The organism is uncultured Kriegella sp. (genome assembly GCF_963975415.1).
Taxonomy (GTDB): Bacteria; Bacteroidota; Bacteroidia; order Flavobacteriales; family Flavobacteriaceae; genus Kriegella.
Genome location: NZ_CAXBGN010000002.1, coordinates 1 through 57,671, shown reverse-complemented (window position 1 = coordinate 57,671; position 57,671 = coordinate 1). Strand labels below are relative to the sequence as shown.

The 57,671-nt window shown below is 40.4% G+C and carries 50 protein-coding genes and 2 tRNA genes (1 of these 52 running past the window's edge); 22 read left to right on the top strand and 30 right to left on the bottom strand.

Going from position 1 to position 57,671, the window contains the following annotated elements:
- Positions 1-607 carry the 3' portion of a toll/interleukin-1 receptor domain-containing protein gene (locus AACZ88_RS04090; protein ID WP_339706606.1) on the top strand. 380 nt of this gene lie to the left of the window's left edge, so 607 of the gene's 987 nt are visible here — the last part of the coding sequence; the start codon falls outside the window, past its left edge; the stop codon is at positions 605-607.
- A 280-nt stretch (positions 608-887) separates the two neighbouring features.
- Here the strand turns inward: AACZ88_RS04090 and AACZ88_RS04085 are convergent, their stop codons facing one another.
- The 7 genes from AACZ88_RS04085 to AACZ88_RS04055 form a co-directional block, all read right to left on the bottom strand.
- Positions 888-1,178 carry an L-rhamnose mutarotase gene (locus AACZ88_RS04085; protein WP_339708186.1) on the bottom strand — a complete coding sequence of 97 codons (291 nt, stop codon included), beginning with the start codon at positions 1,176-1,178 and terminating at the stop codon, positions 888-890.
- A 67-nt stretch (positions 1,179-1,245) separates the two neighbouring features.
- Positions 1,246-2,562 carry an L-fucose:H+ symporter permease gene (fucP, locus tag AACZ88_RS04080; protein WP_339706603.1) on the bottom strand — a complete coding sequence of 439 codons (1,317 nt, stop codon included), beginning with the start codon at positions 2,560-2,562 and terminating at the stop codon, positions 1,246-1,248.
- Positions 2,563-2,597: 35 nt separating this feature from the next.
- Positions 2,598-3,389 (bottom strand): SDR family oxidoreductase, encoded by a 792-nt coding sequence (locus AACZ88_RS04075; protein ID WP_339706600.1) that lies wholly within the window; start codon positions 3,387-3,389, stop codon positions 2,598-2,600.
- 117 nt (positions 3,390-3,506) lie between these two features.
- A complete protein-coding gene (locus AACZ88_RS04070) occupies positions 3,507-4,514 on the bottom strand; it encodes a zinc-binding alcohol dehydrogenase family protein (protein ID WP_339706597.1) in 1,008 nt (335 codons plus the stop codon).
- Between the two features lie 401 nt (positions 4,515-4,915).
- Complete coding sequence (locus tag AACZ88_RS04065) at positions 4,916-5,044, bottom strand: hypothetical protein (RefSeq protein ID WP_339706594.1); 129 nt, start codon at positions 5,042-5,044, stop codon at positions 4,916-4,918.
- A 139-nt stretch (positions 5,045-5,183) separates the two neighbouring features.
- On the bottom strand, positions 5,184-6,539 hold the full coding sequence (locus AACZ88_RS04060) for a sugar porter family MFS transporter (RefSeq protein ID WP_339706591.1): 1,356 nt from the start codon (positions 6,537-6,539) through the stop codon (positions 5,184-5,186).
- A 152-nt stretch (positions 6,540-6,691) separates the two neighbouring features.
- Positions 6,692-7,930, bottom strand: coding sequence for a glycosyltransferase N-terminal domain-containing protein (locus AACZ88_RS04055; RefSeq protein WP_339706588.1), 1,239 nt, complete (start codon positions 7,928-7,930; stop codon positions 6,692-6,694).
- Between the two features lie 91 nt (positions 7,931-8,021).
- On the opposite strand from AACZ88_RS04055, the gene AACZ88_RS04050 reads away from it, so the two are divergent.
- The 3 genes from AACZ88_RS04050 (at position 8,022) to AACZ88_RS04040 (ending at position 10,690) form a co-directional block, all read left to right on the top strand.
- Positions 8,022-9,176 carry a DegT/DnrJ/EryC1/StrS family aminotransferase gene (locus AACZ88_RS04050; RefSeq protein ID WP_339706585.1) on the top strand — a complete coding sequence of 385 codons (1,155 nt, stop codon included), beginning with the start codon at positions 8,022-8,024 and terminating at the stop codon, positions 9,174-9,176.
- 28 nt (positions 9,177-9,204) lie between these two features.
- Entirely contained in the window at positions 9,205-10,221 is a 1,017-nt protein-coding gene (gene galE / locus AACZ88_RS04045) for a UDP-glucose 4-epimerase GalE (protein WP_339706582.1), read from the top strand.
- Positions 10,222-10,330: 109 nt separating this feature from the next.
- Positions 10,331-10,690 (top strand): hypothetical protein, encoded by a 360-nt coding sequence (locus AACZ88_RS04040; protein WP_339706579.1) that lies wholly within the window; start codon positions 10,331-10,333, stop codon positions 10,688-10,690.
- A 77-nt stretch (positions 10,691-10,767) separates the two neighbouring features.
- Here the strand turns inward: AACZ88_RS04040 and AACZ88_RS04035 are convergent, their stop codons facing one another.
- Positions 10,768-12,234: a Gfo/Idh/MocA family oxidoreductase gene (locus AACZ88_RS04035; RefSeq protein ID WP_339706577.1), complete on the bottom strand. Its 1,467-nt coding sequence runs from the start codon at positions 12,232-12,234 to the stop codon at positions 10,768-10,770.
- A gap of 144 nt (positions 12,235-12,378) precedes the next feature.
- Positions 12,379-12,894: an alpha-ketoglutarate decarboxylase gene (locus AACZ88_RS04030; protein WP_339706575.1), complete on the bottom strand. Its 516-nt coding sequence runs from the start codon at positions 12,892-12,894 to the stop codon at positions 12,379-12,381.
- Between the two features lie 155 nt (positions 12,895-13,049).
- Here AACZ88_RS04030 and AACZ88_RS04025 point away from each other — a divergent pair, with 155 nt between their 5' ends.
- Genes AACZ88_RS04025 through odhB form a run of 3 tightly spaced genes read left to right on the top strand, consistent with a single transcriptional unit; the run spans position 13,050 to position 18,093 of the window.
- On the top strand, positions 13,050-15,860 hold the full coding sequence (locus AACZ88_RS04025) for a 2-oxoglutarate dehydrogenase E1 component (protein ID WP_339706572.1): 2,811 nt from the start codon (positions 13,050-13,052) through the stop codon (positions 15,858-15,860).
- Positions 15,857-16,849 carry a peptidoglycan DD-metalloendopeptidase family protein gene (locus tag AACZ88_RS04020; protein WP_339706570.1) on the top strand — a complete coding sequence of 331 codons (993 nt, stop codon included), beginning with the start codon at positions 15,857-15,859 and terminating at the stop codon, positions 16,847-16,849. Before AACZ88_RS04025 ends, AACZ88_RS04020 begins: the two co-directional genes overlap by 4 nt.
- Complete coding sequence (gene odhB / locus AACZ88_RS04015) at positions 16,846-18,093, top strand: 2-oxoglutarate dehydrogenase complex dihydrolipoyllysine-residue succinyltransferase (protein WP_339706568.1); 1,248 nt, start codon at positions 16,846-16,848, stop codon at positions 18,091-18,093. The genes AACZ88_RS04020 and odhB overlap by 4 nt, the downstream gene beginning before the upstream one ends.
- Positions 18,094-18,194: 101 nt before the next feature.
- On the opposite strand, the gene AACZ88_RS04010 is transcribed toward odhB, so the two are convergent.
- Positions 18,195-18,638 carry a retropepsin-like aspartic protease gene (locus tag AACZ88_RS04010; RefSeq protein WP_339706566.1) on the bottom strand — a complete coding sequence of 148 codons (444 nt, stop codon included), beginning with the start codon at positions 18,636-18,638 and terminating at the stop codon, positions 18,195-18,197.
- Positions 18,639-18,869: 231 nt separating this feature from the next.
- On the opposite strand from AACZ88_RS04010, the gene AACZ88_RS04005 reads away from it, so the two are divergent.
- From AACZ88_RS04005 to AACZ88_RS03970, 8 genes are all read left to right on the top strand, one after another.
- On the top strand, positions 18,870-19,637 hold the full coding sequence (locus AACZ88_RS04005) for a TatD family hydrolase (RefSeq protein WP_339706564.1): 768 nt from the start codon (positions 18,870-18,872) through the stop codon (positions 19,635-19,637).
- A gap of 135 nt (positions 19,638-19,772) precedes the next feature.
- The gene (locus AACZ88_RS04000; protein WP_339706561.1) at positions 19,773-20,807 is read left to right on the top strand and encodes an asparaginase; all 1,035 of its coding nucleotides are present in this window, start codon (positions 19,773-19,775) and stop codon (positions 20,805-20,807) included.
- A 70-nt stretch (positions 20,808-20,877) separates the two neighbouring features.
- Positions 20,878-20,965: transfer RNA gene (locus tag AACZ88_RS03995), tRNA-Ser, on the top strand.
- A gap of 247 nt (positions 20,966-21,212) precedes the next feature.
- Positions 21,213-21,962: a MotA/TolQ/ExbB proton channel family protein gene (locus tag AACZ88_RS03990; RefSeq protein ID WP_339706558.1), complete on the top strand. Its 750-nt coding sequence runs from the start codon at positions 21,213-21,215 to the stop codon at positions 21,960-21,962.
- Between the two features lie 23 nt (positions 21,963-21,985).
- On the top strand, positions 21,986-22,426 hold the full coding sequence (locus AACZ88_RS03985; RefSeq protein ID WP_339706555.1) for a hypothetical protein: 441 nt from the start codon (positions 21,986-21,988) through the stop codon (positions 22,424-22,426).
- A 15-nt stretch (positions 22,427-22,441) separates the two neighbouring features.
- Positions 22,442-23,050 carry a biopolymer transporter ExbD gene (locus AACZ88_RS03980; RefSeq protein ID WP_339706552.1) on the top strand — a complete coding sequence of 203 codons (609 nt, stop codon included), beginning with the start codon at positions 22,442-22,444 and terminating at the stop codon, positions 23,048-23,050.
- Positions 23,051-23,071: 21 nt separating this feature from the next.
- Complete coding sequence (locus AACZ88_RS03975) at positions 23,072-23,554, top strand: biopolymer transporter ExbD (protein ID WP_339706549.1); 483 nt, start codon at positions 23,072-23,074, stop codon at positions 23,552-23,554.
- Between the two features lie 79 nt (positions 23,555-23,633).
- Entirely contained in the window at positions 23,634-24,329 is a 696-nt protein-coding gene (locus tag AACZ88_RS03970) for a porin family protein (RefSeq protein WP_339706546.1), read from the top strand.
- On the opposite strand, the gene AACZ88_RS03965 is transcribed toward AACZ88_RS03970, so the two are convergent.
- The 6 genes from AACZ88_RS03965 to pyrH form a co-directional block, all read right to left on the bottom strand.
- Positions 24,324-24,929: a hypothetical protein gene (locus tag AACZ88_RS03965; RefSeq protein ID WP_339706545.1), complete on the bottom strand. Its 606-nt coding sequence runs from the start codon at positions 24,927-24,929 to the stop codon at positions 24,324-24,326. The two genes, AACZ88_RS03970 and AACZ88_RS03965, sit on opposite strands and share 6 nt — an antisense overlap.
- A complete protein-coding gene (gene rpoN / locus AACZ88_RS03960; protein WP_339706544.1) occupies positions 24,929-26,392 on the bottom strand; it encodes an RNA polymerase factor sigma-54 in 1,464 nt (487 codons plus the stop codon). The genes AACZ88_RS03965 and rpoN overlap by 1 nt, the downstream gene beginning before the upstream one ends.
- A 42-nt stretch (positions 26,393-26,434) precedes the next feature.
- On the bottom strand, positions 26,435-27,865 hold the full coding sequence (asnS, locus tag AACZ88_RS03955) for an asparagine--tRNA ligase (RefSeq protein ID WP_339706542.1): 1,431 nt from the start codon (positions 27,863-27,865) through the stop codon (positions 26,435-26,437).
- Positions 27,866-27,954: 89 nt separating this feature from the next.
- The gene (locus tag AACZ88_RS03950; protein WP_339706540.1) at positions 27,955-30,354 is read right to left on the bottom strand and encodes an efflux RND transporter permease subunit; all 2,400 of its coding nucleotides are present in this window, start codon (positions 30,352-30,354) and stop codon (positions 27,955-27,957) included.
- Positions 30,355-30,555: 201 nt separating this feature from the next.
- Positions 30,556-31,110 carry a ribosome recycling factor gene (frr, locus tag AACZ88_RS03945; RefSeq protein ID WP_339706537.1) on the bottom strand — a complete coding sequence of 185 codons (555 nt, stop codon included), beginning with the start codon at positions 31,108-31,110 and terminating at the stop codon, positions 30,556-30,558.
- A 40-nt stretch (positions 31,111-31,150) separates the two neighbouring features.
- Positions 31,151-31,858, bottom strand: coding sequence for a UMP kinase (gene pyrH / locus AACZ88_RS03940; protein WP_339706534.1), 708 nt, complete (start codon positions 31,856-31,858; stop codon positions 31,151-31,153).
- Between the two features lie 178 nt (positions 31,859-32,036).
- Here pyrH and AACZ88_RS03935 point away from each other — a divergent pair, with 178 nt between their 5' ends.
- A complete protein-coding gene (locus AACZ88_RS03935) occupies positions 32,037-33,908 on the top strand; it encodes a peptidase M61 (protein ID WP_339706532.1) in 1,872 nt (623 codons plus the stop codon).
- Positions 33,909-34,132: 224 nt separating this feature from the next.
- Here the strand turns inward: AACZ88_RS03935 and tsf are convergent, their stop codons facing one another.
- The 4 genes from tsf to rplM all read right to left on the bottom strand — a co-directional run bounded on the left by tsf (position 34,133) and on the right by rplM (position 37,305).
- Positions 34,133-34,957, bottom strand: a complete 825-nt coding sequence (tsf, locus tag AACZ88_RS03930) for a translation elongation factor Ts (RefSeq protein ID WP_339706529.1) — start codon at positions 34,955-34,957, stop codon at positions 34,133-34,135.
- Positions 34,958-35,035: 78 nt separating this feature from the next.
- A complete protein-coding gene (gene rpsB, locus AACZ88_RS03925) occupies positions 35,036-36,184 on the bottom strand; it encodes a 30S ribosomal protein S2 (protein WP_339706527.1) in 1,149 nt (382 codons plus the stop codon).
- Positions 36,185-36,463: 279 nt separating this feature from the next.
- Positions 36,464-36,850: a 30S ribosomal protein S9 gene (rpsI, locus tag AACZ88_RS03920; RefSeq protein ID WP_339706524.1), complete on the bottom strand. Its 387-nt coding sequence runs from the start codon at positions 36,848-36,850 to the stop codon at positions 36,464-36,466.
- Positions 36,850-37,305, bottom strand: coding sequence for a 50S ribosomal protein L13 (gene rplM, locus AACZ88_RS03915; protein ID WP_339706521.1), 456 nt, complete (start codon positions 37,303-37,305; stop codon positions 36,850-36,852). The genes rpsI and rplM overlap by 1 nt, the downstream gene beginning before the upstream one ends.
- Positions 37,306-37,639: 334 nt before the next feature.
- Between rplM and AACZ88_RS03910 the strand changes: the two genes are divergently transcribed.
- Positions 37,640-38,137, top strand: coding sequence for a lipocalin family protein (locus AACZ88_RS03910; protein ID WP_339706519.1), 498 nt, complete (start codon positions 37,640-37,642; stop codon positions 38,135-38,137).
- 74 nt (positions 38,138-38,211) lie between these two features.
- On the opposite strand, the gene AACZ88_RS03905 is transcribed toward AACZ88_RS03910, so the two are convergent.
- The 3 genes from AACZ88_RS03905 to AACZ88_RS03895 all read right to left on the bottom strand — a co-directional run bounded on the left by AACZ88_RS03905 (position 38,212) and on the right by AACZ88_RS03895 (position 42,545).
- Positions 38,212-38,556 carry a T9SS type A sorting domain-containing protein gene (locus tag AACZ88_RS03905; RefSeq protein WP_339706516.1) on the bottom strand — a complete coding sequence of 115 codons (345 nt, stop codon included), beginning with the start codon at positions 38,554-38,556 and terminating at the stop codon, positions 38,212-38,214.
- Between the two features lie 103 nt (positions 38,557-38,659).
- On the bottom strand, positions 38,660-41,506 hold the full coding sequence (gene polA, locus AACZ88_RS03900) for a DNA polymerase I (RefSeq protein ID WP_339706513.1): 2,847 nt from the start codon (positions 41,504-41,506) through the stop codon (positions 38,660-38,662).
- A 43-nt stretch (positions 41,507-41,549) separates the two neighbouring features.
- Positions 41,550-42,545 (bottom strand): N(4)-(beta-N-acetylglucosaminyl)-L-asparaginase, encoded by a 996-nt coding sequence (locus AACZ88_RS03895; RefSeq protein ID WP_339706510.1) that lies wholly within the window; start codon positions 42,543-42,545, stop codon positions 41,550-41,552.
- A 41-nt stretch (positions 42,546-42,586) separates the two neighbouring features.
- Here AACZ88_RS03895 and AACZ88_RS03890 point away from each other — a divergent pair, with 41 nt between their 5' ends.
- The 3 genes from AACZ88_RS03890 (at position 42,587) to AACZ88_RS03880 (ending at position 44,985) form a co-directional block, all read left to right on the top strand.
- Positions 42,587-43,321: a copper homeostasis protein CutC gene (locus AACZ88_RS03890; protein ID WP_339706507.1), complete on the top strand. Its 735-nt coding sequence runs from the start codon at positions 42,587-42,589 to the stop codon at positions 43,319-43,321.
- 43 nt (positions 43,322-43,364) lie between these two features.
- A complete protein-coding gene (locus AACZ88_RS03885; RefSeq protein ID WP_339706504.1) occupies positions 43,365-44,594 on the top strand; it encodes a metallophosphoesterase in 1,230 nt (409 codons plus the stop codon).
- 94 nt (positions 44,595-44,688) lie between these two features.
- Positions 44,689-44,985, top strand: coding sequence for a thioredoxin family protein (locus AACZ88_RS03880; RefSeq protein ID WP_089894645.1), 297 nt, complete (start codon positions 44,689-44,691; stop codon positions 44,983-44,985).
- 126 nt (positions 44,986-45,111) lie between these two features.
- Here the strand turns inward: AACZ88_RS03880 and AACZ88_RS03875 are convergent, their stop codons facing one another.
- Positions 45,112-48,462, bottom strand: coding sequence for a DUF2723 domain-containing protein (locus AACZ88_RS03875; protein ID WP_339706495.1), 3,351 nt, complete (start codon positions 48,460-48,462; stop codon positions 45,112-45,114).
- Between the two features lie 280 nt (positions 48,463-48,742).
- Here AACZ88_RS03875 and AACZ88_RS03870 point away from each other — a divergent pair.
- Together AACZ88_RS03870 and AACZ88_RS03865 are read left to right on the top strand one after the other, a co-directional pair.
- A tRNA-Gln gene (locus AACZ88_RS03870) sits at positions 48,743-48,814 on the top strand.
- Positions 48,815-49,221: 407 nt separating this feature from the next.
- Positions 49,222-50,385, top strand: a complete 1,164-nt coding sequence (locus tag AACZ88_RS03865; RefSeq protein WP_339706492.1) for a sialidase family protein — start codon at positions 49,222-49,224, stop codon at positions 50,383-50,385.
- A 139-nt stretch (positions 50,386-50,524) separates the two neighbouring features.
- On the opposite strand, the gene AACZ88_RS03860 is transcribed toward AACZ88_RS03865, so the two are convergent.
- The 6 genes from AACZ88_RS03860 to AACZ88_RS03835 form a co-directional block, all read right to left on the bottom strand.
- A complete protein-coding gene (locus tag AACZ88_RS03860; RefSeq protein WP_339706489.1) occupies positions 50,525-52,162 on the bottom strand; it encodes a long-chain fatty acid--CoA ligase in 1,638 nt (545 codons plus the stop codon).
- A 712-nt stretch (positions 52,163-52,874) separates the two neighbouring features.
- Positions 52,875-53,102, bottom strand: a complete 228-nt coding sequence (locus tag AACZ88_RS03855) for a hypothetical protein (protein ID WP_339706486.1) — start codon at positions 53,100-53,102, stop codon at positions 52,875-52,877.
- 182 nt (positions 53,103-53,284) lie between these two features.
- Entirely contained in the window at positions 53,285-54,490 is a 1,206-nt protein-coding gene (locus AACZ88_RS03850) for a VCBS repeat-containing protein (RefSeq protein WP_339706483.1), read from the bottom strand.
- Positions 54,491-54,502: 12 nt separating this feature from the next.
- On the bottom strand, positions 54,503-55,570 hold the full coding sequence (locus tag AACZ88_RS03845; RefSeq protein WP_339706480.1) for a nucleoside hydrolase: 1,068 nt from the start codon (positions 55,568-55,570) through the stop codon (positions 54,503-54,505).
- A gap of 309 nt (positions 55,571-55,879) precedes the next feature.
- On the bottom strand, positions 55,880-56,767 hold the full coding sequence (locus tag AACZ88_RS03840) for a type IX secretion system membrane protein PorP/SprF (RefSeq protein ID WP_339706476.1): 888 nt from the start codon (positions 56,765-56,767) through the stop codon (positions 55,880-55,882).
- Positions 56,768-56,787: 20 nt separating this feature from the next.
- The coding region (locus AACZ88_RS03835; protein ID WP_339706473.1) for a gliding motility-associated C-terminal domain-containing protein at positions 56,788-57,671 on the bottom strand (884 nt) is incomplete at its 5' end.

Sequence of the window (57,671 nt, the reverse complement as noted above, 5' to 3'; positions counted from 1 at the left end):
GATTAAACCGATAACTTCACTTCCCGACCCCTTACCAGAGCCTCCAGAGATACCTATATCGTATCTTGATACCCTTAAAGAGAAAGTGGATGCTCCGAAAATGAGTAGAAATGAGCAGATTAGTTTGGTAAAAACCCTGCAGTCAAAATTAGATGACCCACAGGTAGACCATGAAGACATTAGACATTTATTACAGCGCTTACGAAAACATGATGATTTACTGTTCGCCACGGCCAAAGATATAGACGCACTTTTAGAAAGAACCACAGTTTCTCAACCTAAACAAAAAATAACAAGGGATGATGTAAAAAAGCCGGGCTCAGATTTCGAATCACCACTGTCGAATACAGATAAGAAGCCTGTGCAACACAGAACAGTTGTGAGTAAAGATACCACACAACAACCGTGGAATATAGGTTTGGTAATTTTATTGGGTATAGGAACACTTTGCCTTCCCTTTATTGGGATAATTGCTGGAATAATAGCCCTGAATACAAAGGAAAATAAAACAGCAGGCGCTATTTTGCTTATCCTCGGAATAATTGTGGGTATTGTGATTTTGTTAGCCTTGATCGGTGGTGCTTATGATGACCCCTATTACTATTAATCCTAATTCCGAAAATACGGAATACATTCCAAAAGAGGTTTAACTGTTGAAAGCAACCTGGTTTGTGTTAGGTATTGAAAATTTTTTTAACCCATCCACTTTCTTTACCGCTGCTTATTTTATCATAACTGCACGAACGTTAACGTTGCTGGCGTTAAGAAGTCTTGTGTGGTTAACAGTTGAAAGTTTGGAGGAAAACAAAGAGCGGTTCACCCATAAAAATTTAAAGGCATGTCAAGTTTTAAAATAAAGCCATATAAAAGGAAAGTGCAATTGAACTTCATGTCTGTTGAAAAATTTTCTCCAAAGAAACCCATTTAACACCTTCTTCGGCCCAAGGCAGTGCTTGTTGGTATTTCCACATCAATGCTTCCCATTCTTTGACCTTCGGATTGTTGGCATCTACTTCTGCCTTTTTAACCGGGTCGAATCTCTCATCTACATCCATAATCATAAACATACGATTTCCGGTGAGATAAATTTGCAAATCAACAACACCAAGGTCTTTGGAGCTTTGGGTAATTTCAGGCCATGCATTTCCAGGGGCATGGTATTCCTTATACTCCGCTATTCATTTGAGGTCGTCTTTGAGGTCACACGCAAAACAATACATTTTGTTCGCCATGGTGCTGTTTTTATTAGTATGTATGAATTTTATGGGTTCTGTAGCCGTATGCAGCCACAACAAAAAAGCAGATAAGCGGCAAAACGAACGAAAAATTTACTTCTGGAACTCCTAAAATTTCGATATCGGCATAACCGTCTCCACCCAGATCCAAAATTGCACCTTGTAGCACAGGCATGATGGCACCACCCACAATAGCCATAACTAAAAACGCAGCGCCATACTTGGCGTCGTCACCTACCCCCTGGAGAGCGATGCCATAAATCGTTGGAAACATGAGCGACATACAAAGAGAAATACCGACCAAAGAGTAAAGACCGGTCATTCCTTGAATGAAAATCGCGCCTAGGGTAAATACTATGGCTCCAATTGAAAAGAGCATCAATAACCGTCCCGAGTCGAAATATTTCATCATATAGGTGGCTATCCAACGGCCGATCAAAAAGAGAATAAGTGCAATGTAGGCATACGTAACAGCATCTCTATTGTCGATGCCAAGTGTTTCTGCATATTGATAGATATACGTCCAACACATAATCTGTGCTCCAACATAGAACATTTGAGCGATAACACCCTCTACAAATCGCTTGTTTTTAAAAAGTCTTTTGACACCTATTCCTACGGACTCACTGCCTTCATCTTTACTTTCTGGCATTTTTACTACTGCAATGACAACAAGCATAATAAGTACAAATAGCCCGAGTATAACATACGGGTTTCTAATGACCATTAAATCGGACGTTCGTACCGCTGCTTTCGCAGATTCAGAAAGCGTGTCATACACGGCATTGCCATTGGCGTCAATATCATCTGATTGCAAGGAACCTAAAATAAAGGCCTGTGCAATAAATAATCCAGAAAGGGCTCCTATAGGGTTAAAAGCTTGTGCAAGGTTTAATCTTCGTGTCGCCGTGCGCTCATCACCCATAGCAAGAATGAACGGGTTAGCGGTGGTTTCAAGAAAAGCAAGACCAAAGGTCAGTATGTAAAGTGCGGCTAGAAAAAAGCCAAATTCAGCATATGCGGCCGCGGGATAGAACAATAAGGCCCCAATTGCATATAAGACTAAACCTGCAAGAATTCCTTTTTTATAACTATATTTTTTTATAAAGATTGCGGCAGGAAACGCCATGGTAAAATAACCACCATAAAAAGCCATTTGAACCCATGATGCCTGTGTGTTGTTTAGTTCCAATACTTTTTTGAAGGCAGAAACCATGGGGTTGGTAATGTCGTTGGCAAATCCCCACAGGGCAAATAAGGAGGTGATAAGTATAAAGGGCAATAGCACTTTTTTAGAGACTACCGGGATGTTATTTGCGTTTTCCATAGAGTTATATACTGTTGTTATTAAGTTGGTTTTGATTATTCGGTCAATAATGATCGGTCTAAATGTACATAGCCACCATCAATTGTGATGAATTGACCTGTGGTATGCGATGATTTTTCAGAAATAGCGAAAAGACAGGTATCGGCAATTTCCTGAGGAGTAGTCATTCGATTCTCCAAGGGTATTTTTTTAACGATGGATTTTAATTTTTCGGCTCCATTTTCCAAGGTTTTTATCCAATTGTCATAGGCAGGGGTCCAGCTTTCGGCAATAATTATTGCATTAGAACGAATGCCATACTTTATGAGGTCGACTGCCCATTCGCGGGTAAGACCAAGTACGCCACCTTTTCCTGCGGCATACCCTGAAGTTCCTCCCTGTCCTGTGAGGGCAACCTTTGAGCCAATGTTCAAAATGTTCCCTTTCGAGGCTATCAACAAGGGGAGTGCATGTTTTACAATTAGAAAATAGCTGACTAAGTTCAACTTTAAAGAGTTCATAAACTCCTCATAAGAGGCATCGAGCCCTACACCATCGTTAACGCCTACATTGTTGATAACTACATCAATGCGGCCATATTTATCGATGACACCATCCATGGCTATTTTTATCTGTTCGGGGTCGGTTACGTCTGTCTGAAAAAATGAAGCATCAATTCCTTTTTTTTGAAGTCCTTCCGCATAACCGAAACCACGGGAATTTCGATCTATTATTGCAGGTGTTGCGCCTTCATTTGCCAATGACTGTAAAATGGTTTCGCCAATGCTTCCTTTTATCCCGGCGGCTCCACTAATAACGACCACTTTTCCTTTTAGGCCTAAATCCATATGTATTGTAGTTTATTTATTCTATTAGCTATCCGTTCTGTCCCTATTTAGAGATAAGTGTGCCAAGTTAGGTCAGAACAATCATATTTTGTTTGCTTATCTTTTCAGCTTTGAAACTTAGAATTTAACGGTTGCTTTTATAACGCCAGTTTCGGGTTTGGTCCAACTTTCGAAATTTGCTATCATTTCTGTAAAGGGTACATTGTGTGTTACAAATGATTCGGTAGGAAATTGGTTAATAACATTGATAACATGTTCGAAATCTTCTGTTGTGGCATTTCTACTACAAATGATCGTTGTTTCTTTGGCGTGAATCGCGGGGTGGGTAAAGGTGAGTTCTCCTTTCGATAGGCCTACGAGTATATATCGCCCACCATGGGCCATGTAATCAGTGCCCCTTTCTAAGGCTCCTTTGAACCCGGTGGCATCAAAGACCGCAGTGGCCATATCGCCATTAGTTATTTCTTTTATTCGGGCTACGGGGTCGCCAGTTACATTGACGACATAGTCGGCACCGATTTCATCTTTTGCGTAGGCTAAGCGGTTATCGTTCACATCCATGGCGATAACGCTCGCCCCGGCAATCTGTGCCAGTTTTATAATGCCTATTCCAATAGGGCCGCAACCGACAACTACCACAGTCTCGTCTTTTTGTACTCTGGCGCGGCGTACGGCATGTGCCCCTATGGCCAATGGTTCAACGATGGCCATTTCGTCATCCGATAATTGGTTGGCCGGCAATAAAATGTCACTAGGAACGGTAATATGCTCTTGCATGCCCCCATCGGTATGTATGCCCAGAACTGCAATATCGGTGCAGCAATTCGTTTTTCCATTTCGGCAGGCAACACAGGTGCCACAACTGAGATAAGGCATTACCACAACATTGTCACCGGCTTTTATACCCTGCTCATTATCATCGATTTCAACAACTTCACAGGCTAATTCATGCCCCAAGATTCTAGGGTAGGTAAAAAAGGCTTGGTTGCCAGAGAAAGCATGCAGGTCGGTACCGCAAATACCTACTTTATTGACTTTTAAGAGCGCTTCTTTGGCCTTTCTTACAGGAATCTCTTTTTCTTTTATTAGAAATGTTCCTGGTTCTTCACATACAATATATTTCATTCTTCTTGTTAAAATTCAAAGTTAAAAGCGTGCCTCATTTTTGGTGCGCTCTAAATTATAAAAAAACTAACGTAACTGAACATCTTTGTAAACACTATCTAGTATTTATCTTTAGGGTCTGCTGCAATGAATTAGGTCTGGTAAAAATATGAGGGACGTAATGATTTGGCCGATAGGCGTGTGTTGATTTTAGGAAATGATTTACAAGAAGGGCAAGTTCCCGTTTTAAAGGCAAGGGTTGTGAAGTTGATGTAACCAATATTTCGACATGAATTCTTGATGGTAAAAAGCATAAAAAAGACCCTTTAAAAAATAAAGAGTCCCTGCGGATATTGTTAAAGTCAATTTCCAAATTGTGAATGTTCCCTTGGTCTTTAAAGATGACCTTGATTTTTTGCATGTTAAAGAATGCCGATACCGGCCAAAATGAGACCGATAACCACCGATAACAATATGCCTATCAAAACCACGACCATAATGGTAAGAAATCCATTTAACATTCTCGTGCCAAAAGATAGTTCATTTTCCATGATCTTATTGTTTATCCCAATTTATAAAAAAAATATGTAAACTATGTATTTCTGTTCCAGTATTTTACAGTGTAGGATGGGTTTAGTGCGTTTGTTCGGTAAATTGTCAATTAATTCGTTCAACTGAACTAGATAGCGGTTAATTCTTTGTAGGCTTTCCGCTTAACTTTTTGCTGAGTTCCTCTAACGATACACCTTTGGTCTCTGGCATAATGAAAAGCACGAAAAGCAATTGTAATACCATCATAAAGGCAAAAAAGATAAATATTGGCCAAGGATTGTCTTTGAAAATACCATTTTCGGCATCTAAGAAAATAGGTGTGACCAAGGTAATGATCGCGGCAAATACCCAATGTGTTCCTGTGCCCCATGATTGACCATAAGCCCGTACCTTATTTGGAAATATTTCTGAAATAAACACCCAGATTACAGCCCCCTGCCCGACGGCGTGAGAAGCGATAAAAATAAGTATGAAAGTGAGAAGCAAAGCGGAGCTGGCCCCTGAATAGAAGCACCAACCAACCATACTCAAGCTAATGATGTAGCCAAAAGAACCTATTTTCATAAGTTGCTTTCTGCCTAACCTATCAATTAGCCATACGCCCACAAATGTAAAAATCAGGTTCACAATACCTATCGATATCGAACTGAATAGCGATTCTTGTGCAGCCAAGCCAGCGCGTTCAAGAATTTCAGGGGCATAGTATAAAATAAAATTAATACCGGATAACTGGTTGAAAAAGGCAATTAAAAAAGCTAGTAAAAGTGGTGTTTTGTAACGGCCGGAGAAGAGTTTCTCTTTCATGTTTTGGGTCGATATGCTCTCTTTTATTTCTTGCAATTTGTTAAGTGCTTGATTTTCATTGTAAATTAATTTTAAGGTGGCAAGAGCGCCTTCATCATCTCCTTTGGAAATGGCCAGCCATCTTGGGCTGTTGGGTATGCTCAAAACCATGAGTGTGTATAGGAGTGCAGGAATGGCCTCGACACCTAACATCCATCGCCAGTCGCTGCTGCCGCCAACACCTTGTAGCAAGTAGTTTGAAATGAACGCAATTAAAATACCCAATACAAGATTGAATTGGTAAAGTGCACCCAGTTTTCCTCTGTTTTCAGGAGAGGAAATTTCAGAGATATAAATGGGGGCTGCGACAGAAGAGGCGCCAACACCTAAGCCGCCTATAAACCTGAAAAACGAAAACATATAGGGGTCGGTGGCTATGCCCGATCCAATTGCTGAAACAGCATAAAGAATACCAATCCAAAATAAAGTCTTTTTCCTTCCAAATCGATCACAAGGTATTCCGCCAAAAAGTGACCCAACTACTGTTCCCCATAGTGCCATAGACATAATGAACGTGCCGTGGAACCAAGGCGTGGTATCCCAAAGTTCTTTTATGGGTAAATTGGCACCACTGATGACAACAGTATCAAATCCGAATAAAAAACCTGAGAGTGCAGCTGTGAGCGATATTCGAAAAAGTTTTGAGTTCATTTGTTTGGGTTTACGGTTTTTGTAAAACTAACAAAAAAATGCACAGTAAAATAAAAGATTGGCAATGTCGCGCAAAACGGAGTGTTTAGGCCAATTGTACAAAATCTAAAATGTGGTCAAGAAGCAATTTTGAAATTGCTTCTATTTTCAAACTATTTTAATACGCCCTGTATATAAGACATGATTTGAATACTTGCCCCCTTGTTCTTTGCAATGTAAGCTGCATTTGTCGCACCGGTCTTTATGCGATATTCGGGATCATCGAGTAGTTTTTTTTGAAGCTCACCGAAGGTCCATTGGTCGGTTATTGTAAGAATTCCTTTTTGAGCCACCAATTCCTCAGCCTCTTTGAAGCCTTTGTATTGTGGGCCGATAATCACAGGGATGCCAAATACTGCGGGTTCCAAGGTGTTGTGTAGGCCAGTTGCAAAACCACCGCCTACATAAGCGATATCGGCATAGCTATAAATTTTGGTCAAAAGACCTATGGTGTCAACGATGAGCACATCATAATCGCCCAAGGTACGTTCGTCCATTTTGGAATAAAGCACCTTTTTCTTTGATATAGCTCCTGTCAGTCCAAGAATTTTATCTGTTTTGAGGGTGTGCGGCGCTAGTACATATTTGAAGTTTTTGGGTGAATTATTGATGTAGTCTATAAGTATGGCCTCATCTTCAGGCCAAGTGCTTCCCGCGACAAAACACAAGCGGTCTTTTTTGAACTGATCCATAAACGACAATGAATTATCGCGATTAAGAATTTCGGAAACACGATCGAGCCTTGTATCCCCACTTACCGATACATTGGTTATCTGAATTGATTTCAGCAGCTGTTGAGACTTTTCGTCTTGAACAAAAAAATGGTCGAAAACACGTAATGCATCACGCATAAAGCCACCATACCCCCTGAAATAAATTTGCCTTTCCCTGAAGATAGCCGAAATCAAAAGTGTCGGAACTAGCTTTTTTCGTAACTCCCTAAGATAGTTGGGCCAAATCTCGTATTTAACAAAAATAACAAGTTTAGGGTTAACGAGGGAGACGAACTTACGGGCATTTTTAATCGTATCCATCGGAAGGTAGGTAACCACATCTGCATCTGGTGTGTTCTTTTTCACCTCAAAGCCAGAGGGTGAAAAAAAAGTAACCAAAACTTTAAAGGACGGATAATCCTGTTTTATTTTTTTGAGTATTGGTAGGCCTTGTTCAAATTCTCCAAGGGAAGCCACATGCATCCAAATTATTTGATCGTTTTTGTTAAATGCATCCCTTAGTTTAGGGAATGTATTTTTTCTCCCATTGACGAAAAGCTTGATTTTATTGTTGAAATTGGCAATAAATATGAGCAGTCCCCACGAAATACGCACTATAAGATCGTATATAAAATACACTGTGAAATTCTTTGTGGCTAAATTACACTTCTTTCGACAATATCATTGATAGGCATTTTGTATTTTTGCCGGGGCATTCTAATTCCTAGTTATGAAGAAAATTCAAATGGTAGACCTTAATGGGCAATACCAAGGTATTCAGGAACAAGTTAATTCGGCTATTTCAGGGGTTTTGGAGAGTTCGGCATTTATCAATGGGCCTGAAGTTCATTCTTTTCAGGCAGAACTTGAAAGCTATTTAGATATTGCTCATGTCATTCCTTGTGCCAACGGTACCGATGCCCTTCAGATTGCCATGATGGGATTGGGTCTTCAGCCGGGCGATGAGGTTATTACCGCCGACTTTACTTTCGCAGCCACCGTTGAGGTCATTGCACTATTGCAATTGACACCGGTTTTGGTCGATGTAGATCCAGACACTTTTAATATTGATATAAAGGCTATTGAAAAGGCCATTACACCAAAAACCAAAGCCATTGTTCCCGTACATCTTTTTGGCCAATGTGCCGATATGGATGCCATTCTTGAACTGGCCCAAAAGCATGACCTGTATGTAATTGAAGACAATGCCCAGGCTATTGGTGCAGATTATGTTTCTAAGAATGGTACGAAACGAAAAGCGGGATCTTTAGGGCATGTAAGTGCTACATCGTTTTTTCCATCTAAAAACTTAGGATGTTATGGTGACGGAGGAGCGATTTTTACGAACGATGCCGAATTGGCCCATACGCTAAGGGGAATTGTAAATCACGGGATGTATGAACGATATCATCATGATGTGGTCGGTGTAAATTCACGATTGGATTCGATACAAGCGGCAGTTTTACGTGCCAAACTACCTAACTTAGACGCATACAACGCAGCTAGAAGAGAAGCCGCTAGAAAGTACTCCAAAGCGTTTGAGGCCCAAGAGCACATTATTGTACCAAAAACGGTATGCGAAGGCGACGAGATTTGTGAAAACTGCAATTGTCATGTTTTCCATCAATATACCCTGCGAATTACCAACGGCAAACGCGATGCTTTGGTACAACGTCTTGGGGAGGTAGGGATACCCTGTGGTGTGTATTATCCTATCCCGTTGCATAAACAAAAGGCTTACGCCGATGAGCGATATACTGAAGCCGATTTTCCTGTTACCAATCAGTTGGTGAAAGAAGTGATTTCGCTACCCATGCACACCGAATTGGACGATGAGCAAATCGCATATATTACCAGCACAGTGATTGAATTTGTTAATAAATAACCAATCCATAAAATTAAACTAGATAAAAATGAAAATACTTGTAACAGGAGGACTCGGGTTTATAGGTTCGCACACTGTTGTCGAACTTCAAAATGAAGGTTTCGAGGTGGTCATTATTGATGACTGCTCCAATTCTACCGAAAATGTATTGGAGGGCATTGTCGCCATTACAGGAAAAAAGCCCCTGTTCGAAAAGTTGGACCTAAAGGAAAAAGCGAAGGTCGAGGATTTTTTTAAAAGACATGCCGATGTTGTGGGAGTTATTCATTTTGCTGCATCAAAGGCCGTAGGGGAAAGTGTTGAAAAACCGCTTTTATACTATGAGAACAATATTGGTACGTTGGTGTATCTGCTTAAAGAACTTTCAAAAAAGAGTAAAGCCAGTTTTATTTTTAGTTCGTCTTGTACGGTTTATGGCCAGGCCGATCAAATGCCCATAACAGAGGATGCTCCGGTCAAACAGGCAGAATCGCCTTATGGCAATACCAAACAAATGGGAGAGGAGATTATTGCTGACACCTGTAAAGTAACCCCGAACCTTAATGCCATTGCACTTCGTTATTTTAACCCAATGGGAGCGCACCCTAGTACAGAAATTGGAGAATTGCCTATTGGTGTGCCACAGAATTTAATACCTTTTATAACGCAGACAGGCGCCGGACTTCGAGAACAGCTTTCGGTTTTTGGTGACGATTATCCCACAGAAGATGGTACTTGTATTCGTGACTACATATATGTGGTAGATTTGGCAAAAGCACACGTAATTGCATTGAAACGACTTTTAAATAAAAAAAATTCAGACAATTATGAGGTTTTTAATGTTGGTACGGGTAAAGGTAGCAGTGTATTGGAAGTGATTCAAAGTTTTGAAAAAGTTTCTGGCAAGAAATTGAATTATAAAATCGTGGATAGGCGGCCCGGTGATATTACGACGGCCTATGCCGATACGACCAAGGCTAATGAAGTTTTAGGTTGGAAATCGGCCTATACCCTTGATGAGGCCATGAAGTCTGCCTGGGAATGGGAGCAAAAGATTCGAAGCTAGGTTGATACATTCAACATCGAAGATTAATCGAAAGAAGGTTTCTGTATTGGGTTGTACATATAAAGGTTTTTGACATAAACCAATCGTCAGAAATTTTCGTAAATAGGGTATGGTTTTGAATTTTGCAAATAGCACCGAGCTCCTACAGAGTGCAACAAAAAATAAGTTGTATGGTAAAATGGTTGCCCAATTGCAGAAAGATTTTGGGTTGGCAAATATTCCCATGGAATTTTCATCGAATTCAGATCCTATAACATTGAAAACTATTTTGCACGAGAAGATTTACGTGCTTATTCTTGAAAAATTTAGCGACTACCTTAATCTACTTTACATTGTCGATGTCCCTGAAAAATCTTTTAAGGATATTAAGGTGACCGATGTGGTCGAAATAGCCGAGCAGGTTTCCTTTTTGATTTTAAAAAGAGAGTTGCAAAAGGTGTGGTTAAAACAAAAATACAGCGGAAGTTAGAATAGTAAAAGCCGTTGCTTGAATTACTATTCGAGCAACAGCTTTTTAAATGTTGTGTTAGGGTACCTGTCAAAAGGTTACACCTCCCAACCGGGTCTGTGCGTTCTGCCTACAAATTGATTGGCTTCCTCAAGATTTGTAATACGCATATTTTCTCCGTCCCATAATAGCTTTTTACGGGCGAAGAATTCCATTTTTCCTTTGCTGTTTTCTTTGCGTAACATAGAACTTCGAATGGCAAGGTTACCCATGAGTACGGTTTCCGTCATTGGTCCCGCATAATCGAACGAAGAGGTAAGGCCTTTGTGTTCCGGACTGTTAAAGCCAGCCTTACAGGCATCGACCCATTTGCGTTGGTGACCATATTCTGGTTCGTCATTAGGTTCCGTCTCAGGACCAAAATCGGTAGTGCCGTCGTTAAGGTATAATTTCGGCATTAATGGTGAACTGTCATTTATATTGGTAGAGATGATTCCTTTTTCCCCGATGATCATAACGCCATTTGCACTGTCGTTACCTCCAATATCATGATTTGCAGGAATAATTTCTGGGTGTGAAGGTCTAATTCCGCCATCGCTCCATGTCATTTCGATTGGCGATTTGCTTTTTTCCGTCGCTCCAAAATGTAAGGTGATAAATGAAGAAGCGGGGCATCCCTCAGGGTGGTAATCGGCATTCCACATATCTGTGTAAACGGCGCCTACACTGCATTCTGCGTCAGTGGGGTATTTTAAGCCCAACGTACGGAAAGGTATGTCGATCAGGTGACAGCCTACATCGCCAAGTGCTCCGGTACCATAATCCCACCAACCCCTCCAGCTAAATGGGTGTAAATTGGGTGTGTACGGTTTTTGTTCCGCGGGCCCTAGCCATAGATTCCAGTCTAAATCTTTTGGTTTTTGGCTCGGGTCTGGTTTTGGCATTGCGCCACCTTGAGGCCAAACAGGGCGATTGGTCCAGACTTGTACTTTTGAGATTTGACCAAGGGCATCTGAATCTATCCAGCCTTGAACCATGTTCAATAATGGGTTGGAGCCTCCCTGATTACCCATCTGGCTTACAATTTTATTGCTACGTGCCATTTCGGTAAGCATGCGTGCTTCTTTAATGTTGTGGGTCATCGGCTTTTGAACGTATACATGCTTGCCGCGCTGCATGGCGTAGGAAGCCGCAGGGCCATGTACGTGGTCGGGAGTCGAAATTGTTACGGCATCAATGTTTTTTTCTTTATCCAACATCTCCCTGTAATCACTATATAATTTTGCTTTTGGAAAGCGCTCGACCGAACGCTTGGCAGAGCCGGAAAAGTCTACGTCGCAAAGTGCAGTGACCCGTTCGCGTCCATTGACCGATGCATTGGCGATGTCACTTGCACCTTTTCCTCCAGCACCGATGGCCGCCAAATTCAGTTGATCACTTGGTGCAATATATCCCAACCCACCAAGAACATGTCTGGGTACAATAAAAATGGAGGAGGCTACGGCGCCCGTTTTGATAAATGACCTGCGAGATGTGGTCGATTTTTTTGATTTCTCGTCTTTCATGATAGTGAAATGTTTAAGTTGTTGAACAAATTTTTTAAAAATAGTAAAATAAATAGAAAGCAAGGGTTAATATTCTATCACCTTTTGAGTGATATTGATAGTGCGCCGTGCGCTTGGCTCAATTCATTTTTTGAGGCTGTTTAATCAAAAATATACCCGTACAAAGGGCATCCATGCATTGGCGTAAATGCTTTTTGTGCCGTCATACAATACATCATAGCGAATACCAAAGGTAACGTTGCTATTGCTGTATCCGATCCCGAAAAATAAAGCAGGGGACCAATAATTGTTCTCAAGGGTACCGGTGCCCGTATCGAATGTTCTGTTGATACGTAGTTGTTCAAATTCTGCCGAAAATTGTAGGTAGGGTAGTGGGTTGTATAGTGAAAGTACACTTCCTCCGTAGGCCAGCAGTTTATCATCATTAAATTTGGCGTAGTTGAGGTTGAGGCTTAGGCCCGTTGCAAATTTTTCGTTAAATTCGTAAATGGCGCTTGGTGAAACCGAACCGTTAAAGCCGCCATTGGTAAAACCCAGACCGATACCTCCGCCGAAACGAACATTGTCCCAAAAGTCATTTCTTCCGTTGAGGTTTTGCGATGAGCAAATGAGTGTTGCCAATAAAAAAATAAAGCTTAAAAAAATCTTTTTGTGATACATAGGCTGTTTTTTAATCAAAATCTTTGATTTTTCCCATTATTGCTTACTAAGTTACATCCAGAAATGGTAAATGTTGTATTTTTGTTTTCATTTTTATCAAATAGGCCCGCGTTTATGTTTTTGATAAACAAGTGCTACAGCTATTAAAGTAGTCTATGGACAAATATTCTTTTTTAAATACCGCACATACTTCTTTTTTTGCGGAGTTATACGATAAATACCTCAAAAACCCCGATAGTGTTGAGCCTAGTTGGCGTGCTTTTTTCCAAGGATTTGACTTTGGTATGGAAAGCTCATTGGATGAATTGGATCTTTCTTCCCAAAACGGAATGGTAACGATAGCCAATGGAGACCAAGTTGAAATGCCGCAGTCCCTGCAAAAAGAATTTCAGGTTATTCGGTTGATCGACGGGTATCGAAGTCGGGGGCATTTGTTTACAAAAACCAATCCGGTTCGTGATAGAAGGAAGTATGTTCCCACACTGGATCTTGAGAATTTCGGACTCTCCGATGCTGATTTGGATACCGTTTTCAATGCTGGTGAAATTATCGGTATAGGGTCGAACAACCTACGTGAGATTATAAAGCACCTTCAAAGTATTTATTGTGACGCTATTGGCGTAGAGTATATGTATATTCGAACCCCTGAGCGTATCGCATGGATACAAAATTGGTTGAACGTAAACGACAATCATCCGAAGTATGATGCAGATCGAAAAAAATATATATTAAAAAAATTAAACCAGGCCGTTTCTTTTGAGGGCTTCTTGCATACCAAATATGTTGGGCAAAAACGTTTTTCCCTAGAGGGTAACGAGTCTCTGATTCCCGCTTTGGATGTGGTAGTCGAACGTGCGGCCGAAATGGGTGTTGAGCAATTTGTAATGGGTATGGCCCATAGGGGTCGACTCAACGTATTGACCAATATTTTCGGAAAGGCGGCAAAGGATATTTTCAGTGAGTTTGACGGCAAAGATTATGAGCAGGAGATTTTTGATGGTGATGTAAAGTACCATTTAGGCTGGACTTCAGAGCGAAAGACCAATAATGGCAACAAAATCAAAATGAATATTGCTCCAAACCCCTCCCATTTGGAAACTGTTGGTGCCGTAGTTGAAGGTATAGCAAGAGCGAAGCAAGATGCACATTTTCCCGATGATTTTTCTAAGGTATTGCCAATTATAGTTCATGGTGATGCTGCGATTGCCGGACAGGGCTTGGTGTACGAGGTGATTCAAATGGCCAATTTAGATGGCTATAAAACCAATGGAACGATACATTTGGTGGTCAATAATCAAATTGGCTTTACGACCAATTATTTAGATGCGCGAACTTCTACCTATTGTACCGATGTGGGCAAGGTGACCCTGAGCCCCGTACTTCATGTCAATGCCGATGATGTTGAAGCAGTAGTACATGCTTCGCTATTTGCGTTGGAATATCGTATGCGGTTCAACCGTGATGTCTTTCTTGATTTATTGGGATATAGAAAATACGGGCACAATGAAGGTGATGAGCCCCGGTTTACCCAGCCAAAATTATACAAGGCCATTGCCAAACATAAAAACCCAAGGGATATCTATGCCGAGCGTTTGCTGGCAGAGGGGGTAATTGAAGAGGGTTATGTAAAGCATTTGGAAGAAGAATATAAAGCCTCTTTAGAGGAAGAGTTGGAAGATTCCCGAAAGGAAGATAAGACGGAAATCACTCCTTTTATGGCCGATGAATGGAGCGGATTTGAAAATGTAAGGGAATGGGAAATGATGGATCCTGTCGATACCACTTACGATAAGAAAAAGTTGGCGACCATTGCCAAGGTGATTACCGAACTTCCACAAGATAAAAAGTTCTTAAGAAAGGTTGAGAAATTAGTTGGTGACCGTAAAAAGATGTTCTTCGAGACCGATAAATTAGATTGGGCCATGGGTGAACTGTTGGCTTACGGCACTTTATTGGAAGAAGGTTTCGGAGTGCGTATGTCAGGTCAAGATGTTGAAAGAGGTACTTTTTCACATCGACATGCCGTGATGAAGGTCGAAGAGAGTGAAGAAGAAATTTTGCTTTTGAACAGAATCTCTGATAAACAGGGGCATTTTCAAATTTACAATTCATTATTGTCAGAATACGGCGTAGTGGGGTTTGATTATGGCTACGCCATGGCGAGTCCGAATACGTTGACCATATGGGAGGCACAATTTGGTGACTTTAGTAATGGTGCCCAGATAATGATCGATCAGTACATTTCTGCGGCCGAGGATAAATGGAAGCTTCAAAATGGTTTGGTCATGTTGTTGCCACACGGTTATGAAGGGCAAGGTGCGGAGCATTCTTCCGCCCGAATGGAACGCTATTTACAATTGTGTGCGAGAGACAATATGTACGTTGCAGATGTGTCGACCCCAGCGCAAATGTTTCACATCTTGCGAAGACAAATGAAGGTGAATTTTAGAAAGCCGTTGATTATATTCACACCCAAGAGTCTTTTACGGCATCCAAAGGCTGTTTCGACGGTCGATGAGTTGGCTTCAGGAAAGTTTCAAGAGGTTATCGATGATAGTTCTGCCGATATCAAAAAAGTGAAATCGGTAGTTTTTTGTACCGGTAAGTTCTATTACGACTTATTGGCGGTTCAAGAGGACCAGAAGCGTGACGATGTGGCCTTGGTCAGGGTTGAACAATTGTTTCCTTTGCCGTCCGATCAGATGAGCGCGGTAATCGAAAAATATACAAATGCCGATGATGTGGTATGGGCACAAGAAGAGCCGCGCAATATGGGGGCTTGGAGCCACTTAATGATGCATTTCAAAGATGCGGGCAAATTTAGGGTGGCTTCACGAAGGTTCTATGCGTCACCGGCTGCTGGTAGTGCAGTGCGATCGAAGCGACGTCATCAACAAGTTATCGACTATGTTTTCGATAAAACAAAGGATAATATGACACGGCCAAAAAGTAGTGACGAACAATGATTAAGTTTTTTTTCATAGTATTATGTTCTTCGATATGGTCTGTCTTTTCTCAAGATGAACAGGCAAATTACGCAGGGGTGGCCGCCGAATTCAGGTCACTCTATAACGGAGGTAACTATGATGGTATTTTTGATTTGTTCGATGTAAATATGAAAAAAGCCCTCCCAAGGCAAAAAACTATTCGCTTTTTTACCGAAAACGTGAATGGTATTATGGGAGGAATCAAGAACATGCAATTTTATGGTTTAAAACAAGGTGCGCACATCTACAGAACCGGTTTTGATCGGGCAGTTGCCGATGTGTTGATTTCGTTAGATGCTAAAAATAATATTAATGGGCTTTATATCTCGCCTCCAAAATCCTTGGATGTTCCAATTTTGGAGCGAAATAGTACCCAGATGATATTGCCTTTTAATGAAGAATGGTTTGTTTTTTGGGGAGGTACGACCGTAGAACAAAATTATCACCTAACCGAAGTAAGCCAGCAATACGCTTACGACCTCATGATGGTCGAAGATGGTGCTTCATTTTCAGGAGACGCCATGCGCAATGAAAGCTATTTTGTCTTTGGAAAGGAAATTATCGCACCTTGCGATGCCAGAGTGGCAAAAGTTGTCAGTGGGATTCCGGATAATGTGCCAGGTGAGACGAACTCTAGGCAATTGACAGGAAATACGGTGGTTTTGGAAACATTGAATAACGAATATGTGCTTTTGGCGCATTTGAAAGACAGGTCAATTGTGGTTCGTGAAGGGCAATTTGTAAAACAGGGTGAATTACTGGGGCTATGTGGCAATTCGGGAAATTCAACGGAACCGCATTTACATTTAAGTCTGCAGAATGCTCCAGATATGGAGGCTTCAACAGGAGCAAAATTATATTTTGACTCCATTGTGGTCAATGGAGAAGATAAAGAAGATTACCTTCCTGTTAAGGAAGATTTTATTAAAAATAATGAGAAGATAACACAGCAAATAATAAGCGAATGATTTTAGAAATGAAAGTTCCCTCTCCGGGAGAGTCGATAACAGAGGTAGAGATTGCAGAATGGTTGGTGCAAGATGGGGATTATGTTGAAAAAGATCAGGCCATAGCCGAAGTCGATTCCGATAAGGCGACCTTGGAATTACCTGCTGAAGAAAGTGGTACCATAACCCTAAAGGCGGAAGAAGGTGATGCCGTAGCCGTTGGAGCTGTTGTGTGCTTGATCGACACAAGTGCGAAAAAGCCTGATGCTACAGGTGATGAGGGTTCTGGGGATGCTGCCGAAAAAGATTTGGCGAAAGATAAAGCAACGGAAGAAAAAAAGAGCGAAAGCGAAAAAGCGCCACAGCCTCCACAAGCAAAAGAAACGTATGCTTCGGGGACTGCTTCTCCCGCAGCTAAAAAAATATTGACTGAAAAGGGAATCGATGCAGCGGCCGTGAAAGGTTCTGGAAAGGATGGTCGCATCACCAAAGACGATGCCGTAAATGCGGTTCCTTCGATGGGTACGCCTACCGGGGGGAACAGGGGAGAAACACGCTCGAAACTTTCCATGCTGCGACGTAAAGTTGCTGAACGTCTGGTTTCCGCCAAGAACGAAACTGCGATGCTGACCACTTTCAACGAGGTCGATATGTCGCCTATCTTTGAACTGAGAAAGCAATACAAAGAGGCGTTTAAAGAAAAGCATGGCGTAAGTCTAGGCTTTATGTCATTTTTTACTAAGGCTGTGGTTAGGGCCCTGGATCTGTATCCTTCGGTCAATTCAATGATTGATGGTAAAGAAATGATTTCTTATGACTTCTGTGATATCAGTATTGCGGTTTCTGGCCCTAAAGGGCTGATGGTGCCTGTGATTAGAAACGCCGAAAACCTAACTTTTAGAGGAGTAGAGGCTGAGGTGAAACGCTTGGCTATACGTGCCAGGGAAGGTGAAATTACAGTAGATGAAATGACTGGTGGCACATTTACCATAACCAATGGTGGAGTGTTCGGTTCAATGTTGTCGACACCGATAATCAATCCGCCACAAAGTGCTATTCTTGGAATGCATAATATTGTGGAACGCCCCATTGCCAAAAACGGAGCTATCGCTATAGCGCCCATCATGTATGTAGCACTTTCATATGACCATAGAATTATTGATGGCAAAGAATCCGTTGGCTTTTTGGTCGCCATTAAGGAGGCACTGGAAAGTCCGGAAGAATTGTTGATGGACAATAATGTGAAAAGAGCGTTGGAAATGTAAACGATACGACCTGTCAGGTGTTAAATCTGACAGGTTTTAATTTAGTGTTGTAGGTATTCGCAATTTGAAAATTTTCGTAATTAGCTATTGCTGCCAAATAGTTATTTCTTCTTTAGGTATATACAACGCTTATTATAATCAATAACAGCTTTTGTCTTCTTGAGTACATCGGCTCCAATGATTCCATCAACAGGCATTGCCCTGTGGGCGGTCAGGGCTTCATTGACATGTACGAGGTCGAATAATACGATTTTTAGTTTCTTCTTTTTCCAACCGCCAATTTCAATGCTGTTTTTAGTAGATACCAAAGTTTCCATGTTCGTGGCTCCTGCACCTGCAGCTTTTATTTTTGATTCTTTTGAGGTTAGCTTGAACAATTCTATTTTATCGAATCCTATACAGGTATTCGATGCTCCAGTATCTAAAATGAACCGACCTTTTGTGCCATTTATTTTAGCGATAATTTCGAAATGGTTCGTACCTGTTAGTACGAGAGGAATTTTAATATAATTTTTCTTTTGCAGAAATTTTTTGAGGGAAGTCATACCAACTATTCTTGGTTGTAAAGATACCGCTTTTGTTGATCGAGCGAATTAAAATTGAATCAGAGTGTTTTGTTTTAGGGAGGTGTTGAGAAGGGAAAGTGAGGTGCATGCATTTCAAAATGCCCTTTATCTTGAATAAGCCCAGGTTTGAATGGTTATGTCGCTGGTTTTGTCAATTTTATTTGATAGGTATTTTACGTCAGAAAGGAGATATAAACTTATTTTTGCCACATGATAATAACGGATACCCATACGCATTTATATAGTGAGGCCTTTGACGAAGATCGTGACGACGTCATTACAAGAGCCATTGAAGACGGTGTTGAACGCTTTTTTATTCCGGCCATTGATTCAACATACACCCAGGCAATGTTAGATTTGGAAAAAGCCTACCCTGACCATATGTTTCTGATGATGGGGTTGCACCCGACCCATGTGAAGGAGAATTATTTCGATGAGTTGAATCAGGTCGAAGACATGCTGTCAAGCCATAAGTTCTATGCCGTTGGTGAGATTGGTATAGATCTTTATTGGGATAGAACTTATTTGCCGCAACAGCAAGATGCTTTTTCACGGCAAATCAAATTGGCCAAGAAATATAGGTTGCCCATTGTTATACATTGCCGTGATGCTTTCGATGAAATTTTTGAAATCCTGGAACAGGAAAAAGGAGATGATTTGTTCGGTATTTTTCATTGTTTTACGGGAACATTGGAGCAGGCCGAAAGGGCAATATCCTATAATATGAAACTGGGTATCGGAGGAGTAGTTACTTTTAAGAATGGAAAAATCGATACGTTTCTTGAGAAGATTGATTTAAAGCATATTGTTATAGAGACTGATTCACCCTATCTGGCACCGGTTCCGTACAGGGGTAAAAGAAATGAAAGTGGTTATGTTGTTGAGGTATTGGGGAAACTATCCTATATATATGGTGTAACTTCCGAAGAAATTGCCAAAATTACCACGGAAAACTCCAAAGCGGTTTTTGGGGTGTAAAGGCATGCTATTTTTAGGGTTGAAATAGCTTATAGACGAATCGCGACTAAATTAAGGTATAGATATGGGTTCTAATATTAACGTATGATGTAGGTCATGGGGCCATGCCCTGTTTGAAGGTGTTAAAAAAAAGGTATGATGTCAAAGCTCGAAACCAAAATTTTGCTTATTTATACAGGGGGCACTATAGGTATGGTCAAAGACTATGATACAGGGGCTTTGAAGGCTTTTGACTTTAGTAAATTGTTAAAAAGCATACCTGAATTAAATCAATTGCATTGTAAGATAGAAAGTTTTTCATTCGAGACGCCGATAGATTCGTCAAATATGAATCCGGCAAATTGGGCAAATATCGTAACTATAATTGAAGATCATTATGAGAGTCATGATGGCTTTGTTGTTTTACACGGCAGTGATACAATGGCTTATTCTGCTTCGGCAGTAAGCTTTATGCTTGAAAATTTGGCCAAGCCCGTAATTTTTACGGGGTCTCAATTGCCTATTGGTGATTTGCGAACTGATGCCAAGGAAAACTTAATCACTTCGATACAGATTGCTGCTTTGCGGGAAAAAGGTAAGGCCGTGGTTCAAGAAGTAGGTCTCTATTTTGAATATAAGTTGTACCGTGCAAATCGCACGACAAAGATAAATGCTGAACATTTTCAGGCATTTGCCTCGATGAACTATCCGCCATTGGCAGAATCGGGAGTACATTTGAAGGTGTATAAAGAATACTTATTGAGACCAAATCCGGGAAAAAGATTACAAGTCCATAAAAATATGGATTCTCGTGTGGCCGTTTTGAAATTGTTCCCGGGGATGACCAAATCGGTTCTAGGGGGAGTGCTCAAAATTCCTGATTTAAGGGCGTTGGTCTTGGAAACGTACGGTGCGGGAAATGCTCCAACTGAAAATTGGTTGACTGAAGCGTTGCAAAGTGCGAAAAAAAAGGGAATACATATTATTAATGTCACACAATGCTCGGGAGGTAGTGTAATAATGGGCCAATATGAGACAAGTCAACAATTGAAGATATTGAAAGTTGTTGATGGTAAGGATATTACAACCGAAGCGGCTATTGCTAAACTCATGTATCTTTTAGGGAACAATGTATCTGCTAAATTGTTCAAGACCGTGTTCGAAACTTCATTGAGGGGAGAGATGAATTAAAAATAGTATGGTTAAATTTTATTAACCAATAATTTTTTCGTTATTTGGGCACCCTTTTAAGGGCTAGATTAGAGAGGTGGCCGAGTGGTCGAAGGCGCACGCCTGGAAAGTGTGTATACACCAAAAGTGTATCGAGGGTTCGAATCCCTTCCTCTCTGCGAAGAAAAAAAGTTTGAAGTAAGTTGTCTAGTGCTTTTGATTGTTATAGAATTTGGTTTTATGATTTTCGGAGATTTTATACGATTGACAGTAAGTTTTAACTTTTTTTGATTCATGTTCTCTTTGTGGAGAAATTAGGGCTTATCTTTGGTAACCCTCGGTTTCGCTAACGAAGTTTTACTTTTTTTATTGCAATTTTTTTTTATCTTTAACCCTATTAACTAATCTAATTTAAGTTTGAAAGAAATGAAAAGATTATTCTCTATCCTGGCTGTAGCTGGGTTATTTGTGGCAGGTACAAATACAGTAAGTGCAAATATGACTTCAGCGGTTATTGTTTTGCAGGATGCAGCTCCAGAAGCTGAGAAAGGCTTTACCCAAGTTTTAAAGGAAATGTTCATCCAAGGTGGTGCAGGTTTTATGGGCATCGTACTTTTATGTTTGATTTTGGGCTTGGCTGTAGCTATTGAAAGAATTATTTATTTAAACTTGGCCAGCACCAACACAGCGAAGTTAAAGCAACAAGTTGAAGATGCATTGGCATCGGGTGGTGTTGAAGCAGCTAAAGAAGTTTGTAGAAACACTAAAGGTCCTGTTGCTTCTATCTACTACCAAGGTTTGGATAGGGCTGGTGAGAGCATCGACTCTGCCGAAAAGGCGGTAGTTGCCTACGGAGGAGTTCAAATGGGGCGGTTGGAAAAGAACGTTTCTTGGTTGTCTTTATTTATCGCTATTGCGCCGATGCTTGGTTTCATGGGTACGGTTATCGGTATGATTCAGGCCTTCCAGAAAATTAGTGCAGTTGGTAACTTGAGTGCATCACTTATTGCAGGTGATATTCAGGTGGCGTTATTGACAACGGTATTCGGTCTTATTGTGGCTATCATACTTCAAATCTTCTACAATTACATCATTGCGAAAATAGATAGTATCGTGAATGATATGGAAGATTCATCAATCGTATTGATTGATATGTTGGTAGACCATAAAAAATAAGTCGGACTCAATAATACAAAATCATGCATAAAATTGTAAAAATATTATTAATTGTAGTGGGGTTGATTGGGGCCGTTCTCTGGTTTATGCTTCCTGAAAAGGATATGCCGGCAGGAGAAGCAGCTCAAAGTGGGGCCATGAACGCTATGTTTTGGGTTACCTATCTTCTTCTTGCGATAGCTGTAGTCTTTAGCCTTGTGTTCGCGCTCAAGAACTTGTTTTCTAACGCCGCTAATCTTAAAAAGACCTTATTTGTAGTAGTCGGATTTTTATTGGTCGTGGCTATAGCCTATGTACTATCATCGGGTACCGATGTTAGTATTGAAGAGATGGCCGATAAAGGGCTCTCTACCACTGAAGGAACGATTAAAAACATCGGAACAGGTCTTAATATGTTCTTTATTCTTACCGTCGTTGCCGTTGGGGCAATGTTATGGGGAGGAGTTAAGAAAATGGGACAGTAAATAAAAACTAAAATTATGGCTAGAAGAGCAGGAGCACCAGAAGTAAATGCCGGTTCGATGGCAGACATCGCATTCTTGTTGCTTATCTTTTTCTTGGTGACCACCACCATAGAAACTGATGCAGGATTGGATCGTATGTTGCCTCCTATCGAGCCACCCGACACTGATGTTGTTATTAAAGAGAAGAATATCTTCGAAGTTAATATCAATAAGAACGGCCAATTGTTGGCTGATGACGAATTGATTGATTTGAAGACGTTGAGGGAAAAGGCAAAGGAATTTTTAGATAATGGGGGTGATGGTAGTTGCACTTATTGTAAGGGTAAGAAAGATGCGCAATCGTCTGATAATCCTACTAAAGCGATTATATCATTGAAGAACGATAGGGAGACCAAATATGGTACTTATATTACAGTTCAAAATGAATTGGTCGGAGCCTATAACGATCTTCGGAATAGAGAGGCGCAGCGTCTTTTTGGAAGAGCCTTTACCGATATGGAAGCAGAGTATTTGAATCCGGAGACCTCTTCAGACGCCAAAGATGAGCTGAAGGAAAAGGTTAAAAAAATACAGGATTTATTTCCTCAAAAACTTTCGGAAGCGGAAACATCAAGTTCCAATTAATAAAAGCTTAAAATAAAGACTATGTCAAAATTTAATAAGAAAAAAGATGGTGATACCCCGGCGGTGTCCACTGCATCGTTACCTGATATTGTATTTATGCTTTTGTTCTTCTTTATGACAGTTACTGTTATGAAAGATAGCACCCTGAAAGTTGAGAATACGCTTCCTAATGCTAGTGAGACGAAGAAGCTAGAGAAAAAGGATAGGGTAATCTATATTTACGTGGGCGCACCTACATCGCAGTATAGTAGTACTTTTGGTACTGAGCCGAAAATTCAATTGAACGATAAGTTTTCGGATCCGTCTGACGTTGGTGATTATATTTTGCAAGAACGCGCCAAGAAGGCTCAAGAGTTGCAGAACGTGCTTACTACGGCACTTAAAGTAGATAAAAATGCGAATATGGGATTGATTTCCGATATCAAGCAAGAGCTTCGAAAGGTTAATGCTTTAAAGGTAAATTATACCACCTACGAAGGTGATGCATTTAATAACTTGCAGTAGCTTCGATTTATAATTTCAAACTTATAAAAACGCTCCAAATAGACATTTGGAGCGTTTTTTATTTATGTAACTTTGTTTTATGAGGCATACTTTGGTTGGAATTTTAGTGGGGTGTTTTTCCATGGTATTTCTAAATGCCCAGACCTTGGATTCTGTTCCTCCAGGTAGCGATTTGAACTACTTGGAAGATCAGTTCTATTTAGGGGTCACCTATAATTTTTTGTTGGGTAAGCCAGAGACCGTAACCCAGCGAAATTTGTCATACGGCCTGCAGGCAGGTGTTATTAAAGATATTCCTTTAAATAGAAAGCGAACTACAGCCTTGGGCGTGGGCTTAGGCCTAGGTATAAACTCATATTATACAAATATGGTGGTTTCTGAAGTTTCCGATGGGTTTTTATATAGTGTGTTGGAAGACATTGCCGATTTAAAAAGAAACAAAATAGAGACACACCTGCTTGAAATGCCCTTTGAGTTTCGATGGCGTAATTCTACGCCTGAAGAGTATAGATTTTGGCGGGTCTATGCCGGGTTTAAACTCGCATACGTCGTTGGGGCTAGATCTAAATATGTTTCCGATACCGAAAAAACCTCATTTTATAATAAGAATGTTGAGAAGTTTCAGTACGGCGCTACTTTTAGTTTCGGATACAATACCTTCAATGTTCATGTTCACTATGCACTAAATTCTCTTTTTAATAACTCTGCAGAGTTGAATGGTGAAAATATTAATATGAAGCCATTACGGGTAGGTTTTATCTTCTATATCTTATAGCCAGAACTGGATTAACAGTAATTGTGAAAGCATACCGATGCTGAAGCCTATAAAAAGCTCCGCTTTGGTGTGTGCCTGTAAATATAGGCGTGCACTGCTCACTAATCCAGTTAAAAGGGTTATTAAACTAATGGCCAGTGTTAAGTTGATTGAAAAATGTATACTTAAGGTCAAAAGAAATGTCAGTAGGCTTCCTAGTCCCAATAAATGCATACTGCTTTTTATGTTGAACAAAAGAAGTATAAGCGTTGACATTGAGGCTATAATAAGTCCCAGAAAATAGTAGTGGAGTTCTTGTACGTCGTAGTTTGGTATTACCTTATAGACAATCATCAAGAGTAATACTATATGAATGTAAAGGGGGTATTTACGCTCTTTAAGGTTTGGCATAAAAATAGAACTTACCATACCCACGTTTCTCAGTATAAAATAGGAGATAATGGGAATGATAACGGTTAGAATGAAAATGGGAAGTATAGTACCCGTTTGAACCTCGCGTGGGGTATATTTGGGGGTTACAATAAAATAGCAAATAGTTCCCGCAATTGGAATGAACAGTGGGTGTGAAAGGTAAGAAATCAACTTGGCGAACAGGCGCATTAGATTTGTTTTCGCAATCTAGCAACAGGAATACCAAGTTGCTCTCGATATTTGGCAACAGTTCTTCGCGCAATAGGATATCCTTTTTCTTTTAATATGGCTGCCAATTTATCATCGGTCAGCGGCTTTTTCTTTTCTTCTTTTTGGATAACCGTTTCCAATATTTTTTTGATTTCCCTTGTAGAAACATCCTCTCCTTGCTCGTTTTTCATTGACTCGGAGAAATACTCTTTAATCAATTTGGTGCCATAAGGAGTATCGACATACTTGCTGTTGGCGACACGGGAGACAGTGGAAACATCCATATGAATTTCATCGGCAATATCCTTTAAGATCATTGGGCGTAAATTACGTTCGTCGCCGGTCATAAAATATTCCTTTTGATAATGCATAATGGCGTTCATGGTAATATAGAGCGTCTGTTGTCGTTGCCTTATTGCATCAATAAACCACTTTGCGGCATCCAGTTTTTGTTTTATGAACTGTACGGTATCCTTTTGTGACTTCGATTTGTCTTTGGCGTCTTTATATCCCTTGAGCATATTGCTGTACTCTCTGGAGACGTGTAATTCGGGTGCGTTTCTGCCATTTAAGGTTAGCTCGAGTTCTCCATCTACGATTCTGATAGAGAAATCTGGAACAACATGTTCTACCATGCGATTGTTTCCGGAATAGGAGCCACCTGGTTTTGGGTTTAGTCTTTCAATTTCGGAAATAGCGCCTTTCAGTTCTTCTTCCGTAATTCCGAATTTCTGAATTAATTTTTTATAATGTTTCTTGGTGAATTGCTCAAAAGATTTTTCAAGAATCGTGATAGCAAGCTCAATGCTTGGCGTTAATTCCTTTTGTTTGAGTTGAATGATAAGGCATTCTTCCAAGGATCTTGAGGCTACACCTGGCGGATCTAATGATTGAACAATTTTTAATACCTTTTGAATGGTTTGTTCGTCGGTATATATATTTTGAGTAAATGCCAAATCGTCTAAAATGTCTGATAACGGTCTGCGAATGTAGCCGCTTTCGTCAACGCTGCCCACCAAAAACTCGGCAATAGCCCATTCGTCATCGCTAAGATATACGGTGTTTAGCTGGTTGAGAAGGTATTGGTTAAAAGAGATGCCTGCTGCGTAAGGAACATTCTTTTCTTCATCATCGGTACTATAATTGTTGGCTTTAGTGCGATAATCGGGTATTTCGTCGTCACTGAGGTAATCATCAATATTGATGTCTTCGGTGTTGATTTCTTCACTCCCGGTTTCGGTATCATCGTCGTAGAGATCACCGAATTCGTCATCGATACTGTCACTTTCCTCTTTCCCCCCTTCCAACGCCGGATTTTCTTCAAGTTCTTGCTTCAGTCGCTGTTCAAAAGCCTGCGTAGGCAGTTGAATCAACTTCATCAACTGAATCTGCTGTGGAGATAATTTTTGGGATAATTTGAATTGTAAATGTTGTTTCAGCATAGAGTTTTAATTCTACTTCTCCCTAAAGTTAAAAAATCAATTTTAAAAATCGGCATTTTGCGGTGTTCGGGGAAAAGGAATTACATCGCGTATGTTACCCATACCCGTTGCGAACAATACAAGTCGTTCAAAGCCAAGTCCGAAACCACTGTGAACCGCTGTACCAAATTTGCGAAGGTCTAAATACCACCATAGTTCTTCTTCGTCGATACCTAAAATCGCCATTTTTTCCTTTAAAACATCCAAACGTTCTTCGCGTTGGGATCCTCCGACGATTTCTCCGATTCCCGGAAAAAGGATATCCATTGCTCGAACTGTTTTTCCGTCTTCATTTAAACGCATATAAAATGCCTTTATTTTTGCCGGGTAGTCAAATAAAATCACAGGGCACTTGAAATGTTTTTCTACAAGAAAGCGCTCATGTTCGCTTTGCAAATCTGCGCCCCATTCGTTTATAGGGTATTTGAATTTCTTCTTTTTATTGGGCTTGCTATTTCTGAGGATATCAATCGCTTCTGTATAGGTCACCCTTTTAAAATTATTTTCTACGACAAATCTTAGTTTTTCCAGCAATGCCATTTCACTGCGTTCGGCCTGTGGCTTCGTCTTTTCTTCATCGAGAAGTCTTTTTTCCAAAAATTGAAGGTCTTCTTCGCAATTATCCAAAATATATTGGACAACGTTTTTGATAAAATCCTCGGCAAGATCCATATTGGCATCAAGATCGTAAAACGCCATTTCGGGTTCGATCATCCAAAATTCAGCCAAATGTCTCGAGGTGTTGGAGTTTTCTGCTCTGAAGGTAGGTCCAAAAGTGTATACTTTGCCGAGGGCCATGGCGTAAGCTTCGGCCTCCAATTGCCCTGAAACGGTTAAGTTGGTCTCCTTGCCAAAAAAATCTTCTTTATGGTCAACATCTCCCGCTTCGGTTAGCGGCGGGTTTTTTTCATTCAATGTGGTTACACGAAACATCTCCCCGGCTCCTTCGGCATCTGAGCCTGTAATGATGGGCGCATGAAAATAGTAGAAGCCATTCTGGCGAAAATATTGGTGTATCGCAAAAGATAAAGCGGACCTTACACGCATCACTGCGGCAAAGGTGTTGGTTCGCACCCTCAGGTGTGCTTTTTCCCGTAAAAACTCCAAAGAATGCTTTTTCGGTTGAATAGGGTAGGTCTCAGGGTCGGCGGTGCCATGAATTGTTATTTCATCAACTTGAATTTCAACACTTTGGCCTTTTCCTTGACTTTCGACTAATGTACCTTTTACTTGAATAGCGGCACCGGTCGCAATTTGCTTCAGAAGGCTTTCGTCAAACTTTTCAAAGTCGACTACACATTGAATATTACTAAGTGTAGACCCATCGTTGAGGGCAATAAAACGATTGCTGCGAAAGGTTTTTACCCATCCGTTTATGACAACCTCCTGCATTAGGGGGGCTGTAAGTAGTTCTTTTACGCTAAATGACTTCATTTTTAATCAAATCGGAATTAGATTCGCAAAGATAGCTTTTTGATAAAAAGAACCGTAGTATATATGGTATAATAGCTCTTTTATACCGATTACTTATCCGAGTCGTTTATATCGCTTTCTTCTTTTGGAAGGATATCGATCTGTGGTTTCTTAAGTACTTCTTTATTTGCAATATTTCGTTCTAGGGACAGTAACAATGAGGGCAGTAAAATAAGGTTTGCCAACATGGCAAAAAGCAGCGTTGCGGAAACTAAGGCTCCTAAAGCGACCGTACCCCCAAAATTAGAAATCACAAAAACCGAAAAGCCGAAAAAGAGTACAATTGACGTGTAGAACATACTTACCCCGGTTTCCCTCAGTGCAGCATAGACAGACTTTTGAATACGCCATTTGTTTGCAATAAGCTCTTGTCGGTATTTCGCCAGAAAGTGAATGGTGTCATCGACCGATATTCCGAAAGCGATACTAAAAACCAAAATGGTCGAAGGCTTTATAGGAACCCCGGCGAAACCCATGACCCCGGCCGTAATGACCAAAGGAAGTAAATTGGGAATCAACGAAATAATAATCATGCGAAAAGACCGAAACAGGTATGCCATGAACAAGGCAATCAGACCAATAGCCAATGCCAATGACATAACAAGATTTTTTACCAGATATTTAGTGCCTTTTAAAAATAGCAGCGCACTGCCTGTCATGTATACTTCATAGCGGTCAGGAGGAAAATATTTATTGATATTTTCTTTGAGTCTCGCCTCGATCGTTTCCATGCGTGAGGTCTTTACGTCTTTCATAAACGTAGTTATTCTTGCCGTTTGTCCTGTGCTATCAACAAAGTTTTTAAGCAGGTCGCTATTGCCCGAAGATTTTCGGGCGACATCCATAATGAAATTATTTTCTTGGGTCGTTGGTAGCTGATAGTATTTGGGAATACCATTGTAAAACGCCTGTTTAGAGTATTTTACCAAATTGACAACGGAAACCGGTTTTGATAACTCTGGTATTTCTTCAATCACATCGCCCAATTGATCCATGCTTTTTAACGTCGAAGACTTCAAAACTCCATTTGGCCGCTTGGTATCGACCACGATCTCTACTGGCATAATACCATCGAACTCTTTTTCGAAGAACCTAATATCCTTAAAAAAGGCGGCTTTTTTCGGCATGTCTTCAATGGGACTTCCGGAAATATCAATCTGATATATACCTATAATACTGACCACTAATAGAATAATGGAGACAATATAAACAGAGATGCGTCTTTCCCGAACAATGCGTTCCATCCAATTTACAAAAGTATCGATCCATCTTTTGTTCAAATGTTTGAGATGCTTCGTTTTGGGTAGCGACATAAAACTGTAGACAATGGGAATAATCAATAAAGACAATATAAAAATGCCAATTATATTGATTGAGGCAACGATACCGAATTCCTTTAACAACTTACTATCCGTAATAATAAAGGTTGCAAAACCGGAAGCCGTTGTCATATTCGTCATTAAAGTGGCATTCCCGATTTTAGAAATGACCCGTTGTAACGAAAGTGCCTGATTGCCATGTTTCTTAACTTCTTGTTGGTATTTGTTAATCAAGAAGATACAGTTCGGAATACCGATAACGATGATTAACGGGGGGATCAGTGCGGTTAGAACTGTAATCTCATATTGTAAAAGACCTAAAACGCCAAAAGCCCACATAACCCCTACGATGACTACGCTCATCGATATAAATGTGGCTCTAAAACTTCTAAAGAAAAAGAAGAAGATTAGAGAAGTGACACCCAGGGCGGCAAGAATAAACTTTCCTATTTCATCAATGATATTTTGAGAATTCATGGTGCGTATATAGGGCATACCCGATACGTGCATATCTAAGCCGGTGTCTTCTTCAAAATCTGTAATCAGATTGGTCAAATCACGTAATATAAAGTCTTTTCGTACTGATGTGTTTACGATGTCTTTATCAAGATTCGCAATGGTTCGAATGGTGCCGCTCTCTTTATTGAACAATAAGCGGTTGTAAAAAGGTAAGTCATTGAACAAATGCCTTCTTAGACTGTCGACTTCTTGCTTGGAGTTTAATTCTGATTTTATTAGGGGTTCAAGAACAAATTGATTTTCATCTTTATCTCGAACCAACTCCTGTAGATTGTCTGTTGAAAGTACAAAATCAACTTCGGGGAAGGCATCGACCTGTTTGCTAAATTTGTTCCACCTTTTGAAATTTTCGGGGGTGAACAGCGCACTGTCTTTAACAGCAAATACAATAGCATTGCCTTCTTCTCCGAACTGTTTTAAAAACGATTGATATTCAATATTTACCGGATGGTCGTCAGGCAGTAAATTGGCTTGGGAGTTGCTGAACCGCATGTTTTCCCATTGTAAGCCCAGAAAGACGGTGAAGCCCGCAATCAGAACCAATATTAAAATCCTGTTTCTTAGGATTATCCGTGCCGTTGCTTCCCAAAAACCCTTCGTTATTTTTGTCACCCTGATCGTTTTTCAGTGCGCAAAGGTAGAAAATGATTGGGTGTGTTCCTAAATATGCGGAATGGAATTAAAGAAGCTCTAAAAAGAAAGAAGTACCTCGAATAGTTCGTGAATTATTCATGGAACGCCTTACGGTTGTTTTTTAATGGTGGTGTTAATTAGCGCTGCCTAATTAGTGGGTGCTTTATAGCGGCGGCAAAATTAAATTTTCATAATCTCTGCTTCTTTCGCAACCAAGAAAGTATCGATTTTTTTGATGTATTTATCGGTAAGTTCTTGTACATCGACTTCTGCATTTTTTTGTAGATCTTCGGAGGCATCAAGTTCACGAATTTCTTTATTTGCATCTTGCCGTGCACTTCTAACGCCGACTTTTGCATGTTCGGCCTCGGCTTTAGCCTGCTTTGTCAATTGAATTCTGCGCTCCTCGGTAAGTGGTGGTACATTGATAATGATAAGGTCGCCGTTATTCATTGGGTTGAAACCTAGGTTGGCGTTCATGATTGCCTTTTCAATCTCCTGCAACAAGTTTTTTTCCCACGGTTGTACAGAAATAGTACGGCCATCGGGAGTATTTATATTTGAAACTTGCGACAAAGGTGTTTGTGAGCCATAATAGTCCACGAATACTGAAGATAGCATAGCTGGGCTAGCCTTTCCGGCACGTATTTTTACAAATTCTTTTTCCAAATGGGTTATGGCAGCGTCCATAGCTTCTTTGGTTGCGTCTAATATAAAGGTAATCTCTTCGTTCATAATTTGAATTTTAAAACCAAACTAACAAAAATTGGACCAATTAAAGATTCACTACTGTGCCGATGTTTTCGCCATCTACAAGTTTAAGCAAATTTCCTTTTTTGTTCATATCGAAAACAACTATGGGTAAATTGTTTTCTTGACTTAAGGTGAAGGCGGTGGTATCCATAACCTTTAAACCTTTTTTTAAAACCTCGTTGAAGGAAATGGAATCGAACTTGGTAGCAGTTTTATCTTTTTCGGGGTCAGAGGTATAAATTCCATCTACCCGTGTTCCTTTTAAGATAACATCGGCCTCAACCTCTATGGCCCGAAGTACTGCTGCTGAGTCGGTTGTGAAATAAGGGTTGCCCGTTCCGCCACCGAAAATAACCACCCGACCTTTTTCGAGGTGTCTCATGGCTCGGCGTCGAATAAAGGGTTCGGCAACTTCGTTAATCTTTATGGCCGATTGTAGTCTGGTCTGTACCCCTTTGATTTCCAAAGCGCTTTGTAGGGCTAGACCATTGATGACAGTGGCAAGCATTCCCATATGATCACCCTGCACCCTGTCCATTCCTGTGGCAGCTCCGGCTAGACCTCTGAAAATATTGCCACCCCCGATGACAATAGCAACCTCAATGCCCTTCTCAACTACCTCTTTGATTTCCTCGGCATATTCAGCCAACCTTTTGGAGTCAATACCATACTGTTTTTCTCCCATTAGGGCTTCTCCGCTAAGTTTCAAAAGTATTCTTTTGTATTGCATGCAGTGTATTTGTTTCTGGCAAAAATAATCAAAAAAAATTAGGATGCACCTTGTGTTTTACCCTTATGTGAACCTTAATTATTTGCTAATGTTAAGTGTTGGTTTTATTTTATTTTATATTCTTGCAAAACTAAAAAAAGGACGATGTTTCCTACATATTAAATTTAAAGGTATAAATATGAAGAGATTGCTGGTGTTATCCCTTGTGGGAATGTTGGTTTATGGTTGTGGGTCGACAAAGGGGGTGATTTCTGCCAATAAAGTCCCTGTCGCAGTGGCTATTGACTTGATTAATGTTAAAGATGACAAGGTTAGGGTTGAAGTGGATCCTGGGGCATTTACTACGGAACGTGTTTCGTTTTATATTCCTAAAACGGTTCCTGGCACTTATAGTACGGATAACTATGGGAAATATATCGAGGAATTTAGAGCTTTGGATTATAACGGGAAGGAGTTGCCGGTTACTAAAATTGATGAGAACACATGGGGCATATCTAAAGGAAATACACTTGATAAAGTTGTTTACTATGTGAACGATACTTACGATACTGAGGAAGAAACTGCAAATCCCGTATTTTCTCCTTCAGGTACTAATATTCTGGCAGGGGAGAATTTCATGTTGAATTTGCATGGTTTTGTAGGATATTTTTCCGGATTCCAGGAAATATCCTATGAGCTTAAAATCAACAAGCCAGCTGATTTGGTGGCAACGACGTCATTGACAAGAAAACCGGGTGGTCAAGCCGAGGCTACGTCGGATACATTTTTAGCAGAGCGTTATTTTGAGGTTATCGATAATCCGATTTTGTATGCCAAGCCCAATACCGAATCTTTTACAATCAATGATATCAAGGTAACTTTGAGTGTGTATTCACCAAACGGGACTTATACAGCCGAAAGCTTAAGGGGTCCTATGGAGAAAATGATGGCGGCGCAGAAAGCTTTTTTGGGTGATATCGATGGTACTAAGAAATATAACATAATGTTGTATTTAAGTACTATGGAAGCTGACGATGCTACAGGTTTTGGGGCCTTGGAGCACCATACGTCAACTGTGGTGGTGCTGCCTGAGGCCATGACCAAGGAGCGGTTGGAGCAAGCCATGATCGATGTGGTATCCCATGAATTTTTTCATATTGTTACCCCGCTGAACGTGCATTCGGAAGAGGTTCAATATTTTGATTTTAATGATCCCAAAATGTCGCAACATTTATGGATGTATGAGGGAACTACTGAATATTTTGCCAATTTGTTTCAGATTCAACAGGGCTTAATCGATGAGGCCGAGTTTTATCAGCGTATCATGGATAAAATAAGCAATGCCAAGTCATATGACGACGCTATGTCTTTTACTGAGATGAGCAAGAATATTTTACAAGAACCGTATGAAAAGAACTATGCCAATGTATATGAGAAGGGAGCCTTGATCAACATGGCCCTTGATATTACCCTTAGGGACTTAAGTAATGGTGAAAGAGGTGTGTTATGGTTGATGAAAGAACTTTCTGGGAAGTATGGCAATAACACCCCTTTTGATGACGACAAGTTGATTGATGAGATTGTGAAAATGACCTATCCGGAGGTGCGAACATTTTTTGATACACACGTAATCGGAACTACCCCTATTGACTATAATGTTTATTTTAACAAGGTAGGATTGACTACTTCAAAAGAGAAACTACAGTCTGGTTATTTTTTGAATGGTGAAATGCCTTTTATTGATGTTGATCAGACAAATGATAATGCCGTTTTTATAAGAAGAGGTATTGAATTAAATAGTTTTCTCACTGGCTTAGGTGCGCAGGGCGGTGATATTATTAAGAGTATTAATGGAACCGCGATTAATTTAGAAACCATCCGGCCTATTATTGGTCAAAGTTTTGGTTGGACGCCCGAAACCGAAATCAATGTGATATTAAAGCGCGGCGATGAAGAGATTGCAGTGTCTAAGAAAGTGGGGGTGCCTAGTTTGAACGTGGAAGCCATTGTTCCTGAAGAAAACGTTAGCGGGCGACAATCAATGTTAAAAGAAGCTTGGTTAAAAGGCTAGGGAAATAATTTCCTTTAAAAAAAGCGCTGTTCGTGAATTTGAACGGTGCTTTTTTTGTGGGTTGGTTTGACAATTCGGGATTACCATGAAAAAAATAGTGATTTCGATAAATGCGGCCATTAGAAAAGTTGAGCCCTTGGAATTAAAGTAAGAGAAGAGTTGGTAAAAAAAAAGACCGCTCAACCATTTAGTTGAGCGGTCTTTAAAATTTAATTATGTAATCGTTAGCCTAAAGCAACTCTTTTGAATCCTGTTACTTTTAAATCAGAGTCTACCGATTTTACATATTGAGCAACACTTTGTTTACTGTCTTTAATAAAATCTTGGTTTACCAAAGTATTGTCTTTAAAAAAACGTTTTAGCTTTCCTTTGGAAATATTATCCAACATGGCCTCTGGTTTCCCTTCTTGACGTAATTGATCTTTCGCAATTTCAATTTCTTTGTCAATAACCGATTGATCGACACCTTCTTCATTCAATGCTACGGGGTTCATAGCGGCAGCTTGCATGGCTACATCTTTAGCGGCAACTTCAGCACCATCGACGGCAGCGGAAAGTCCGACCAAGGTAGCAATTTTGTTTCCTGCGTGAATATATGATCCAATAAAGGGAGCACTCAGCTTACTAAAGTTGGCGATTTCTATTTTCTCACCAATAACACCAGTTTGCTCGGTTAATTTTTCCTGTACGCTCATTCCTTTGAAATCAGCGGCCAAAAATGCTTCTTTGTTGTCAAAACCTAGCGCCAATTCGGCCAATTCGTTAGCCAAAGTAACGAAACTGTCATTTTTAGCTACGAAGTCGGTCTCACAATTAAGGGAGATAGCAACACCTTCGGTATTTGAAGAATTTACTTTGGCAATAGCTGCACCTTCTGAAGAATCTCTATCAGCTCTTTTAGCAGCTACTTTTTGTCCTTTTTTACGAAGAATTTCAATTGCGTTTTCAAAATCTCCATCTGCCTCGACTAATGCATTTTTACAATCCATCATTCCGGCACCAGTGGTTTTCCGTAGTTTATTTACTTCTGCGGCGGTAATTTTAGCCATTTTATTTCGCTTTTTTAAGTCTTATTTTTGATGTAAGACAATCAATTAATTTTTAATTCAAAGATAATTTCAGGGGGTTTATTCTACGCCTCCCTTGACATTGTCTTGCCACTCTTTAAGCTCGTCCCATTTTCCATTGGCTGCCATTTCAGCTTGTTTTGGCCAAGAAGTAGGGTCTAGGTGAGCCATTCTTGAACTTGCTTCGGTCAAAATTTCTTTGATGTTTTCAGGCTCTGCTTTTGCCAATGCAGCATAAGAATCAATGCTGTTTTTCGCCAGCGCTTCTGCGGCTTTGGGTCCAATACCTTCAACTTTGGTAAGGTCATCTGCCTGTTCCTGGGCTTCGGACTTAACTTCCTCTTTCGGAGCTTCTTCCGTTTTAGGCTGAGACTTTTCGGCTGGGGTAGCGACTTTGGCCTCCTCTTTTGTTGCCTCTTCTGCTTTAGGTTGGGCTTCTTCAACTACTGGAGCAGCCGCCTTTTTCTTCGCTTTTGGCTGTGCTGCTTCTTTTCCTTCGTTATCAGATTGCTTTTCAGACTTTCTTTCAGCTAGGCCTTCTGCAATTGCATTTGTTACTTCAGACATGATAATGTCAATTGATTTTGAAGCATCGTCATTTGAAGGAATTACATAATCGACATCTCTAGGGTCTGAATTCGTATCGACCATGGCAAAAATTGGAATATTCAATTTCTGGGCCTCCTTGACGGCAATGTGCTCACGCATTGTATCGACAATGAACAAAGCACCTGGCAAACGGGTCATCTCAGAAATGGAACCAAGGTTCTTTTCTAATTTTGATCTAAGGCGATCTACCTGCAACCGTTCTTTTTTAGACAGGGTATTGAAGGTTCCGTCTTTTTTCATACGATCGATAGAAGCCATTTTTTTCACGGCTTTTCGAATCGTTACAAAGTTGGTCAACATACCACCGGGCCATCTTTCCGTGATGTAAGGCATGTTTACATTGGCCACTTTTTCGGCGACGATGTCTTTTGCTTGTTTCTTAGTGGCGACAAAAAGTATTTTTCGCCCAGATGCAGATATGTTTTTGAGGGCTTCGTTGGCCTCATCTAATTTAGCAACTGTTTTGTAAAGATTGATAACGTGGATTCCGTTACGCTCCATGTAGATGTAGGGCGCCATGTTAGGATTCCATTTTCTTGTAAGGTGGCCGAAATGCACACCTGCTTCCAATAATTGTTTTACTTCGACTTTTGTAGCCATAATTTAATTTTAGTTTACGTTCTTTTGAATTAGCAATGCCGAAGTGGTATCCGCTTAACGCGGAAGCCTTCGGCATTTAGATGCTAAACTAACGGTGCCCAAACATAACCAGTGTTATGTCTGTGGTCTCCCGAAGCTTGCTCGATGTAAATCGAGATTGCTTTTTTAATTGCCCTTATTTGAGATAAGGACTTTCAATGAACTTGTTTTATACTGAACTCATTTCAGTATTTGAGCAATATATATGTAATATGCCGAAACGATTCGACACAAAAAATACTAACGTTTTGAGAACTGGAATTTTTTACGGGCTTTTTTCTGTCCGAATTTCTTACGTTCTACCATTCTTGGGTCACGGGTCAAAAGACCTTCTGGTTTAAGTACCAGCCTGTTTTCGGCATCAACTTCGCACATTGCCCTTGATAAAGCAAGGCGAATGGCTTCAGCCTGACCGGTAATTCCTCCACCATAAACATTGACCTTTACATCATAAGCTTCTTCGTTACTGGTCAAGGAAAAAGGTTGCTTTACTTTATACTGCAATGTCGCAGTTGGAAAGTAATCATTGATGTCTCTTTGGTTTATCGTAATGCTTCCGTTTCCTTGTGAAACATAAACACGGGCAACGGCTGTTTTTCTTCTGCCGATTTTATGAATGGTCTCCATTACTTGAATTCTTTTAAATTGATTTCCGTTGGCTTTTGGGCTGTTTGGTCGTGCTCTGCACCTGCGTATACTTTGAGGTTTCTAAAGAGATCCGCTCCCAATTTATTTTTTGGCAACATTCCTTTAATAGCTTTTTCGACGATGCGTCCCGGATTCTTTTCCAACATTTCTTTGACTGAGGTCGAACGTTGTCCGCCAGGATAGCCAGTATATCTCAAGTAAGTTTTGTCATCCCACTTGTTGCCGGACAGATTGATTTTTTCTGCATTGATAACAACTACATTATCGCCACAATCAACGTGCGGTGTAAAATTTGGCTTATGCTTTCCTCTAAGCAATTTTGCTACTTTAGAGGCCATACGGCCTAAAGTTTCTCCTTCTGCATTAACCAACAACCATTGTTTGTCAACGGTAGCCTTATTGGCCGAAACAGTCTTATAACTCAATGTGTCCACTACTGCTATTTTAAATGTTTAATACTTCAATCCCCATAAATGGGCTGCAAATGTACAACTATTAAGTTGAATTACAAATGGTTGTTTTTGATTATTTTTAGTTTTTTACGAAGTATTTGGTTGTATCGATTTTTGAGGCAATATTGTCAGAATCGTACGGCGTTGCTGAAAGAAGGAGCTATTTTGGTCTTGGTCTTCATGTTTTTGGTGCGAAAAGTACACGTGGTTTTGTGGTTCATGTCCTCGTATTGTGATGAAAACGTTAGATTGTTTTGGTCAAATGAAAAAATCAGCGCATATTGCATTTTTATATTTAATTAGAAATTAAGGTATTATGAGGTACGGTGCAATACTGCTTATGGTTTTTAGTGTTTTTTTATTTTCCTGTTCGTCTGATAAGGAAGATGAAACTATGGAAGTTGATAATAGTATAGTTGGTACTTGGCAGGCCACGGAATTAAAAATCGATAATGAAACGGCCGGCGATGATGCAAAATTTGGAAAGCAAATTCTGGATATACTTACTGGTAATGATTGCTATATCATAGCATTTACTTTTAATGATGATCAGAGTGTGGTGGCTGAGAATTCAGTAAACTACCTTGAATTTAACGCTTCTTCCACAGGTCAATTGGTTCCATGTCCTACCGAAAAGGATTCCGATGCAGGAACATATACTTTTGAGAACAGTCTATTGACGATTGCTGACAGTGAGGGAGATATAATCGAAGTGAGCGTTGTAATCGACGGCGATATAATGACTTTGGATGCCGGGGATTTAGATGTTCCAAACTTCAATTCGGCCGGAGAACTTGTCTTTGAAAGAAAGTAACGGTCGTTAACCTGTTTTAGTGCTTTGTGGGCAATCTTGTTTGAAAATAATGGCCAAGACAATGAGTGCTAGCCCTACCTTTTGTAGAATTTTGTTTTAATGTTTTGTTCCTGCGAACGAATGGTGACCATATAGATGCCTGCCTCCAGTGTGGAAATAGGAATGTTCACCGCATTGTTTACGATTTTCCAACGATATGAAAGTAAAATATTTCCATACATATCTAAAATCAAGATTTCTGCTTTTTCACTGTTATTAAGCCCTAGAATATTTACTACATTGGTGGCGGGGTTGGGGAAAACTTTGACTTGCGCTGTCGTATTCACCTTTTCCGAGGATGTTGTAGGCCTGTGTTCGGTTTGTGCATGACAGTAAAAACTGCCTGTAAAAAGAACGAATAAGAGCAATACATTTTTCATGCTATAAGGAGTTAATAGTAGCCAATGCACTATTTGAAACCAAAATTAGGCCAATTTGTAAATCAAGTACAATAAAATGTTGTGAAACAGTCTTTCTAGTGGGTCAATGTGCTGCCAACCAATCATCGCCAAGTCCGACTTCAACATCTAACGGCACGGCCAGTTTATAGGCATTTTCCATCTCGGATTTAATCACTGACTTTATTTCGTCAAGTTCATTTTTTGGTACATCGAAAACCAATTCATCATGTACTTGCAAAAGCATTTTGGTTTTATACCCTCCTTCGGCCAGTTTTTTATGGATGTTGATCATAGCAATTTTTATGATGTCGGCGGCGCTGCCTTGTATCGGGGCGTTCACTGCGTTTCGTTCAGCGGCCCCGCGCACTACGGCATTGCGCGAATTAATGTCTTTTAAATACCGACGGCGGCCCAACACGGTCTGAACATAACCATTGTCACGGGCGAAATCGACGAGTTCGCTCATGTAATTTCGAAGTTTCGGATATGTTTGGTAATAGGTGTCTATCAATTCTTTTGCTTCTGAACGGGAAAGGTCGGTTTGGTTGCTCAATCCGAAGGCAGAAACCCCATAAATTATGCCGAAATTCACTGTTTTGGCATTACTCCGTTGTTCCCGGGTTACTTCTGAAATAGGCACATTAAAAACTTTTGCTGCGGTAGAGGCGTGAATGTCTTCTCCGTTTTTAAAGGCATCTATCATAGTGGTCTCCTCGCTGAGCGCCGCAATGATTCGAAGTTCGATCTGCGAATAATCGGCAGCCAATAGGGTGTAATTCCCATTTCTTGGTATAAATGCCTTTCTTACTTGGCGGCCACGTTCTGTACGAATGGGAATATTTTGTAGGTTAGGGTTGTTGCTCGATAGTCTGCCAGTGGCTGCTACTGTCTGCATATAATCGGTATGTACACGCCCCGTACTCTGCTCGACTTGTTCTGGCAATGCATCTACATAAGTGCTTTTTAGCTTTGATAAACCTCGAAATTCAAGTACGTCTTGAATAATTTGGTGGTCTTTTGCCAAATAGGAGAGCACATCTTCGGCCGTGGAATATTGACCTGTTTTGGTTTTTTTAGGTTTATCGACAAGTTTCATCTTATCGAAAAGAATTTCACCAAGTTGTTTTGGAGAGGCGATATTGAACTGTTCTCCGGCGGTTTCATAAATCTGGTTTTCCAAATTTGTAATGTCGTTGTTTAGATCTTCAGAAAGTGATTGTAGAAAATCTTTATCGAGATTGATACCTTCCAATTCCATATCGGCAAGTACGCGTAGCAGGGGAACCTCAATGTCTTTAAATAAAGTTTCGGTATTGGCTTCGGCCAGTTCTGGCCTGAACTGTTCCGCCAATTGATATGTAATATCGGCATCCTCTACGGCATATTCGGTTTGTTGCTCCAAGGGTACCTGTCGCATCGATAACTGGTTCTTTCCTTTTTTACCGATTAGTTCGGTAATGGAAACGGGTGTGTAATTCAAATAGGTTTCCGCCAAGACATCCATGTTATGCCGCATATCGGGATTGATCAAATAATGGGCCAGCATGGTGTCAAATAAAGTGCCTTTGACTTCAATATTGTACTTCTTTAAAACCTTGATATCGTATTTCAGGTTTTGTCCGATTTTTTCGATTTTTTCGGATTCGAAAAAGGGTCGTAATTCTTCTATTAGTTGTTGTGCCTCGTTGGTATCTTCAGGAAAAGGCACATAAAATCCTTTGCCTGCCTCCCAAGAAAAAGCAATCCCTACCAATTGTGCCGTAATCGGGTCAAGGCCCGTAGTCTCGGTATCAAAACAGACCGAAGTTTGTTTCATCAGTTGTTGCGTAAACAGTTTTAGGGCCATACCTGCGGCAACGCTTTGATAAACGTGAGGTGTAGTTTTGATAGTTTTTCTTCCGGTATCTGATGTTGTTGTTTTTGATGTGGCTGCTCCATCGCCTCCAAATAATGAAAATTGTCCGGCACCGGCAGTATTTTTATTGCTTGATTTGGTTATAGGTTTTTTCTCGGAAAGAGCGGCATCGGCACGGGTACTGGTTTCCTCGGTAGCGAAAGTTTTGAGAAAATTGTCCAGTAACCTTCTGAATTCAAGTTCTTGGAAAATTTCGGTCACTTTTTCGACATTGGGGGCACACATCTCAAAATCGGCCTCATCAAATTCAACGGGAACGTCGAGCATTATTTTCGCCAGTTCTTTAGATAGTATGCCGAGCTCGGCATTGGCCTCTATCTTTTCTTTCATCTTGCCCTTTAGTTCGTGGGTGTTCGCAAGCAAACCCTCCATACTGCCATAAGCCGCAAGGAATTTCTTGGCAGTTTTTTCACCTACCCCGGGTAGTCCCGGAATATTATCGACAGAGTCGCCCATCATACCGAGAAAATCGATAACCTGTTCTGGTCGCTCGACTTCGAATTTTTTCTGGACTTCAGGGATGCCCCAAGTTTCATATCCTCCCCCGAACATGGGGCGGTACATGAAAATATTCTCGCTCACCAATTGCGCAAAATCTTTGTCGGGTGTAACCATAAATGTTTGATAACCTTCCTTTTCCGCTTTTTTAGACAGGGTTCCAATGATATCATCAGCCTCAAATCCTTCTTTGACGATTACGGGAATACACATGGCATTCAAGATTTTTTCAATATAAGGTATGGCTATTCGAATACCTTCCGGGGTTTCATCACGATTTGCTTTGTAATCTTCGAACATTTCGACTCTTGAAACACTGCCTCCACGATCGAAGCACACGGCCAAGTGGTCGGGGCGTTCGCGCTTTATCACATCCAACAACGAATTTGTAAAGCCTAAAATAGCTGAGGTATCCATGCCTTTCGAATTGATACGCGGGTTTTTGATAAAAGCATAGTACCCTCTAAAAATTAGGGCGTAGGCGTCAAGTAAAAAGAGTCTTTTCTGTTCTGGCATCGTATATTTTTTCCTGATATTAAAATACAATTGTTATATGGGCCTAACCTTTTATAAAAGATCCGGCTGGGTGGTTTATCTGTCCTTCTTCCGTATATTGACTATAGGTAAATCCTGGGTGAACGCAATAACCTCCCGTTTCCCCTTTTTTGTTAATAGCTAAAAAGCCTATTTGAAAATCATCGCGATCTTTATTTTTTTCCATGATACGTCTTACGCCTTCTTTGCAAGCTTCTTCGGGTGACTTGCCCTGTCTCATAAGCTCTACGATAAGGAAACTGCCTACGGTACGAACGACCTCTTCTCCAACACCGGTTGCCGTGGCACCCCCAACTTCGTTATCAATAAAGAGTCCGGCCCCGATTATCGGGGAATCACCTACGCGCCCCGCGACTTTATAAGCCATTCCGCTTGTTGTGCAGGCTCCAGCAATATCTCCGTTCTTATCGATTGCGAGCATGCCAATGGTGTCGTGGTTTTCGATATTAATTATGGTTTCATATTTCGAAGTCTTTTTCCATTTGAGCCATTGCTGTTTTGATTTTTCCGTGAGCAGGTTTTCTTTCTTAAATCCTTGCTCATAGGCAAATTTTTCGGCCCCTTTTCCGGCCAGCATTACATGTGGGGTTTCTTCCATGACCTTTCGGGCGACAGAAACGGGATGCGTGATATTCTGTATGCAAAGTACGGCACCGCAATTACTGTCTTTATCCATGATACATGCATCCAAAGTGACGTTTCCGTCCCTGTCGGGCCGTCCGCCCTTGCCTACCGTTTGGTTGTTGACATTGGCTTCTTCGACCATTACGCCTTGCTCTACGGCATCAAGGGAATTACCACCATCTTTAAGAATTTCCCAGGCCTTGGCGGTTGCCTGGTGAAAGTTCCATGTGCATACGGCAATGGGTTTTATTGTTTTTTCTTTTATTGTCTCAGCTACTAATTTCGTATTGCTTTCTTTGTAGGAAGCAAGTAAGGGGGCGGAAATCAGACCAGCCGCACCTGTTGTGGAATTTTTTAAAAACTTTCTTCGTTTCATGAAAAAGGGATGCTTAATTTTAGGGTTTAAATATACTCAATATGATTGTAGAAGTATGTGCCAATTCGCTTGAATCTGCCTTGAATGCACAAAAATCGGGTGCCGATAGAATTGAGTTGTGTTCCGAACTAGGTGTTGGTGGAATTACACCTTCTTATGGCCTACTTAAAATGGTACGACAACATATAACTATTCCAGTTCATGTTCTGATACGTCCGAGAAGTGGTGATTTCACCTATTCTGATATAGAGTTTGAGATTATGAAAAGGAATATCGAATTGTGTGTTGAACTGGGGTTTGATGGTATTGTTTCGGGGGTTTTATTTTCAGATGGTACGCTAGACGTTGATCGTACGAAAGAATTATTGGGCATATCGTCTCCTTTAAAATTTACTTTCCATCGTGCTTTTGATTGGGTTAAAGATCCTTTGGAGACGTTGCGCCAATTAGAGGCAATAGGTGTTGATGTGATTTTGACTTCAGGGCTTCAAAAATCGGCAGTCGAGGGGATTGACTTGTTGATGAAGCTACATCAAAAGGCTTTGAAAACAGTTATTATGCCAGGTTCAGGGGTCAACCCTGATAATGTACATCATTTTATGGCTGATGGCTTTAAGGCCGTTCATCTTTCGGGAAGTAGATTCGTCAAGCGGATGGACACCCCGCCAAAGGTGTCAATGAATTCCCCGTCATTTTTAAGAGACGACGCCATCGCCGTTACCGATGGTTCGATTATTGCCGAAGTAGTCGATACGGTTAAAATAAAGAGTAAATAAACCATAAAAGGCCGACTAATGAAATATATTTGTAAAAAGAAATATGTTGCGCTGGTTTGTTTTTGTTCTTATTTATGGTCTACTGGGTTTTTATGTGCTCCAAGCCTTAAAAACGGTCACACGCTATCAATGGGTATATTATTTGGCGGCTGGTGTTTCATTATTGGTGCTTTGTAATTTTATCTATCACTTTGCCTTTGGCGATACCCCGGGACGGGTATTGAGCCGGCCAAAAAGTTATGCTTTTGGCTTTCTGCTGGCTTTTTTGGCTTTTGAGCTTATTGCCATTGTTTTTCTTTTTTCTGAAGACTTTTTTCGAGTGGTCGTTGGTTTCTATCATAAAATTTCAGGTTCTTCCGAAACTTTTAATCTACCGGCGAGAAGAAGGTTTCTCAGTCTAATAGGTCTTGGTATTGCGGCAATTCCTTTTGGTGCCTTGCTTTATGGGATGTATAAAGGCAAGTACAACTACAAGGTTTTAAAATATAGTTTAGAGTTCGATGATTTGCCCGCTGCTTTTGACGGTTATCAGATTACTCAAATATCCGATGTTCATAGCGGTAGCTTCGATAATAGAAGTGAAATAGAATATGCTGTAGACTTGGTCAACCAACAACATAGTGATGTTATCTTTTTCACGGGTGATTTGGTTAATAATAAGATGGAGGAGATGCGCCCTTGGGCCCCTCTTTTTTCTACGTTGCATGCCAAAGACGGTGTGTTTTCCGTTTTAGGAAATCATGACTACGGTGATTATGTAGATTGGGAGTCGGAGGAAATAAAATTCCAAAACCTAGAGGACTTAAAGTCACTTCAAAAGGATATGGGATTCGATTTGTTGTTGAACGAAAGTCGTTATCTTAAGAAAGGAGCCGACAAAATTGCATTAGTCGGGGTTGAAAACTGGGGTAGGGGTGGTTTTAAAAAAGCAGGTGATTTAAAAAAGGCCAGTGCGGCAATTTCAGAAAAAGATTTTAAAATATTATTGAGTCATGATCCATCGCATTGGGAAGATGTGGTAATTCATGATGAATATCACTATCATTTGACCCTTAGTGGTCATACACATGGTATGCAATTCGGGATCGAGATTCCCGGATGGGTAAAATGGAGTCCTGTTAAATGGCGCTATAAATATTGGGCGGGTATTTATAAGGAAATGGGACAATATATTAATGTCAATAGAGGATTCGGATTTTTGGGCTACCCTGGGAGAGTTGGTATTTGGCCCGAAATAACTGTAATAACTCTGAAAAAAAAGACCTTAGCCTAGGCCTTTATGTCTTATAATTTTTGACATTTAGGGGAGGCTTACTTGTTTTTTCACAATTTTTACTACATTTGGCGCATAACCCAAAGCTATACATATGTCTAAATTTGGTGAACTTATAGAAGGAAGCATTCCGGTGCTGTTAGACTTTTATGCTGAATGGAATGAACAATCGACCTCAATGCATGCCGTTTTACGTGATGTGGCGGCCGCTCTTGGTGATAAGGGTAAGGTTATCAAAATAGACGTAGATAAGAATCAAGAGCTTTCCCAAGCACTTCGGGTTAAAGGGTTGCCGACACTTATGATCTATAAAAAAGGTGAAATGGTCTGGCGTCAAAGTGGTGAGCAAGATGCAAACACCCTTATAGGAATACTAAACGAATACGTTTAGTTGGTGCAAAGGTCTGGTCTAGAAGATTGCAAACTACCGGATTGTTCTGTTTTCTCAGTACCTTTTTTATAAGTGTAACGCTAAATCAGCGTACAATTGTTCTTGATTTTTCAAAAACAAGGTAGTTTAGTTTTCTTCCGGTATTACCAATGGTTCTTCCGTAGTGGTGTTATCTATAGCTGAAGTATCCGAAATGGGCAAGGTGTCAACCATATCCGGGTCGCTTAACGGCTCCTGTTGCGGAGGTATGTCGTCCATCAACTCATCTTTATAAAAGTGACTAAACTTATCGATGTATTCATTAAAAATTAATGTTTCCTTCTCGGCAAGCTCACGGTCATTGTTGGTGATTAGAATATCGATATTTCTGCGATATCCTTGCATGTCGGCTATGATGTCATCAATACGATCGTATTGCTGGTCTAGCTCAACGCCAGCGTAATACTCAAGCCGCTCTTGGTACTTGTTCTTTAATTTTTCGAAAAGTTCTTGGCCTTTTTTCGATTCTCCTACCTTGTAGTAACCATCGACAAAGGGTTCTACAAAAGTGTAATAACCATAATAGTCAACCGGCATGTTGGTCATGGCAATTTCTATAATGTCTTTGGCCTTATCGATTTTGTTCTCTTCAATTAATTTTTCCATCAATCTAGCAAGGTTACTGCGCAAAGAGAGTCCTTGAATTCGAGTCTGGGGATCATGATAAATATCTGAACTTCCTGAATTGCCCCAATCCCATTTTTTTACGATGTCGTACATCAGGTCACTGTCGATACGGCCCATTTCAAAAGAACTTCTTCTTTCGGTCTTGATTGGAACCAGTTTATAGGCCAGCCCGTCTAATTGAAGATAGTCTTTCATCCAAATATATTCGGCGTCGTCAAAACTTCCTCCAGAGAAATACAATGGTCTTTTCCAATCGTTGTTGGCCAAAATATCCAACATCATCATACTCTTTTTTGTAATGGCGCTCTGCGGAAGGTCAATATCGATATAGTCAACGATGAGTGCCGAATCTTTTTCTTTGACCAAACCACTTTCAAGAGCGTTTTTCTTGTTGACGGGAACGCGAATTTTATTGGTGGGGTAAAAAACGATGTTCTGGCTATTTTCAGAATATTCCGATAAATCTGCACCTTGTTGTTGCAAGATGTGCTTCAATTTGGTCTGTGGTTTATCGCTATCTACCCAGTCGATAAAGTCTTGCAACAACCATCTGTTTTCGGTAATTCCTTGAAAGTAAAGTACATCTCGAGACCCCCAGCGATATTTGTCGTGGGTGATTTGCGAAGGGATGGCCTCGCTTTCATATGCTTTTCGTTTCATCTGGTCGATATACCAGTCCGTTTCAAAAAGACTTGTGCAAACGATGCGTACATCGGTACGATGACCTTCTATTTCTTGGGCATACCATAAGGGGAACGTATCGTTATCGCCGATGGTGAACAATATAGCACCCACATCTTCTTGGCACGAATCTAAATATGATTTGGCCGATGCCCGAGCCGTAAAACGGCCTGAGCGATCATGGTCGTCCCAATTTTGGTAAGCCATTACGGTTGGAACCGCCAAAAGACAGGCAATGGTTACCAAAGGCGCCAATATTTTAGGGGCAAGCCATTTTCTGAATTCGTCGAAGAGGCCATATACCCCGATGCCAATCCATAGTGCAAAGACATAAAATGAGCCTACCAGCGAATAATCACGCTCACGAGGCTGAAAGATAGATGGGTTGGTATAAAATTGTATAGCAAGCCCGGTAAATAAAAAGAAAATTAATAGGACCCAAAACTGTTTGGGATTTTTTGAAATTTGAAAAATGAGTCCGATGATACCCAGTATCAAGGGAAGAAAGAAATAAGTGTTCCTCGCTTTGTTGTCGGCTATATCACTGGGTAAATTGTCTTGGCTGCCTAAACGCCAGCTATCTATAAAACCAATGCCGCTGAGCCAGTTGCCGTTTTCATCATATCTTCCTTGAACATCGTTGGTCTTTCCGGTAAAATTCCACATGAAATAGCGCCAATACATATAACCGAACTGAAATTCGACCATGTACTGAATATTCTGCCAGACCGATGGAGGTTGAATTTCGAGGTACTCATTGAAACGCCTCAAAAAGCTAATATACTGCTCGGCGTCTATTTCTCCGTTGGCATAGCCGGTTTTTACTTGATTGACCGCTTTGCGAAGCTCTTCGTTCGATTGGTTCATCTTAAAGTCTAGCGGACCAAAATAACGCATATAGTTTTCAGCATTTTGACCGCTCCACATACGCGGTAGTAGGCCTACATGTTTCGGGTTTGGACCTTGAAGCGCGTTTTTGTAATGATTTACTATGACATATTTACCTAGTTCTTCGTCTTTTTCATACTTGGGCTTCTCATCTTTGTCTTCCCCGGCGGGTGCAAACATATCTGAATAGTAGGTACCGTAAATGGGGCTATCGACGCCAGGATATTGTTCCCGGTTGTAATAAGCTAAAAGGGCACGGGCATCTGCGGGATTATTCTCGTTTATCACTACCTGGGCATTGGCGCGTATCGGTAGCAGTATCCATGAAGAAAAACCAAGAAACAAAAACATCAGACAAAGTACGATGGTATTTGCTGTTTTATAATTGTTTTTACGGGTGTAGTTCAAGCCAAAATAGAATGCGGCAATAAAAATGAGCCCCATAATAATACTGCCCGAATTGAAAGGTAGCCCAATATTGTTGATAAAGAAGACCTCGCTCCACCCGAAGAGTTCCAATACATAGGTGAGCGAAAATTTATAGACCAACATAAGTACCGCGATAACGGCGATATTGGCCAAAAGAAAGTTTTTGACGGTGGTAGTCTTGTACTTTTTGAAAAAATATAATAAACCTATCGAAGGAATGGCCAAGAAACCCATAAACTGTATACCAAAGGTCAGGCCTACGACAAAAGAAATAAGTACAAGCCAGCGATTTCCTCTGGGGTGGTCTAGATCATCGGTCCATTTGAGCCCTAACCAAAGCAATAATGCCATAATGAAACTCGCTGTGGCGTACACTTCAGTCTCAACTGCATTAAACCAGAAACTATCGGAATAGGTAAAGGCCAAGGCACCCACAAGGCCGCTGCCCAAAACGGCAATCGCCTTACTATTGGTCAAAACTCCATCGGTGGCAATAAGTTTTCGCACAAGGTTGGTGATGGTCCAAAACATAAATAGTATCGTAAAGGCACTTGAAACGCCAGAAACGTAGTTTACCATTCGTGCGACTTGATTCGGTTCTAGGGCGAACATAGCAAAAAAAGCACCGATCATTTGCAGTAGGGGGGCTCCTGGAGGATGCCCTACCTGCAATTTTGCGGAAGTTGCGATATATTCCCCCGCATCCCAAAAACTACTTGTGGGTTCAACGGTAATGGCATACGTAATAAGGGCTATAAAAAAAACAGACCATCCCAAGATGGTGTCCCATTTCTCGAAGTTTTTTGAAAACATGCGATCGAAATTTTACCGATGCGGCGAATTTACTAATTTTAATACATATGAGGCAGCATTTTTGATAAACCTTTAACAGGTTATTTTAACTTGCAAAGCGGTAGTGATAATGGGTAGATTCAAACAAAGTAGGTGCCTGGAATATGAAATATGATTGCTAAAGTTGATTTCATAAACAGATAAATTGGTTATTGTGCATAAAAATGTTTGTGCAAACCAAACTTTGTTTTAAATTTGCACGCTCAAAATGCTGAACTTGTTTCGGCATGAGAAGTGGTAATGGCCTATGGTGTAATTGGCAACACAGCTGGTTTTGGTCCAGTCGTTCTAGGTTCGAGTCCTAGTAGGCCAACGTAATAATCCCCTGATTCTAATAAAATCAGGGGATTTTTTGTTTTCTAGCTCAATATGTGTCAGTGTTCTAAATTGTACTAATTTAAAGTGTAGATTTTTTTTATTGAATTATGTTACATCATTAACTGTGTGATAATAGTTATGTCTTTAGAAAATGGATACATTTTGTTTCCATAAAAAAACCTGAAAGTTGTTGTATGCAGTTTTTCATGTTATATTTCCATTTTGTCCAAAGCACAAAAAACAAACATTTGTCAGGTGCCAGCCTAATTGTTTACTAAAGAGTTGTCTAGAGAGTGGTTGGGGGAAAAGAATAATGTTCGTTGAACTATAACTAAAATTTAAACAGCCCTTCATAATATTAGTCATATTGACGCATCAGAAACAACCAAATTAATTTAATATATGATGAATTTAAAAGTTTGCTACGTATTTCTTATAACCATAATGACACATAATTTGTTTCTGGGCCAAATGGATAAGACCTTTCTTGACCCACCCAAATTAATAAAGAATCCATCATCGGTGAAGAATTATTCTCCCGAAAGCAGAAAATTCACGGGTATTTCTAGCCTAGCAATAAGCCCTAAAGGGCGTATGTGGGCCACATGGTATTCAGGTATAACACCCGGGGAAGATTTTAATAATTATGTAGTTGTTGCTACTAGTGGAGATAATGGGCAAACTTGGGAAGAAGTTCTTGTAATAGATCCCGACGAACAGGGTCCTGTTAGGGCATTTGATCCTGAGCTATGGATTGACCCTGAAGGTAAACTTTGGATATTTTGGTCACAATCAATTCATAAGGAGATGGATAAGCATTACGATGGCATTAATACCGGTGTCTGGGTTTTGAAGGTTGATGATGCAGAAGATAGTAACCCATCATGGCCTACGCCAAAACGGATTATTGATGGGATCATGATGTGTAAGCCAATCGTGTTATCTACAGGGGAATGGGTTTTACCAGTTTCAACATGGCAAATAAACGATGGGGCAAAAGCAGTTATATCAGTTGATCATGGCCAAAGTTGGCAAGTACGCGGCTCTGTTAACGTTCCAGAATTGTTTCGCAATGCTGATGAACACATGATAATTGAGAGAAAAGATGGAACATTGTGGATGCTTGTTCGAACCAAATATGGTATAGGTGAAAGCATTTCAAAGGATAAGGGGTATTCTTGGACTTCTCTAATACCTTCTAAAATCCAACACCCAACTGCTCGATTTTTTATTTATAGACTTAATTCCGGAAATCTTTTACTAGTAAAACATGGGCCAATAGATATGAAAATTGGTCGATCCCATCTGATGGCTTTTGTGTCAAAAGATGATGGCCATTCATGGTCAGAGGGGCTATTACTGGATCAAAGAAAAGATGTGTCCTATCCAGATGGGCAACAAACGGCTGATGGGTCTATTTATATCACCTATGATTATAAACGTAAAGGCGATCAACAAATATTGGTGACAAATTTTTCTGAGGATGATATAGCTTTGGGCTCAGATAAATCAATCTTGGAGGTGTATAAACGAAGGAGAATTATTAGCCAAGGTGGAAAGAAATAGTACTGTATAAATGATGGAAATCGATTAGGTCAACGAAGTAAGAAAATCCCGATACGGTATCGGGATTTTTTTATGAAAACGAGCCTAGGTTGGTAATGGTTTGTTGCTGTGTCGCATTACCGTTATATGGTCTGCTTGATTACAAAGCCATTGTCAGCTTCCCTGCCGCATATAATCTTCTGATTTCTTTTTTGTCAAATTTACCGACGCTAGTTTTGGGTACTTCATCAATTTCTACATAGTCTGTCGGAATTTGATATTTTGCAAAGTCCTTGGCCAGAAATGAAATAAGCTCCTCATTGGAAGGTTTATCTTGGGGGGTTGTAAAAACGAGAAGGGCCAAAGGCCGTTCTACCCATTTTTTATCGGGAATGGCTACTACGGCGGCCTCCTTTATTTTCGGATGTGAGACTAGCGCAGATTCGAGGGCAACACTCGATATCCATTCACCACCACTTTTGATTAGGTCTTTTGTTCGATCCGTAATCTGCATGTAACCGTCCTCATCGATTGTACTGACATCACCTGTTTTGAACCAACCATCTTTGGTGAAGCTCTCATGATTGTTCGTTTTAAAATAGGAACTCACTGTCCAAGCTCCTTTAATCTGTAATTCCCCCATTGTTTTTCCGTCATGAGGTGCTCGATTGCCATCATCCGTGATGATTCTTAATTCTACTCCTGGAAAAGCAACGCCTTGTTTGGCCCGTATCTTAAGTTTTTCTTTGTACGAGAGATTATCGTGGTTGGGCTGCAATCGACAAAGTGTTCCTAATGGTGATGTTTCGGTCATACCCCAGGCATGAATCCCTTTTATGCCAAAATCTTTTTCGAAATTCTCGATTAGGCTCATGGGCAGTGCAGAACCTCCGACCAAGTATTCCTCCAACGCCAATTTTTCCTTAGGCGGATTCTTTTTCATGGCCTCGTAAATACCAAGCCAAATTGAAGGAACGCCGTTTGCCTTGGTAACCTTTTCTTCGGTAAGTATCTTGATCAGCGTTTCAGGTTTTAAATTGGAAGAAGGTAATACCATTTTCGATCCCGATAATAGACACATGTAGGGGTAGCCCCAGGCCATTACATGAAATTGAGGTACAATTAGTAAGAAGGTATCTCGTGAACTTGCATTTCCTGCGTTGGGCGCTACAATGGTAGTAGCGTGCAAAAATGTGGATCTATGAGAATATAGCACTCCTTTGGGTAAGCCTGTGGTGCCACTGGTGTAACACATACCACAGGCGTCTTTTTCATCTATAACCGGCCAATCAAAATCTTCAGATTGGTCTGCAAGTAAATCTTCATAGTGCAGTGTGTTGGGCAAGGTGGTGACAAAATCTTTCGGTGCATTTAAGAGTACGAAACATTCGACGGTTTCGAATAATGGCGCAATTTTTTCTAAAAGTGGCACTAAAGTAGCATCTACAAAGATGACCTTATCCTCTGAATTATTAATTATATATTCGGTTTGTTGTGCCGACAGGCGAATATTTATGGTATGGCAAATGGCACCTATACCACTTATTCCGTAGTATAGCTCTATATGTGGACCATGGTTCCATGCAAAAGTACCAACCATATCTCCTTTGGTTATTCCCAATTTATGGGTCAATGCATTGGCCAGTTGTTTGCAACGTTTATACATATCACCAAACGAATATTCATGACGCGTGCCATTGGGTAAATAGGTTATTATCTTTTTTTTATGGAAAACACTATTGCCATATTCAAGAATGGTGTTCGTGGTAAGCGGATAATCCATTATTAAGCCTTTCATATCAAAAAAAATTGTTGGTTGCCTTGCACTAAGAATGATGGGGTGACACCATTTTTAATTCGTGATTTCTGATGAATACGTTTTTTAAAAAATGTTTTTACAAGATACTAGATCTTTGGCATTTTGGAGAGAAACTTTTTACGTTAAACTCCTGTAACATAGCTAAGCATAAGGCCATGTAATGTAAGGTGATCGTGAGTATGTTTTAATATAAAGTATTTCTACTATAACCGGTTTAATATGGTTCATGGTTTTTTCGATTATCCAATTGGTTATTATTTTGTAATTATTGTTCAAGTCGGAGCCTCACTGTTTACAAGAGCAGATTCCTTTTGTTACCGCCCTTTTCAAAATTCCATACACATTTTCCCAAATCAAAGGATACATGCGCTATCCGATCATTTAAATCTTTGGTTTTTGTAGAAAATAATTTTGGGTAAGAGGTGTCCTTTCGAAGGAACTATATCTTATATCTTGTTCGAAATTTCCAAAATCAGCGCGGAACTCCTAATTGCTTTTTGAACATTATTAATGATTATTAAGTGGTTTTTATGTCAGAAAACAAATCATTATGATTTTCGACTAATACACCGACACCCTTGGTTTTGGCCTGCTTTGTCATTTCATTTAAAGAAGATAGAGCTTTTCATAAGGGATTTTCATTGTTCGCATGCGAACGGTTTCAGATTTAAGAAAGACGGCAATGTCAATGTTACCTGGTTTTGGCGCCCCCTTTTAATCCATTTTCTTCAGAAATATCTGAAAAATCAAATTCTCCTTTGGTCTGTAAATTGATTAATTCGCAGCCGTTCCATCTAAGTCTTTTCTTTAAATGGTTTAGATAAGGTTTGCCGGTCGCTTCAAATTGTTTGGCGCATATTTCTACATTATATACACCGAATCTGTCGACAAAATATATGGGTATCCCAAGCAGTGTCAATTGATGCTTTTATTTTTGATTGGTTGGCGTAGTCAACTCAAATTGATTGCGAAAGATAACTGTTGTCAAATACGCCTTAATTTTTCAGTTCTACTAGACTTAAAGCTTGAATTTGGCAAAATTAAAAGCGCTATCGCGGGGGGCATTGGATGTTTGATGAAATTTCTTCTTTTCGCCCAGCCTTACTTTATTATTCCATTTTTATATAACCAGGGCTTTGAGTCTTGGGCATATTTATCTTCTCCCACAATATCAAAGTCGCCATCACCATCGACATCAACTATACTGCCCGAATAGATTCCCTTTCCATTCGCCACTTGTATTGAATTTTTGAACGTACCCTTATCATTGATGAAAATTCTTATTTCCCTATTATCCCAAGCCACGGCAGAAAGAATGTCTAAATCACCGTCGTTGTCAAAGTCGGCCAATTTTACACAATGTGCTTTGTTATAGCTTGATTTTATAAGATGTTTTCGCCATTTTTTGACTTCTTCCGGGTTTTTAGGGCATTCATACCAAGCAAGATCATAATTTTCACCACCATACTTTTTGAAGTGCTCGGCAGGTGAGAGCACTACATCTAATCTGCCATCATTGTTTATGTCTCCTACTTCTTCTTTCGTGGCCGGGTTTACGTTCTTATAGCCAGCTTCGATATCAAATCTTTCGTAAGCTTCCGTACGGGGGTTGTCAGGAGTTTTGAACCAATGGCCGGTCATGGTAATATCAGGAAACCCATCTGAATTAATATCCCCGATGGCCAGTCCTTCACCGGCTTGACCTGTATAGGCGGTTATCGTCTGCCATTCGTCAATTTCATTCTGAAAAATAATTTTTACCGATTCTGGGTTTTTGTGCCGAACAATTACGTCAAGCTTCCCGTCTGAATCAATATCTTCAATTCGCATGTCATTGGCATGAAAGCCATCAATACTTGATATCAGATAAAAATTCCATGACCCATATACTTTATTTTTACCGGGATTTTCAAGGAGATAAACATGTATTGGCCCAGTTGAGTGTCCGTCGTTGCTGAAAATCAAATCGATATCACCGTCATTATCTACATCCTCACAACGGGCTGATCCAATAAAATCATCTAAGGGCACGGGGATACTGAAATTATGCCGATGCCATTTTTCAGATGCGGTCTGCTCGAACCAGGCAAGGGTAGAACGATCTTTGGCATGAACACCACCCTCTAATACCGCAATATCAACTAGGCCATCACCGTTAAAATCGCCCGTATCGATACATGAAACCCCCGACACGGTTCTATTGCTGATGTCTATGGGTTCGGCAAAAGTGGGGGACTGGCTCTGAACTCCCAATGTAGACATTATAGATATGACCCAATACGATAAATACAATTTTACTTTCTTCATTCTTTTTTCCGGTTATTTATGATGCTGTTGAATTTTTCGAAACATATCGCCGAATATTTTATCACGATGAAGAAAAGTAACGATTCGGTAGAAATGTCGCGAGTTGTCAAAACTATACGTTAGCTGATCTGTTAAAATGGGTGTATGCCTAATTTCTGATTGAAACCAACCAGGGTTTACGGCATAGGCTATGGCCGAAATATCCCAGATGATTTTAGAATATGCATAATGGTCTTTGTGATAATCTTTGAAAATATCAATTAAATAGTCTCCAATAGGTCCTTGTCCCTTTAAGTAGGTTTCCAATTCCGGTATGGTTGTTTGCAGATGCGATGTAACCGGTTCGGTGGGTAACTGAACGAGCGGCACCCCAGAATCAAAAAGCACTTGAGAAGATAGCAAATCTTGTTTAAGATTAAATTCAGAGGCGGTTTTACAATTTAGTCCTTTACCTCCTAACCAAACGACGACAATTTTGTTGATGATCTTAGGCTCCAATAAAATAGCGGAGGCCACATTTGTTGGCGCTCCTAAAGTAAGAACATATAATGGGCCTTCAGATGCCAATGCTCTTGTTATAAGGTCATTGGTGGCATTACTTTGCAAAGGTTGGTTTTGGTTTTTTAAAAAATCTTCCGAACCCTTGTATACCAAACCTTCATGGTTTATACCCAATTTGCCCATTAATCTGAGTATTTCCTCATAACTTTTTTTCATACCATCGCGAGGACTTTCTGATCGATTATTTAAGTACGGAGCCGCATAAATCGCCTCTACTTTCATTTGTTCTGGCGACAATAGCGCATAGACCACGGCAAATTGATCATCGATTTCGTTATATGTATCGGTGTCGATAACAACATTTATTTTGCCCTTGCTTGGCGCTAAGCGCTGTAAGCGGAATGTTTCCGATAATTTTGGGATGTTTTGGGAATACCCGTAAACCAGACCCATGAATAGGGTAAAGGCCAAAAATGTTTGAACTTTGTTTTTAATATAGTGTGATTGTCGGTTAAGTACCCCATCAATAGCATGTGTAAATCGTGGGATAACTCTGTAATCGATTCTTTTGTGATTCATGGTAAAATTGGTTGGATTCAATTTTTTAGTTCTCAGGTACTTCTAGTCTCTAAAAATTTAACGGTTAGACATTGTGCTTTAAAACTAATGAAAAGGGAACAAAAAAAGACCTATTTTAAAAATTGCCTGTCAACGCCAATTTGTAAGGCAAAAATCAATTTTGGTGCTATTTAAAAAAAAAGCATATGCTATAGATGGATTGTGGGATAAGTTGTCTGCAACAATATTATTAAATAGGAAAGGCCATTTTACAGTGAGTAAAATGGCCTTTCTCGTTTTTAGCGAATAGAATATATTCCTTGAATATATTTACATTCTTAACCGCATAAAAACTTCATGGGTACCATTATCGATACCGTCTACTGGTTTTTCCAAAGCACTTTCATAGGCATAGCCAATATCGAACCCCTTTCCAACATTAAATAGGAAGAGTCCACTGAAACTTTCACTGAAGCGGTAGCCCGCTCCCAAAGTGAAACGCTTCGCAAAATCTACCATCCCCGTTAGTTCATAGGATAGCGGAGAAGCATTTACATACCTCAGCATATTGGTAATGTGTAGGTTTGTCGATTTTGAAAGTGCAAATTCGTAACCGCCGGCGAGATAGGCGTGCATTTTGTCAGAGCCGACAAAAGCGTTTCCATTATTCTCTTGCAAACGATCCGGTGTCAATAATTTTGGAATGGAAGCTGAAATAAAATAGCGCTTGCTTTTCCAATATACACCTGCCCCTATATTTGGTGTGAACCTGTTTTCAAAGTCCATTAGGGTGCCATCTTGCCCAACACCATAAGTTCGTAAACCTTGGGTGTTGGCATCGTAGGTGTTGGCGCTTCCTTTTACACCGAAATAGAGCGTATTTTCTTGCGAGACCTTGATGTGGTACGACACATCTATGGCCAACCAAGTTTGTGTTTCGATAAAGGTTTTATCGTTTAGGATAGAGAGCCCTAGACCTACTTTTTTTCCTAATGAGGTGCCAAATATGGCACTTTGGCTTTCGGGAGCCCCTTCTACGCCTGCCCATTGGCTACGCAGGCCAAGGGCAAGTTCGGCACCCTCGACGCTTCCGGCGAAAGCAGGGTTGACGATGTTCATGTTGTACCTGTAAAAGGTATAATGTGGGTCTTGTTGGGCGAAAATTCCACCTATGGTCAAGAGCATACCACAAAACGTAAGTATTAAATTATTTTTCATGTTTTTATATTCTTTTTTGGTTAGTAGTTGATAAAGATCCATCCCTGTAGCGGGGGGGTGCCGTTACCCAAATCGATTACATAGAGGTAAGAGCCCGCTGGTAGTTTCTCTCTTTTTTGCTTATAGAAGCCTTCCCAGTCGTTCTGATAGCCACTATCGTTGTAAACAAGATGGCCCCATCTGTTGTATACAGTGACTATATTGTTTGGGTAATTCTCTATACCGGGCACTATCCAAGCATCGTTTACTCCATCACCATTAGGGGTGAAGGCCTCCGCAGGGACCAATTTTGGAGCACTATTTTTTGGGAAGGTGTCTTCAACGTCCAATAGCCCATCATTGTCATCATCATCGTCTCTACTATCAGGAATACCATCGTTATCAAAATCACTCGGGAATTGGTCGGGGTTCCTAACATCCGTTCCTTCTGCTTCCTCTTCTGCATCGGAATAACCATCACCGTCATCATCGGTATCGGTGTTGTCACCGGTGCCATCCCCGTCGGTATCCAAGTATTCTGTGGGGTCGGTCGGAAAATCATCCGCCTCGTCAACGAAACCGTCATTGTCATCATCTTCATCAACGTTGTTTCCTAGGCCATCCCCATCGGTATCAATGTCTTCCACTCCGTCATTGTCATCATCGGTATCCGCATTGTCGCCAATACCATCCTCATCGATATCGGAATCTTCAGTTGGGTCCAAGGGGAATATATCTTCGCTATCCGGTGTTCCGTCATCGTCATCATCGGTATCGGCATTGTCACCGGTTCCGTCGCCATCGGTATCGGTATCCTCGTTTTCATCTAAAGGAAAGTCGTCCTCGTCGTCCGGTGTTCCGTCACCGTCGTCATCGGTATCGGCATTGTCACCGGTTCCGTCGCCATCGGTATCGGTATCCTCGT

Coding starts and splice junctions, on each gene's coding strand:
- AACZ88_RS04075 (WP_339706600.1), bottom strand. CDS start 3,389: ATGGATTTAGGCCTAAAAGGAAAAGTGGTCGTTATTAGTGGAGCCGCC.
- AACZ88_RS03985 (WP_339706555.1), top strand. CDS start 21,986: ATGCATAAAATTGTAAAAATATTATTAATTGTAGTGGGGTTGATTGGG.
- AACZ88_RS03965 (WP_339706545.1), bottom strand. CDS start 24,929: ATGCGCCTGTTCGCCAAGTTGATTTCTTACCTTTCACACCCACTGTTC.
- AACZ88_RS04025 (WP_339706572.1), top strand. CDS start 13,050: ATGGACAAATATTCTTTTTTAAATACCGCACATACTTCTTTTTTTGCG.
- rpoN (WP_339706544.1), bottom strand. CDS start 26,392: ATGCTGAAACAACATTTACAATTCAAATTATCCCAAAAATTATCTCCA.
- AACZ88_RS03910 (WP_339706519.1), top strand. CDS start 37,640: ATGAGGTACGGTGCAATACTGCTTATGGTTTTTAGTGTTTTTTTATTT.
- AACZ88_RS03860 (WP_339706489.1), bottom strand. CDS start 52,162: ATGAAAGGCTTAATAATGGATTATCCGCTTACCACGAACACCATTCTT.
- AACZ88_RS03975 (WP_339706549.1), top strand. CDS start 23,072: ATGTCAAAATTTAATAAGAAAAAAGATGGTGATACCCCGGCGGTGTCC.
- fucP (WP_339706603.1), bottom strand. CDS start 2,562: ATGGAAAACGCAAATAACATCCCGGTAGTCTCTAAAAAAGTGCTATTG.
- AACZ88_RS04060 (WP_339706591.1), bottom strand. CDS start 6,539: ATGAACTCAAAACTTTTTCGAATATCGCTCACAGCTGCACTCTCAGGT.
- AACZ88_RS03935 (WP_339706532.1), top strand. CDS start 32,037: ATGAAGAGATTGCTGGTGTTATCCCTTGTGGGAATGTTGGTTTATGGT.
- AACZ88_RS03905 (WP_339706516.1), bottom strand. CDS start 38,556: ATGAAAAATGTATTGCTCTTATTCGTTCTTTTTACAGGCAGTTTTTAC.
- AACZ88_RS03880 (WP_089894645.1), top strand. CDS start 44,689: ATGTCTAAATTTGGTGAACTTATAGAAGGAAGCATTCCGGTGCTGTTA.
- AACZ88_RS03990 (WP_339706558.1), top strand. CDS start 21,213: ATGAAAAGATTATTCTCTATCCTGGCTGTAGCTGGGTTATTTGTGGCA.
- AACZ88_RS03845 (WP_339706480.1), bottom strand. CDS start 55,570: ATGAATCACAAAAGAATCGATTACAGAGTTATCCCACGATTTACACAT.
- rpsI (WP_339706524.1), bottom strand. CDS start 36,850: ATGGAGACCATTCATAAAATCGGCAGAAGAAAAACAGCCGTTGCCCGT.
- galE (WP_339706582.1), top strand. CDS start 9,205: ATGAAAATACTTGTAACAGGAGGACTCGGGTTTATAGGTTCGCACACT.
- AACZ88_RS04050 (WP_339706585.1), top strand. CDS start 8,022: ATGAAGAAAATTCAAATGGTAGACCTTAATGGGCAATACCAAGGTATT.
- AACZ88_RS03850 (WP_339706483.1), bottom strand. CDS start 54,490: ATGAAGAAAGTAAAATTGTATTTATCGTATTGGGTCATATCTATAATG.
- AACZ88_RS03895 (WP_339706510.1), bottom strand. CDS start 42,545: ATGAAACGAAGAAAGTTTTTAAAAAATTCCACAACAGGTGCGGCTGGT.
- AACZ88_RS03890 (WP_339706507.1), top strand. CDS start 42,587: ATGATTGTAGAAGTATGTGCCAATTCGCTTGAATCTGCCTTGAATGCA.
- AACZ88_RS03865 (WP_339706492.1), top strand. CDS start 49,222: ATGATGAATTTAAAAGTTTGCTACGTATTTCTTATAACCATAATGACA.
- AACZ88_RS03980 (WP_339706552.1), top strand. CDS start 22,442: ATGGCTAGAAGAGCAGGAGCACCAGAAGTAAATGCCGGTTCGATGGCA.
- AACZ88_RS04020 (WP_339706570.1), top strand. CDS start 15,857: ATGATTAAGTTTTTTTTCATAGTATTATGTTCTTCGATATGGTCTGTC.
- tsf (WP_339706529.1), bottom strand. CDS start 34,957: ATGGCTAAAATTACCGCCGCAGAAGTAAATAAACTACGGAAAACCACT.
- AACZ88_RS04065 (WP_339706594.1), bottom strand. CDS start 5,044: ATGGAAAATGAACTATCTTTTGGCACGAGAATGTTAAATGGATTTCTT.
- AACZ88_RS04035 (WP_339706577.1), bottom strand. CDS start 12,234: ATGAAAGACGAGAAATCAAAAAAATCGACCACATCTCGCAGGTCATTT.
- frr (WP_339706537.1), bottom strand. CDS start 31,110: ATGAACGAAGAGATTACCTTTATATTAGACGCAACCAAAGAAGCTATG.
- polA (WP_339706513.1), bottom strand. CDS start 41,506: ATGCCAGAACAGAAAAGACTCTTTTTACTTGACGCCTACGCCCTAATT.
- AACZ88_RS03970 (WP_339706546.1), top strand. CDS start 23,634: ATGAGGCATACTTTGGTTGGAATTTTAGTGGGGTGTTTTTCCATGGTA.
- rpsB (WP_339706527.1), bottom strand. CDS start 36,184: ATGGCTACAAAAGTCGAAGTAAAACAATTATTGGAAGCAGGTGTGCAT.
- AACZ88_RS03885 (WP_339706504.1), top strand. CDS start 43,365: ATGTTGCGCTGGTTTGTTTTTGTTCTTATTTATGGTCTACTGGGTTTT.
- asnS (WP_339706542.1), bottom strand. CDS start 27,865: ATGAAGTCATTTAGCGTAAAAGAACTACTTACAGCCCCCCTAATGCAG.
- AACZ88_RS04070 (WP_339706597.1), bottom strand. CDS start 4,514: ATGAAATATATTGTATGTGAAGAACCAGGAACATTTCTAATAAAAGAA.
- AACZ88_RS03840 (WP_339706476.1), bottom strand. CDS start 56,767: ATGAAAAATAATTTAATACTTACGTTTTGTGGTATGCTCTTGACCATA.
- AACZ88_RS04030 (WP_339706575.1), bottom strand. CDS start 12,894: ATGTATCACAAAAAGATTTTTTTAAGCTTTATTTTTTTATTGGCAACA.
- AACZ88_RS04010 (WP_339706566.1), bottom strand. CDS start 18,638: ATGACTTCCCTCAAAAAATTTCTGCAAAAGAAAAATTATATTAAAATT.
- AACZ88_RS03875 (WP_339706495.1), bottom strand. CDS start 48,462: ATGTTTTCAAAAAACTTCGAGAAATGGGACACCATCTTGGGATGGTCT.
- pyrH (WP_339706534.1), bottom strand. CDS start 31,858: ATGCAATACAAAAGAATACTTTTGAAACTTAGCGGAGAAGCCCTAATG.
- AACZ88_RS04000 (WP_339706561.1), top strand. CDS start 19,773: ATGATGTCAAAGCTCGAAACCAAAATTTTGCTTATTTATACAGGGGGC.
- odhB (WP_339706568.1), top strand. CDS start 16,846: ATGATTTTAGAAATGAAAGTTCCCTCTCCGGGAGAGTCGATAACAGAG.
- AACZ88_RS04005 (WP_339706564.1), top strand. CDS start 18,870: ATGATAATAACGGATACCCATACGCATTTATATAGTGAGGCCTTTGAC.
- AACZ88_RS04040 (WP_339706579.1), top strand. CDS start 10,331: ATGGTTTTGAATTTTGCAAATAGCACCGAGCTCCTACAGAGTGCAACA.